This window comes from Amycolatopsis sp. NPDC088138 (assembly GCF_044741685.1).
Taxonomy (GTDB): domain Bacteria; phylum Actinomycetota; class Actinomycetes; order Mycobacteriales; family Pseudonocardiaceae; genus Amycolatopsis.
In genome coordinates, this window is the sequence record NZ_JBIUTB010000001.1 from 113387 (window position 1) to 169862 (window position 56476).

Annotated in this window: 53 protein-coding genes, 1 pseudogene and 2 riboswitches (1 of these 56 only partly in view); of the genes and pseudogenes, 35 read left to right on the top strand and 19 right to left on the bottom strand. The window is 73.0% G+C overall.

Annotated elements, in window-relative coordinates; translation table 11 throughout:
- Window positions 1-146 precede the first annotated feature (146 nt).
- Window positions 147-989 (top strand): SDR family NAD(P)-dependent oxidoreductase, encoded by an 843-nt coding sequence (locus tag ACIOD2_RS00550; protein WP_400532694.1) that lies wholly within the window; start codon window positions 147-149, stop codon window positions 987-989.
- A 14-nt stretch (window positions 990-1003) separates the two neighbouring features.
- Window positions 1004-1345: a nuclear transport factor 2 family protein gene (locus ACIOD2_RS00555; RefSeq protein ID WP_400532696.1), complete on the top strand. Its 342-nt coding sequence runs from the start codon at window positions 1004-1006 to the stop codon at window positions 1343-1345.
- Here ACIOD2_RS00555 and ACIOD2_RS00560 read toward each other — a convergent pair.
- Entirely contained in the window at window positions 1336-4563 is a 3228-nt protein-coding gene (locus ACIOD2_RS00560; protein WP_400532698.1) for a TIM-barrel domain-containing protein, read from the bottom strand. The genes ACIOD2_RS00555 and ACIOD2_RS00560 overlap by 10 nt on opposite strands.
- 136 nt (window positions 4564-4699) lie before the next feature.
- A complete protein-coding gene (locus tag ACIOD2_RS00565; protein WP_400532700.1) occupies window positions 4700-5509 on the bottom strand; it encodes a methyltransferase domain-containing protein in 810 nt (269 codons plus the stop codon).
- 133 nt (window positions 5510-5642) lie between these two features.
- Between ACIOD2_RS00565 and ACIOD2_RS00570 the strand changes: the two genes are divergently transcribed.
- From ACIOD2_RS00570 to ACIOD2_RS00580, 3 genes are all read left to right on the top strand, one after another.
- A complete protein-coding gene (locus ACIOD2_RS00570) occupies window positions 5643-6038 on the top strand; it encodes an STAS domain-containing protein (protein ID WP_323330852.1) in 396 nt (131 codons plus the stop codon).
- Window positions 6039-6182: 144 nt separating this feature from the next.
- Window positions 6183-8117, top strand: coding sequence for a potassium transporter Kup (locus tag ACIOD2_RS00575; protein ID WP_400532702.1), 1935 nt, complete (start codon window positions 6183-6185; stop codon window positions 8115-8117).
- 11 nt (window positions 8118-8128) lie between these two features.
- Window positions 8129-8374, top strand: a complete 246-nt coding sequence (locus ACIOD2_RS00580) for a hypothetical protein (RefSeq protein WP_400532704.1) — start codon at window positions 8129-8131, stop codon at window positions 8372-8374.
- A gap of 5 nt (window positions 8375-8379) precedes the next feature.
- On the opposite strand, the gene ACIOD2_RS00585 is transcribed toward ACIOD2_RS00580, so the two are convergent.
- From ACIOD2_RS00585 to ACIOD2_RS00595, 3 genes are read right to left on the bottom strand one after another with little or no spacing between them, the layout of a single operon-like run.
- On the bottom strand, window positions 8380-8946 hold the full coding sequence (locus ACIOD2_RS00585) for a methyltransferase family protein (RefSeq protein ID WP_400532706.1): 567 nt from the start codon (window positions 8944-8946) through the stop codon (window positions 8380-8382).
- A 7-nt stretch (window positions 8947-8953) separates the two neighbouring features.
- Entirely contained in the window at window positions 8954-10402 is a 1449-nt protein-coding gene (locus ACIOD2_RS00590) for a hypothetical protein (protein WP_400532708.1), read from the bottom strand.
- Window positions 10399-11040, bottom strand: coding sequence for a TetR/AcrR family transcriptional regulator (locus tag ACIOD2_RS00595; protein ID WP_400532710.1), 642 nt, complete (start codon window positions 11038-11040; stop codon window positions 10399-10401). Before ACIOD2_RS00595 ends, ACIOD2_RS00590 begins: the two co-directional genes overlap by 4 nt.
- Window positions 11041-11152: 112 nt before the next feature.
- Between ACIOD2_RS00595 and ACIOD2_RS00600 the strand changes: the two genes are divergently transcribed.
- From ACIOD2_RS00600 to ACIOD2_RS00635, 8 genes are all read left to right on the top strand, one after another.
- The gene (locus ACIOD2_RS00600) at window positions 11153-12091 is read left to right on the top strand and encodes an alpha/beta hydrolase (RefSeq protein WP_400532712.1); all 939 of its coding nucleotides are present in this window, start codon (window positions 11153-11155) and stop codon (window positions 12089-12091) included.
- 443 nt (window positions 12092-12534) lie between these two features.
- A riboswitch (adenosylcobalamin (AdoCbl) riboswitch) is annotated at window positions 12535-12681 on the top strand.
- A 62-nt stretch (window positions 12682-12743) separates the two neighbouring features.
- A complete protein-coding gene (locus ACIOD2_RS00605; RefSeq protein WP_400532714.1) occupies window positions 12744-15248 on the top strand; it encodes a hypothetical protein in 2505 nt (834 codons plus the stop codon).
- A gap of 4 nt (window positions 15249-15252) precedes the next feature.
- On the top strand, window positions 15253-16116 hold the full coding sequence (locus ACIOD2_RS00610) for a hypothetical protein (RefSeq protein ID WP_400532716.1): 864 nt from the start codon (window positions 15253-15255) through the stop codon (window positions 16114-16116).
- The gene (locus ACIOD2_RS00615) at window positions 16113-17057 is read left to right on the top strand and encodes an ABC transporter substrate-binding protein (protein ID WP_400532718.1); all 945 of its coding nucleotides are present in this window, start codon (window positions 16113-16115) and stop codon (window positions 17055-17057) included. The genes ACIOD2_RS00610 and ACIOD2_RS00615 overlap by 4 nt, the downstream gene beginning before the upstream one ends.
- The gene (locus ACIOD2_RS00620; protein WP_400532719.1) at window positions 17057-18184 is read left to right on the top strand and encodes an energy-coupling factor transporter transmembrane component T; all 1128 of its coding nucleotides are present in this window, start codon (window positions 17057-17059) and stop codon (window positions 18182-18184) included. Before ACIOD2_RS00615 ends, ACIOD2_RS00620 begins: the two co-directional genes overlap by 1 nt.
- Window positions 18181-19773: an ABC transporter ATP-binding protein gene (locus ACIOD2_RS00625; RefSeq protein WP_400532721.1), complete on the top strand. Its 1593-nt coding sequence runs from the start codon at window positions 18181-18183 to the stop codon at window positions 19771-19773. Before ACIOD2_RS00620 ends, ACIOD2_RS00625 begins: the two co-directional genes overlap by 4 nt.
- Window positions 19770-20633 carry an ECF transporter S component gene (locus ACIOD2_RS00630; RefSeq protein WP_400532723.1) on the top strand — a complete coding sequence of 288 codons (864 nt, stop codon included), beginning with the start codon at window positions 19770-19772 and terminating at the stop codon, window positions 20631-20633. The genes ACIOD2_RS00625 and ACIOD2_RS00630 overlap by 4 nt, the downstream gene beginning before the upstream one ends.
- Window positions 20630-21649: a peptidase gene (locus tag ACIOD2_RS00635; RefSeq protein ID WP_400532725.1), complete on the top strand. Its 1020-nt coding sequence runs from the start codon at window positions 20630-20632 to the stop codon at window positions 21647-21649. Before ACIOD2_RS00630 ends, ACIOD2_RS00635 begins: the two co-directional genes overlap by 4 nt.
- 15 nt (window positions 21650-21664) lie before the next feature.
- Here the strand turns inward: ACIOD2_RS00635 and ACIOD2_RS00640 are convergent.
- Window positions 21665-21780, bottom strand: a pseudogene (locus ACIOD2_RS00640) (short-chain fatty acyl-CoA regulator family protein); the annotation flags it as partial.
- A gap of 195 nt (window positions 21781-21975) precedes the next feature.
- Window positions 21976-22204, top strand: a riboswitch (cobalamin riboswitch).
- A gap of 116 nt (window positions 22205-22320) precedes the next feature.
- Here ACIOD2_RS00640 and metE point away from each other — a divergent pair.
- Both metE and ACIOD2_RS00650 read left to right on the top strand, forming a co-directional pair.
- Window positions 22321-24654 (top strand): 5-methyltetrahydropteroyltriglutamate--homocysteine S-methyltransferase, encoded by a 2334-nt coding sequence (metE, locus tag ACIOD2_RS00645; protein WP_400532727.1) that lies wholly within the window; start codon window positions 22321-22323, stop codon window positions 24652-24654.
- A gap of 71 nt (window positions 24655-24725) precedes the next feature.
- Window positions 24726-25580: a methylenetetrahydrofolate reductase gene (locus tag ACIOD2_RS00650; protein WP_400535357.1), complete on the top strand. Its 855-nt coding sequence runs from the start codon at window positions 24726-24728 to the stop codon at window positions 25578-25580.
- 10 nt (window positions 25581-25590) lie between these two features.
- Here ACIOD2_RS00650 and ACIOD2_RS00655 read toward each other — a convergent pair whose 3' ends face one another.
- From ACIOD2_RS00655 to ACIOD2_RS00665, 3 genes are all read right to left on the bottom strand, one after another.
- Window positions 25591-25827: a hypothetical protein gene (locus ACIOD2_RS00655; RefSeq protein WP_400532729.1), complete on the bottom strand. Its 237-nt coding sequence runs from the start codon at window positions 25825-25827 to the stop codon at window positions 25591-25593.
- 160 nt (window positions 25828-25987) lie between these two features.
- Complete coding sequence (locus ACIOD2_RS00660; protein ID WP_400532731.1) at window positions 25988-26284, bottom strand: hypothetical protein; 297 nt, start codon at window positions 26282-26284, stop codon at window positions 25988-25990.
- A gap of 115 nt (window positions 26285-26399) precedes the next feature.
- The gene (locus ACIOD2_RS00665; protein WP_400532732.1) at window positions 26400-27341 is read right to left on the bottom strand and encodes an acyl-CoA desaturase; all 942 of its coding nucleotides are present in this window, start codon (window positions 27339-27341) and stop codon (window positions 26400-26402) included.
- A 205-nt stretch (window positions 27342-27546) separates the two neighbouring features.
- Here ACIOD2_RS00665 and ACIOD2_RS00670 point away from each other — a divergent pair, with 205 nt between their 5' ends.
- Window positions 27547-28191 (top strand): hypothetical protein, encoded by a 645-nt coding sequence (locus tag ACIOD2_RS00670; protein ID WP_400532734.1) that lies wholly within the window; start codon window positions 27547-27549, stop codon window positions 28189-28191.
- Window positions 28192-28198: 7 nt separating this feature from the next.
- Here the strand turns inward: ACIOD2_RS00670 and ACIOD2_RS00675 are convergent, their stop codons facing one another.
- The 3 genes from ACIOD2_RS00675 to ACIOD2_RS00685 all read right to left on the bottom strand — a co-directional run bounded on the left by ACIOD2_RS00675 (window position 28199) and on the right by ACIOD2_RS00685 (window position 30044).
- A complete protein-coding gene (locus ACIOD2_RS00675) occupies window positions 28199-28642 on the bottom strand; it encodes a DUF5994 family protein (protein ID WP_400532736.1) in 444 nt (147 codons plus the stop codon).
- A gap of 144 nt (window positions 28643-28786) precedes the next feature.
- Entirely contained in the window at window positions 28787-29293 is a 507-nt protein-coding gene (locus ACIOD2_RS00680; RefSeq protein ID WP_400532738.1) for a GNAT family N-acetyltransferase, read from the bottom strand.
- 76 nt (window positions 29294-29369) lie between these two features.
- Window positions 29370-30044 (bottom strand): BON domain-containing protein, encoded by a 675-nt coding sequence (locus tag ACIOD2_RS00685; protein WP_400532740.1) that lies wholly within the window; start codon window positions 30042-30044, stop codon window positions 29370-29372.
- 121 nt (window positions 30045-30165) lie between these two features.
- Here ACIOD2_RS00685 and ACIOD2_RS00690 point away from each other — a divergent pair, with 121 nt between their 5' ends.
- A complete protein-coding gene (locus ACIOD2_RS00690; RefSeq protein ID WP_400535359.1) occupies window positions 30166-30816 on the top strand; it encodes a response regulator in 651 nt (216 codons plus the stop codon).
- Here the strand turns inward: ACIOD2_RS00690 and ACIOD2_RS00695 are convergent.
- Window positions 30776-31675: a hypothetical protein gene (locus ACIOD2_RS00695; RefSeq protein WP_400532741.1), complete on the bottom strand. Its 900-nt coding sequence runs from the start codon at window positions 31673-31675 to the stop codon at window positions 30776-30778. The genes ACIOD2_RS00690 and ACIOD2_RS00695 overlap by 41 nt on opposite strands.
- 168 nt (window positions 31676-31843) lie before the next feature.
- On the opposite strand from ACIOD2_RS00695, the gene ACIOD2_RS00700 reads away from it, so the two are divergent.
- The 6 genes from ACIOD2_RS00700 to ACIOD2_RS00725 all read left to right on the top strand — a co-directional run bounded on the left by ACIOD2_RS00700 (window position 31844) and on the right by ACIOD2_RS00725 (window position 38361).
- Window positions 31844-33436: a GAF domain-containing protein gene (locus ACIOD2_RS00700; protein WP_400532743.1), complete on the top strand. Its 1593-nt coding sequence runs from the start codon at window positions 31844-31846 to the stop codon at window positions 33434-33436.
- 37 nt (window positions 33437-33473) lie between these two features.
- Window positions 33474-34112: a hypothetical protein gene (locus ACIOD2_RS00705; protein ID WP_400532744.1), complete on the top strand. Its 639-nt coding sequence runs from the start codon at window positions 33474-33476 to the stop codon at window positions 34110-34112.
- Window positions 34109-35239 carry a PrsW family intramembrane metalloprotease gene (locus tag ACIOD2_RS00710; protein WP_400532746.1) on the top strand — a complete coding sequence of 377 codons (1131 nt, stop codon included), beginning with the start codon at window positions 34109-34111 and terminating at the stop codon, window positions 35237-35239. The genes ACIOD2_RS00705 and ACIOD2_RS00710 overlap by 4 nt, the downstream gene beginning before the upstream one ends.
- A gap of 176 nt (window positions 35240-35415) precedes the next feature.
- Window positions 35416-36750, top strand: a complete 1335-nt coding sequence (locus ACIOD2_RS00715; protein ID WP_400532748.1) for an NtaA/DmoA family FMN-dependent monooxygenase — start codon at window positions 35416-35418, stop codon at window positions 36748-36750.
- Window positions 36751-36754: 4 nt separating this feature from the next.
- Window positions 36755-37318 carry an NADPH-dependent FMN reductase gene (locus tag ACIOD2_RS00720; RefSeq protein WP_400532750.1) on the top strand — a complete coding sequence of 188 codons (564 nt, stop codon included), beginning with the start codon at window positions 36755-36757 and terminating at the stop codon, window positions 37316-37318.
- 65 nt (window positions 37319-37383) lie between these two features.
- A complete protein-coding gene (locus tag ACIOD2_RS00725) occupies window positions 37384-38361 on the top strand; it encodes a 3,4-dihydroxy-2-butanone-4-phosphate synthase (RefSeq protein ID WP_400532752.1) in 978 nt (325 codons plus the stop codon).
- Here the strand turns inward: ACIOD2_RS00725 and ACIOD2_RS00730 are convergent.
- A complete protein-coding gene (locus ACIOD2_RS00730) occupies window positions 38338-39801 on the bottom strand; it encodes a PucR family transcriptional regulator (RefSeq protein ID WP_400532754.1) in 1464 nt (487 codons plus the stop codon). The two genes, ACIOD2_RS00725 and ACIOD2_RS00730, sit on opposite strands and share 24 nt — an antisense overlap.
- A 114-nt stretch (window positions 39802-39915) precedes the next feature.
- Here ACIOD2_RS00730 and ACIOD2_RS00735 point away from each other — a divergent pair, with 114 nt between their 5' ends.
- From ACIOD2_RS00735 to ACIOD2_RS00755, 5 genes are all read left to right on the top strand, one after another.
- On the top strand, window positions 39916-40716 hold the full coding sequence (locus ACIOD2_RS00735; RefSeq protein ID WP_400532756.1) for an FAD binding domain-containing protein: 801 nt from the start codon (window positions 39916-39918) through the stop codon (window positions 40714-40716).
- Window positions 40713-43442, top strand: coding sequence for a molybdopterin-dependent oxidoreductase (locus ACIOD2_RS00740; protein WP_400532757.1), 2730 nt, complete (start codon window positions 40713-40715; stop codon window positions 43440-43442). Before ACIOD2_RS00735 ends, ACIOD2_RS00740 begins: the two co-directional genes overlap by 4 nt.
- A gap of 64 nt (window positions 43443-43506) precedes the next feature.
- Complete coding sequence (locus ACIOD2_RS00745) at window positions 43507-43983, top strand: hypothetical protein (RefSeq protein ID WP_400532759.1); 477 nt, start codon at window positions 43507-43509, stop codon at window positions 43981-43983.
- A 106-nt stretch (window positions 43984-44089) separates the two neighbouring features.
- Window positions 44090-45583, top strand: a complete 1494-nt coding sequence (locus ACIOD2_RS00750; RefSeq protein WP_400532761.1) for an aldehyde dehydrogenase family protein — start codon at window positions 44090-44092, stop codon at window positions 45581-45583.
- 120 nt (window positions 45584-45703) lie between these two features.
- Window positions 45704-46261, top strand: a complete 558-nt coding sequence (locus ACIOD2_RS00755; protein ID WP_400532763.1) for a TetR/AcrR family transcriptional regulator — start codon at window positions 45704-45706, stop codon at window positions 46259-46261.
- Window positions 46262-46267: 6 nt separating this feature from the next.
- On the opposite strand, the gene ACIOD2_RS00760 is transcribed toward ACIOD2_RS00755, so the two are convergent.
- The 3 genes from ACIOD2_RS00760 to ACIOD2_RS00770 all read right to left on the bottom strand — a co-directional run bounded on the left by ACIOD2_RS00760 (window position 46268) and on the right by ACIOD2_RS00770 (window position 48683).
- Entirely contained in the window at window positions 46268-46840 is a 573-nt protein-coding gene (locus ACIOD2_RS00760; protein ID WP_400532765.1) for a TetR family transcriptional regulator C-terminal domain-containing protein, read from the bottom strand.
- A 44-nt stretch (window positions 46841-46884) separates the two neighbouring features.
- Window positions 46885-47703 carry an alpha/beta fold hydrolase gene (locus ACIOD2_RS00765; RefSeq protein ID WP_400532767.1) on the bottom strand — a complete coding sequence of 273 codons (819 nt, stop codon included), beginning with the start codon at window positions 47701-47703 and terminating at the stop codon, window positions 46885-46887.
- 86 nt (window positions 47704-47789) lie between these two features.
- On the bottom strand, window positions 47790-48683 hold the full coding sequence (locus ACIOD2_RS00770) for an oxaloacetate decarboxylase (RefSeq protein WP_400532769.1): 894 nt from the start codon (window positions 48681-48683) through the stop codon (window positions 47790-47792).
- Window positions 48684-48805: 122 nt separating this feature from the next.
- On the opposite strand from ACIOD2_RS00770, the gene ACIOD2_RS00775 reads away from it, so the two are divergent.
- Window positions 48806-49228, top strand: a complete 423-nt coding sequence (locus tag ACIOD2_RS00775) for a 4-oxalocrotonate tautomerase family protein (RefSeq protein WP_400532771.1) — start codon at window positions 48806-48808, stop codon at window positions 49226-49228.
- Between the two features lie 24 nt (window positions 49229-49252).
- Complete coding sequence (locus ACIOD2_RS00780; RefSeq protein ID WP_400532773.1) at window positions 49253-50116, top strand: helix-turn-helix domain-containing protein; 864 nt, start codon at window positions 49253-49255, stop codon at window positions 50114-50116.
- 9 nt (window positions 50117-50125) lie between these two features.
- Here the strand turns inward: ACIOD2_RS00780 and ACIOD2_RS00785 are convergent, their stop codons facing one another.
- Window positions 50126-51700 carry an amidase gene (locus ACIOD2_RS00785; RefSeq protein WP_400532775.1) on the bottom strand — a complete coding sequence of 525 codons (1575 nt, stop codon included), beginning with the start codon at window positions 51698-51700 and terminating at the stop codon, window positions 50126-50128.
- 87 nt (window positions 51701-51787) lie between these two features.
- Here ACIOD2_RS00785 and ACIOD2_RS00790 point away from each other — a divergent pair, with 87 nt between their 5' ends.
- Both ACIOD2_RS00790 and ACIOD2_RS00795 read left to right on the top strand, forming a co-directional pair.
- A complete protein-coding gene (locus ACIOD2_RS00790) occupies window positions 51788-52288 on the top strand; it encodes a DUF6630 family protein (protein ID WP_400532777.1) in 501 nt (166 codons plus the stop codon).
- Between the two features lie 82 nt (window positions 52289-52370).
- Window positions 52371-53117, top strand: a complete 747-nt coding sequence (locus tag ACIOD2_RS00795; protein ID WP_400532779.1) for a DUF899 family protein — start codon at window positions 52371-52373, stop codon at window positions 53115-53117.
- 10 nt (window positions 53118-53127) lie between these two features.
- Here ACIOD2_RS00795 and ACIOD2_RS00800 read toward each other — a convergent pair whose 3' ends face one another.
- On the bottom strand, window positions 53128-53979 hold the full coding sequence (locus tag ACIOD2_RS00800) for a hypothetical protein (protein ID WP_400532781.1): 852 nt from the start codon (window positions 53977-53979) through the stop codon (window positions 53128-53130).
- Window positions 53980-54288: 309 nt separating this feature from the next.
- On the opposite strand from ACIOD2_RS00800, the gene ACIOD2_RS00805 reads away from it, so the two are divergent.
- From ACIOD2_RS00805 to car, 3 genes are all read left to right on the top strand, one after another.
- Window positions 54289-54969 (top strand): papain-like cysteine protease family protein, encoded by a 681-nt coding sequence (locus tag ACIOD2_RS00805; RefSeq protein ID WP_400532783.1) that lies wholly within the window; start codon window positions 54289-54291, stop codon window positions 54967-54969.
- 8 nt (window positions 54970-54977) lie between these two features.
- Window positions 54978-55772, top strand: coding sequence for a hypothetical protein (locus tag ACIOD2_RS00810; protein ID WP_400532784.1), 795 nt, complete (start codon window positions 54978-54980; stop codon window positions 55770-55772).
- A 93-nt stretch (window positions 55773-55865) separates the two neighbouring features.
- Window positions 55866-56476 carry the 5' portion of a carboxylic acid reductase gene (car, locus tag ACIOD2_RS00815; protein WP_400532786.1) on the top strand. Its footprint extends 2833 nt past the window's final position, so the window shows 611 of its 3444 coding nt (coding positions 1-611); it begins with the start codon at window positions 55866-55868; the stop codon falls past the right edge of the window.

The window sequence follows — 56476 nt, forward strand, 5'->3', positions numbered from 1 at the left end:
AGTGAGGCCCGTTCCGCCCGGATCGTGGAGGTGGACATCGCCCGGTCCGGCCGGACGTGGTGGTCGAGGAGATCGCCTAGCTGCTCCAAGCTTGCCGCTACAGGTGTTATAGTCAACGCTATAGCGTCTGTAGTGGAGGTGGGAACGTGCGGAACTGGTTCATCACCGGCGGCACGCCGGGCGGGTTCGGGATGGCGTACGCCGAGGCCGCGCTCGAGGCGGGCGACCGGGTCGTGCTGACGGCCCGGCGTCCCGAGGAGCTGAAGGAGTGGGTGGCCGAGCACGGCGAACGCGCCCACGCGGTGCGGCTGGACGTCACCGCGCCGGACGAGGTGCGCCGCGCCGTCGCCGAGGCGCGGGAGCACTTCGGCGAGATCGACGTGCTGGTCAACAACGCCGGGCGCGGCTGGTACGGCTCGGTCGAGGGCACCACCGACGACGTCGTGCGCGGCTCGTTCGAGCTGAACTTCTTCTCCGTGGTCACCGTGCTCCGCGAGGTGCTGCCGGCCATGCGCGCCCGCGGCCGCGGCTGGGTCGTCACGATGTCTTCGGCCGCCGGGATGGACGCCGTCCCGGGCTTCGGTTTCTACAGCGCGGCCAAGTTCGCGGTCGAAGGCCTGTGCGACGCGCTGCGCCAGGAGGTCGAGCCGTTCGGGATCAAGGTCCTGCTGGTCGAGCCCGGCGCGTTCCGGACGCACGCCTACGCCGGTTTCTCCGGGGAACCGGTCCGCGAGACCGTCGACGCCTACACACCGCTGCTCGACGCCGTCCGCGACGCCTTCGTCGAGCAGGACGGCCGTCAGCCGGGGGATCCCGAACGCGGCGTGCGGGCGGTGCTGGCCGCCATGGAACGGCCGGACCCGCCGCACCGGCTGGTGCTCGGCGGCCCGGCCTTCGACAAGGTCACGTCCCGGCTCCAGCGGACCCTCGACGCCGTCCGCGCGGACGAGGCCGTGTCCCGCGGTGTCGACTTCCCTGACGCAGCCTAGAAAAGGAGACTCCCGTGCTCGAAGCACTCCCGGACGCCGTCCGCGCCTACCTCGCGCTGACCATCGCCGGTGACCGGACCGCCGCGATCGTCGCGTTCGCCGACGGCGCGCACGTCACCGACGACGGTGCGAGCCACGACGGCGTCACCGCCGTCCGCGCCTGGCTCGACCGCCCGGCCGGCGACTACACCTTCACGACGACGCCGCTGTCAGCGAAGTCCACAGAGGACGGCGAGGCGCTCGTCACCTGTCGCGTCGAAGGGAACTTCCCCGGCGGGCTCGTCGACCTGGACTACCGGTTCACCCTCGACGAGACCCGCCGCATCGCCCGGCTGGTGATCGAACCTCACCGGTAGGCGACCGTCACCGGTGTGTGGACGTTCCGCGGAGGCAGCGTCACGGTCAGGGTGTGCGTCGCGGCGTCCCAGTGGTACGCGCTGGGCGCCAGCCGGTCACCGCCGACGGTGACCGCCTTCGGCGCGGTCGCCCCGAGGAACGTGACCGTCCACCGCCGGTCCCGCACTTGGCCGCGGAACGACCCGTCGGCCGGGTCGATCCGGACGGTGTGGTTGCCCGCGGTGTAGCGGACCTTGGTGGTCGCGCTCCGGCTGCTGCTGCCGTTGTCGTCGTAGAGGGTGAAGGTGCTCGACGCGCCCTCGGCGACGGTGAGCGTCAGCGCGTCGAGCGGGTTGCGGACGTCGTCGGTGACGTTCTTCGCCCGGCTCGGCACCATGCCGCCGGCCTTGACGAACACCGGCATCGTGCTCAGGTCGGTGGTGATCGCCTGGGTCGTGCCGCCGGCGTAGGTCTTGCCGGTGAAGTAGTCCGTCCACGTGCCGGGCGGGAACCAGACGTTCGTGGTGGCGGTGGTGCCCGGCGTGGTGACCGGGGCGACCAGCACGTCCGGGCCGTACAGGTATTCGCTGCCCGCGAGCCGGTACGCGTTCGCCTCTTCGGGGTAGTCGAGGTAGAGCGGCCGGGTCACCGGGACGCCGGTCGTGGCGGCCTGCTGCGCGAGCGTGTAGGTGTACGGGACGAGGTTCTCGCGCAGGTTGAGGAACTTCGTCGCCGACGCCTTCGCCTCGGGCCCGTACTGCCAGGGCAGCCGGTCGCTGTGGTTGCTGTGCAGGCGGTCGATCGGCTGGAACGTGCCGAGCTGCACCCAGCGCGCGTAGAGGTCGTCCGGCAGCTTGACGGTGTGCCGGCCCGACGGGTCCGTCTCCGACCCCGGCAGGCCGGTGGTGTCGTTGTGCCCGCCGATGTCGTGGCTGACCGCGGACATCCCGGTGGCCGCGGCCTCACCCGGGGTGTAGCCGACCTCCATGCGCAGCGTTCCCCAGGTGGAGGACGTGTCGCCGGTGAAGTGGATCGTCGAGCGCTTGTCGGCCCACGGCCCGGTCGGCACGCCGGCCGGGTTGCTGTAGCCGCCGGACTGCAGGGACCCGTAGGCACGGGAGATCACGAACCCGCGCCCGATGGCCGGGGCCGAGTCGTCGGCGTACTGCTGGTTGATCCACGCGTCCGGCGTCACACCATCCAAAGAGGACTGCGAGCCGTCGCAGCACCAGTCCAGCCACCAGAAGTCCACACCCTGCTGGTCCATCGTCCGGTGCAGGTCGAGGTAGGCCTTCAGCTGGTTCGGGTCACCCCAGTCGAAGGTGTAGCAGTCGCCGCCACCCCCGCCGGACCCGCAGTTGGTCGACTTCGTGAGCTTGCCCTTGGCGGTCGCCTGCGCCTGCGCGAACTGCGGGTCGGTGCTGCGGATGCTCGGGTGCGTGTTGAGCGTGTTGTGCAGGCCCTGCGCGGCCGACCAGTCGAAGAACGCCTTGGGGTCGGGGAACTTCGTGCGATCGATCTCCCAGCCGTTCCAGGTGTCGGGCGCCTTGAAGTCGGTGTCGGTGACCAGGACGTCCAGCGGGACGCCCTCCGCGCGGAATCGGGGCACGATGGTGTTCTCGTAGTCGGCCGCGGTGCGGTCGAAGTACTCCGAGTACCAGACGCCGTAGGCCCAGCGGGGGAGCAGCTGCGGCGGCCCGGTGAGGGTGGCCAGGTCGCCCAGCGCCCGCTGGTAGTCGTGGCCGTAGCCGAAGACGTAACCGTCGCGGTAGGCCTTGCCGCCGTGGTCACCGCGCGGGGTGACCTTCTTCGTGTCCGGGTTGTAGACGGCCGACCCCGAGTCGTCGAGCAGGTACCAGCCGTCCTGGTACAGCAGGCCGGGGACCGTTTTCGGGTCGCCGTTGTCGCCGTTCACGCCGTCGAGGCCGCGGCGGTAGCCGCCGAGCGCGAGGTGCGGGGCCGGGGCGGGTGCGCCGGCCGGCGTCACCGCGAGGGTGTCCAGGTTGACGTGACAGCTGGCGACGTCGGGACAGGCCAGGGTGACGTCGTTCGTCCCGGCCTTGAGCGCGATCGGGACCGACGCGGTGCCCCAGGTGTCCCAGTCGTTCGTCGCGGGCAGGGAAAGCACCTGCGCGGCGCCCCCGGCCGACACGGTCGCCGTGCGGGTCTGGTGCAGGCCGTCGCCGCCGGTGCCGTTGGCGTAGCGCACCTGCAGCGCGTAGGTGCCGTCGGCGGGCACGGCGACGACGCGCTGGGTCAGGCTCGAGCCCTGGTTCAGCTCCGCGACGAAGCCCGGGCCGGCGTACCCGGCGTGGTCGGACGCGAGCTTCGCCGATCCCGCGGCGCGGGCCGACTCGGCCTCGCAGTCGACGCCGAACCGGCAGTCCAGCATCGCCTTCGCCGACGCCGGCGGATAACTCGAGCCCGGGGTGAGCAGGGCGACGCTGTCGACGTTGACGTTGCCCGAATCCGCGGCCGTGCGCGTCAAGGTGACCGTGTGCCGTCCCGCGGCCAGCTGCAGCGGGACGGACGCCACACCCCACGTGTCCCAGTTCGCGGTCACCGGCAGGGGCACCGTCGTGCTCGCGCCGCCGTCGACCGCCACCGACAGGGTGCGCGTGACCTGCTGGCCGTCCCCGGCGAGCGCGTTGGCGTACCGCGCGTCGAAGAGGTACTGGCCCGCCGTGGTGACGTCCACGTCGGCGGACAGGGAGTTGCCCGTGCCCTCGAAGCCGGCCACGAACCCGCCGCCGGTGTAGCCGGTGTGGTCGGAGGCGACGGCCAAGCCGTTGTACGACAGGTCTTCCGCCTCGCACAGCGCCCCGGCCGCGCACGTCAGGTGCTGCCACGGCGTCGATGTCACCGGCGTCGTCCCGGCGCTCTCCTGCACCACGAGGTTCTGGGCGGTGAACGGGCCGGAGCCCACCTGGTACCGCAGGGTGACCGCGCTCGTCTTGATCGTCAGCCAGCCGCCCGAGGTGGTGGAGGTGAACGACGTCGGCGCGAAGCCGTCCCGCCCGATCGCGGTGTAGGTGGGGCTGTCGAGGAACTTGCCGTCGGCGGCGTACTCGGTCCGGATCAGCGTGGGGGAGAGCACCTGGAAGCGCGCGTCACCCGCGGTCACCGTCCGCGGCCGGGACGTGCCGGCCGCCGGATCCGATGCCGCCACGGTCAACGCCGCCACCGTGCTCACGACCGCGACGACCGCGCACGACCTCCGCCACAGTTTCGATGCCAACGGGCTGCTCCGTTCCCGGGACCGCTTACAACGTTGTAAATCTGGCGGTAGTGATCAGAGCACAGGCGTTCGACGGCTGTCCAGGGTCAACCCGGGATGTGTCCGGCGATCTGGCGCACCGCGGCGGCCGAACGGCTCAGGGGCGCCAGACGTCGACGGCGATCTCCCGCAGCTGCTCGCGGAACGTCCCGTCCGGGCTCGCCTCGTGCAGGAGTTCCCGCAGCTCGGTTTCGAACCCGGCGAGCCGGTCGCCGAACAGGTGGGGCGCCGAGCTGGACAGCGAGAAGACCGCGGCGACGACGTCGTCGGCGTCACGCGTGACGACCGGCCCCGGGACCTCGAGCCGCCGCGGGCCGCGGAAGCCGGCCGCGCGGTAGATCTCCGCTTCGCCCGAGGCCGTGCCGTCGGGGAGCACACCCTGGCCCGCGCGGCGGACCGGGCCGAGGTAGCGCCGCACCAGGTCCGTGATCGCGTCGTGCGGCGGTGCCGTTTCTCCGGCGCCCTGGTGCGTCGCGGCGTGGACGTGGACGCAGGCGCCGCCGGCGGCCAGCATCCCGTGCACGGCCGCGGCGACGCGCGGGCGGTCCAGCCAGTGGAACGACTGGGCGAAGGTGACCAGCCGGAACCCGCCGAGGTCGCCCGGGAGGTCCTCGGCCCGGCGCTGCAGCCACCGGCAGTTGCGGATCCCCGCCTCGGACGCGAGCCGGGCCGCTTCGGCGAGCATGTCCGGGTCGGCGTCCAGGCCGACGGCTTCTTCGAAACAGCCGGCCAGCAGCAGGGTCAGCGACCCCGGCCCGCAGCCGACGTCGAGCAGGCGGCCCGACCCGTCCAGCTCCAGCTCGGCGGACAGGGCCTCGGCGATGACCTGCGGATATCCGGCGCGGCCGCGCGCGTAGTAGGCGGCACTGCCGGAGTACAGCGAAGGATCCCAGCTCCAGGTGGTCACGGTGCCGACCCTAGAACGGCCGGATCACACCCGGAAAGCGCGTTTCCCCGCCGGAAGTTTGGGTATCAAGACCCCGTCCTTGATCACCTCCCTGCGAACGCCGGCCCGCCGGCGCGGAAGGCCCGCCGACACCGTGTCCCCTCAGTCACCGATCCCCGTCCCGGCCGGACGGCCCCTCGCGGCCCGCCGGACGGAGTACCGCCCCGGCCTGCTCGTCCTGACCTTCGCCGGGGAGATCGACACCCTGACGGTCCCGATCCTGGAGCGCGAACTGCGGGAGACCCCGCCGGGCACGACGCTGGTGGACCTCACCCAGATCGCGTTCGTCGGCCTCGCCGGCGCCCGCGCCCTGGCGGCGGCCGCGGAACGGGCCGGCGCCGAAGGGCGTCGCTTCGGGCTGGTCGCGAGCAGCAGGACGCTCGCCCGGCTGTTCCGCATCACCGGGCTGGCCGCGGGCGTCCCGATGTTCGCGTCGCTGTCCGACGCCCTGCGGGAACTGCTCGCCGCCGGCCTCCAGGACGCCGGCTAGCACGCGGAAACGCCGGGCCGGCGGCGCTAAGATTTCGTAAATCCCGGCGCGCCGCCTCCGTGCCCGCCCCGGACATCCGGCTTCCGGCCACAGTGGACCGGTAGGGTCCGCGGGGTTGGGCCTGCCAGGCCGGAGGAGGGGTGCGTGAGCGAGGAGACGACCACCGCGGAGAAGCCGTCGCACGTGCGGGATTCGGTGCGGCTGGGCATCGTCGTCGGGGCGCTCGGCGTGGTGTTCGGGGACATCGGCACCAGCCCGATCTACACGCTGCAGACGGTCTTCAACCCGGCCGACCCGCATCCGGTGCCGGTGAGCACGGGCAACGTGTTCGGCGTGGTGTCGCTGATCTTCTGGTCGGTGATGATCATCGTCACGGTCACCTACGTGCTGCTCGCGATGCGCGCGGACAACGACGGTGAGGGCGGCATCATGGCCCTCATCACGCTGTTGCGCCGCCTCGGCTCCCAGCGCGGCAAGCGCGCGGCCGTCCTGCTGGCCGGGCTGGGCATCTTCGGCGCCGCGCTGTTCTTCGGGGACAGCATGATCACCCCGGCCATCTCGGTGCTGTCGGCGGTGGAGGGCCTGAAGGTCGTCTCGGATTCGCTCGACGCCTGGATCGTGCCGATCACCGTGGTGATCATCATCGGGCTGTTCCTGGTGCAGCGGCGGGGGACCGCCGCGGTCGGGCGGGTGTTCGGGCCCGTCATGATCGCCTGGTTCGTGGTCGTCGGCGCGTGCGGCATCGGCGGGATCGCCGAGCACCCGGACATCCTCAAGGCCCTCTCGCCCACCTACGCCATCGGGTTCATGGCCGGGCACTTCGACATCGCGTTCTTCGCGCTGGCGGCCGTCGTCCTCGCCGTCACCGGCGCCGAAGCCCTGTACGCCGACATGGGGCACTTCGGCCGCCGGGCGATCACCCGCGGGTGGCTGTTCCTGGTGTTCCCCGCCTGCGTGCTCAGCTACCTCGGGCAGGGCGCGCTGATCCTCGAGGACCAGGCGAACATCAGCAGCCCGTTCTTCCTGCTGGTGCCGTCGTGGGGCCGGCTGCCGATGGTGGTGCTGGCCACCGCGGCCACGGTGATCGCCTCCCAGGCGGTGATCACCGGGGCCTACTCGGTCACCGCCCAGGCCGCCCAGCTCGGCTACCTGCCACGGCTGCGGATCGCGCACACCTCGGAGACCGAGCGCGGGCAGATCTACGTCCCGTGGATCAACTGGCTGCTGCTGGTTTCGGTGCTCACGCTGGTCTTCGCCTTCCGCAGCTCGACGGCGCTCGCGTTCGCGTTCGGCATGGCGGTCACGGGGACGATCACCATCACGACGTTGCTGTTCTTCTACGTCGCCCGGTCCAAGTGGGGGACACCGCGGTGGCTGATCGGCGTCGGCGCGGCCGTGCTGCTGCTCGTCGACCTGCTGTTCGTGGCGGCCAACCTGACCAAGCTGGTGCACGGGGCGTGGCTGCCGCTGCTGATCGGGCTGACGGTGTTCACGATCATGACGACGTGGCAGCGGGGCCGCCACATCGTCACCGCCGAGCGGGAACGCCACGAAGGCTCGCTGCGGGAGTTCGTCGAGCAGCTGCGCAACCGGGACACCCCGACCCAGCGGGTGCCCGGCACGGCGGTGTTCCTCAACCGGGGCGGGGCGACGGCGCCGCTGGCGCTGCGGGCCAACGCCGAGCACAACCACGTGCGGCACGAGCACGTCGTCATCATGTCGCTGGAGACCGAGCCGGTCCCGCGGGTCGCGGCGGAGCAGCGGGTGAGCGTCGAAGACCTGGGGCACAAGGACGACGGGATCGTCTTCGTCACCGCCCGGTACGGCTACATGGAGACCCCGGACGTGCCCGCGGCCCTAGCGATGCTGGACCCGGCGGCCACGGAAGGCCGGCTGCAGCTGGACGAGGCGTCCTACTTCCTGTCGAAGATCGAGCTGCAGCGCGGGAAGGAACCGACGATGGCGGGCTGGCGCAAGCGGCTGTTCATCGCCACGTCCTACATCACGGCGGACGCCGCGGAGTACTTCGGCCTGCCCCGGGACCGCACGGTCATCATGGGTTCCCGCATCGACGTCTAGCAAGGAGCGACATGACGGACCTGCGTGCCCAGGCGGCGGCCGGCGACCCGGACGCCGTCGACCAGCTGGTCGAGCTGGCCGCGGAGCGTGGCGACGCCGAAGAGCTGCGCACGTGGGCCGCGGCGGGGAATGCGGACGCCGTGGATCTGCTGATCGAGCTGGCGACCGAGCGCGAAGACCTGGACGAGCTGCGCCGCCTTGCCGCGGAGGGCAGCCAGACGGCCGCCGAGCAGCTGGCCGAGCTGGAAGGTGAGTGACCCGCTCACCACACGTACGGGACGAGCCGCGCACGGCTCGCCGCGAACTGCCGGTAGCGGTCACCCAGCGCTTCGCCGAGCGCGCGCTCCTCGATGCGGAGGCGGTGGATCAGGGCGATCAGCAGCACCGCTATCGCGCCCACCGTGCTGACCCAGTTGCCGGCGACCAGGCCACCGCCGGCGAAGACGAGCAACAGGCCGGTGTAACTCGGGTGGCGCAGGACCCGGTAGGGGCCGTGGTCGACGACGGGCTGGTCTTCGCTCGTCCGCACCGTCACGGTGAAGTACTTGCCCAGGCTGGCGAAGGACCACCAGCGCAGGAGCAGGCCGAGCCACCCGAGCACGATCCCGACCGTGAACGGCCACACGCCGCCGATGCCGGCGGCCGGGACGACCGCCCGGCCGATCGGCCACAGCAGGATCGCCCCGAAGAACATCGCCCTGAAGAAGAGTTCCGCGCGTACATCGACGAGTTGCGCGCCGCGGCGGGTGCGGAACGCCTGGACGAGTTCGCCCGCGAAGAAGGCGCCGACGCTGACGGCCACGGGCAGGTCTCCGAAAGGCGCGAGCACCCCGCCATTATGCGCGGAGACGGTGGTCCAGCCGGGCGACGAGCAGAACGGTGACCACGAGGACGACGGCCAGCCCGAGGTAGGTGCCGAGGTCGCCGCGCCCGAAGATCAGCATTCCGGCCAGGGTGTGGCCGGCCAGTGCACCGCCGCACACGGCGAGGACGTGGCGGCCGGTCCACTCTGCCGAACGACCGAACCGGACCAGCATCCGTGTCACGGTGGCGAGCAGGAGCAGTTCCACGACCATCGGCACCAGCACCCAGAGGCCGTGGGCGAACGCCGGTTGCGCCGCGCCGAGCATCCGGAAGACCAGGGCGAAGGCCACGACCGTGAGCACGCCCGTGCCGGCGTACAGGGTTCCGATCGACGGCACGCGGGCCGAGGTGGCGGGACGGTTTTCGCCGCGACGGGGCACCAGCCGCAGCGCGACGACGCCGAGCACGACAACCGCGACCGCGTAGCCGATCAGGTAACCCGTGGGCGTCTGGTAGCCGGGATCCTGGGAGGGGACCACGAGGAACCGCACCAGGGCGACACCGGCCGCGAAGGCCAGCGCGATCAGGTACAGCCGCCGCCGGTGGACGACGTACGGCCGGTTCCGGTGGGCGGGGAAGACCAGGTTGGCGAGCGTGATGGGGATCAGCACGGAAAAGACGACGTGGTAGAGCGCGTTGGCTTGCCAGTAAGTGAGGTTGAGCCCGAGGAAGCGGACGCCCCAGTGCGCGGCGTCGTACAGCTTGGGGCTGGTCAGCGCCTGGAGGCCGACGCCGTCCTCCAGGATCTCGTAGGCGATGCCCAGAACGACCAGGCTCGGCCAGCCGCGGCCGGTGCGCACCACCAGTTCGCGGATCAGCAGCACCCCGGCGCCGTAGACGGGCACCCACAGCACGACCAGCCACGCCATCGCGGGCGGTGTCGAGCCGAGCGCCACCTCGGCGATGAGCGGGGCGGCGAAGACCAGGAACCACGCCGCCTTGGCGTTGCCACCACTGTCCTTTGTGGTCCGCGGGAACAGCTCGCGCACGGCCCGGCGGCTCGCGGCGAAGAGCACGGCGGCGACGGCCACCAGCTGCACGACCTGCGCCGCGTGGAGCCACCACGGGAAACTGCCGCCGAGGACGAACCACAGCAACGACGCGATCTGCAGTACCGAAACGATGAGCACCCGCCGGTACGCGCTGCGCCGGTGTTCGCGCAGCCGCCGGATGAACAGCGGGTACAGCAGGGCCACCGCCACGGCGGGGCCGGGACGCGACCACAGCTGCGTGGACAGCCCGTCGGCGGCGGCGCCCCGGTCGGCCGGGCCGAGCGCGGCCAGCTGGAAGTCGAGGATCTGCCGGTGCCAGACGAGGGTGATCGCGGCGACGACCAGCCCCACCGCGAGGTTCACGAGCATGACGCGCACGAGGGTGTCGAGCTGGGGTTCGCGAGCCGTGCCGGGGCGGACGTCGGTCATGACTTCGCTCCCTTCCTGCGGGCGCGGGGTGCGCGCGTCGCGCGGTCGAACGTGTCGACGAGCTGGTCGGCGTAGTGCGTCAGGTCCAGGTCGGGGCGGGCCTCCAGCAGGAAGCCGATCCCGTCCAGGGAGCGCTGCACGGTCACGGCCATCACCCAGGCGTCGAACGGCCGGAACACGCCGGCCTGCTGGCCGCGTTCGAGGATGTCCTGCACGCGCGTGACGGCGGTGTTCTCCTGTTTCGTGTCGTAGGGCCGTTCTTCGGTCTCGGGCCGGTGGTCGAGCACGATGCTGGTCAGCGCGCGCATCGGAATCCGGTGTGTCTGGTTGAGCGCGACCGCGGACCGGATGTAGGCCGCGAGGGCGTCACGCGGGTCGTCGGGCGCGGTCGCCTGCCCGGCCACGAAGGCGCCGATGATCCGGAAGATCTCGGCGCTCACCGCCGCGATCAGGTCGTCCTTGCCCGCGAAGTGGTAGGAGATCGTCCGCGTCGACCGGATGCCCGCTCGCTTCGCGACCGCCTGCAACGTGGCCGCGCGGCAGCCCTGCTCGGCGATCAGCTCCATCGTGGCCTGCACGATCTGCTCCCGCCGCGCCCGGTTGGTGACCGACCGCTGCTCGTCGTCGTGTACCTGCACAAGTACAAATGTACTCGCGCAAGTACCTCGCCGCGCGGTGAGGGCGTCCTGGACAGTTTGCGAACCACGTGGTTCACTTCGCGCAGGGTCACCGGACCCACTGGGAGGTCACATGTCTGCGGTACGCGAGAAGGTCCGGTTCGTCAGCGGGGACGCCGAGTGCGTCGCCTGGCACTACCCGGGGACCAACGGCGGCTGCGTGGTGATGGCCGGCGGCTTCGGCGTGACGAAGGAACCGGCGACGGACCTGTTCGCGGCCCGGTTCGCCGAAGCCGGCTTCACCGTCCTCGCCTTCGATTACCGGCACCTCGGGGAAAGCGGCGGGTCGCCCCGTCAGATCGTCCGCGTGCGCGAGCAGCTGGCCGACTCGCGCGCGGCGATCCGGTTCGCCGCGACGCTGCCGGGCGTCGACCCGGAACGGCTGGCGCTCTGGGGCTTCTCCTCCTCCGGCGGGCACGTCTTCCGCGTCGCGGCCGGGGCCACGCGGCTCGCGGCGGCGATCGCGCAGACGCCGAACGCGGACGGCCTGGCCGTCACGCGCAACGTGGCCCGGTACCAGAAGCCGCTGGCCATGCTTCGCCTCACCGGCCGCGGGATCCTCGACGCGCTCGGCGGTCTCGTCGGCCGTCCGCCGCTGCTGGTGCCGCTCGCCGGGGCGCCGGGCACCGTCGCGGCCCTCACCACGCCGGACGCCGCCGACGGCGACCGGGCGCTCAACCCGGGTGGCCGCTACCCGGAGTGGCAGCAGGCCGCCGCCGCCCGGTCGGCGCTGGCCCTCGGGTTCTACCGGCCCGGCGGGCACGCGCCCCGGATTTCCGTCCCGCTGCTGGTGCTCGTCTGCGACCAGGACCGGTCCGCGCTGCCGGAACCCGCCGCCCGGGCGGCCAGGCGGGCACCCCGCGGCGAGCTGGTCCGCTTGCGCGGCGGGCACTACGCGCCGTTCCTCGACGAGCACGACGCGGCGGCCGAGGCGGAGCTGGACTTCCTGCGCCGGCACCTGCTCCACCCGGCGCCGGCCACCACCTCGGCCCCGGAGCCCGGGCAGCACTGACCGACGCGTCCCCGGGCCCGCACCCGCGGCCGCGGCGCTCGGGGCGATCGTGCTCGCGGCGGCGACCGGGTGGTCCGGCGCGCCGGTGCTGGAGGACGTGGTGGCCGGGCCGCCGGTGCTCGGCGACGACCTCGCCGGCCACCACGTCTGGCACCGTGCACGACGACGTGCAGCTCGTTGCGTGCCTTCGGCTCGTCAAGCAGTCCGATGCGGCGCCCCCTGCGGGAATGCCGGTATCAGCGGAACAACCAGGACTACCTGTACCAGGGGCACTACCGGCTGGATGTGCTCGAGGCGCACAGCGGGCGCCTTCACCGCGCCGGACGGCGCGACCTACCGGCAGGTGCTCGGCCCGCTGTACCAGGGGCCGAGCCGGCCGACGTGAGTTCTGCCGTTCCCGTTCGGCTGACCAGGTGTTAGTGTCGCCCTGTTTGGCCAGGACAACTTCATGATTTTTCTGCCCGTGGCAGGGGAAGCCGGTCGAATTCCGGCGCTGTCGCGCAACCGTGGGTCACCTTGGGTGACGAGTCGGGCTACCTCCTCGGGCAGGTGATGTCGAACCGCTGTCGCGTCAACAGTGAGTGGACCCCCGGCCCCGCAGGGCCGGTCTCCCTCGTGTGCCGTGCCGGCGGCTGGGGAGAGGAAAGATCAGGTGGCCGGCAAGCGGTTCGGACCCTTCGCGGCTTTGGTGTCCGCGGTCGTCGTGTTCACCGTCTGCGCGGTGACCCCGGCCTTCGCCGGTGATCTCACGGCCTCGAAAGCGACTTCGCGCTGGCTCGCCGCGCAGCTCTCACCCGACGGGACCCTGCAGAACCCGCTCGGTGGCGCGCTGCCCGACCACGGCCTGATGATCGACACGCTCTTCGCGATGTACGCCTCCGGCGACGGTGCGCTGGCCGCGCCGATCGTCGAGTACCTCGACCACCACGCCACCGACTACTACACCTGGGACGGCCTCGTCCCCGGCCAGGGTTACGACGCGATCATCACCGGCGGCGCCGCGGCGAAGGTGCTGGTCGCCGCGGAAATCGCCGGGCGGGACCCGCGGTCCTTCGGCGGGCACGACATGGTCGCCGAAACCCTCGGCACGATCGCGCGTTCGGGCGTGGACAAGGGCCGGGTCAGCGACTACTCGAAGAACCCCGACTTCCAGGACTTCGTCAGCAACAACGCCAACATGTTCGGCCAGGCCCTGGCCGTGATCGGGCTGGCGGGCGCCGGTCTGACCGACCGGCTCGCGATCGACACGATGCTGAAGCAGCAGTGCTCGGAGGGCTACTTCCGGATCTTCTTCGGGCTGATCGCCACCACCGGGACCGGCGACCAGGTGACACCGGACGGCCACCGGATCTCGACGTGTGACGAGGGCAAGGCGCTCGACCAGTCGGCACCGGACGGCGACACCACCGGGATCGCGCTCTCGGCCATGCTCGCCGCGCGCGACGCCGGCGCGGCGGACCTCGACGCGCCCATCACCAGGACCGTGCGGTGGCTGAAGGCCCACCAGACCGCGAGCGGCGGCTGGGGTGGCGGCGTCGGCACCGAAGCGCCCAACACCAACAGCACCGGCCTGATCCTGCAGGCCCTCGCCGACGCCGGGTGCGCGGACGCCGCGACGGCCTCGGGAACCGCTTTCCTCGAGTCCGCCGAAGCGACGGCGGCCGACGCGGGCACCCGGCTCGGCGACCAGCTCGGCGCGATCGCCTACACCCCGGCCGAGTACGCAGCGGCGCGCACCAACGGGATCAGCGGCCTCGACACCTGGATCCGCGCGAGCGCGCAGGCCGCACTCGGCCTGTCCGGGACCGGGTTCCACGACCTCACCCTGGGGCACACCGGAGCGCCGACGCAGCCGGATCCAGGCTGCAGCCTGGCTGCTCCACCGCCGCCGACCGGCGAAAAGCCCCCGGCTGCGGGCAATCCCGCGGCAACGCCGCCGGTCAGCAAGAAGGCCGGCACCCCGGCGGTGCGGCCCGGCTCGCCGCGCGGCACCGTCGTCGTCCCCGCCGACGCGCCGGCGCAGGTGACCGGCCCGACCCCGGCCGACCGGCTGGGCAGCTACCTCGCGAGCCGGCTCGCCGACGGTGACCACGTCGAAGTCACCCAGGACGGCAAGACCTTCGTCGACTACGACCTCACCGCGGATCTCGTCCTGGCCCTGCACACGCTCGGGCAGCAGCCGGACGCCACGGACCGGGCGTCCCGCTTCCTGCTGAGCCCGGACTCGATCAAGGCGTACGCCCACGGTGCGCCTTATGAACAGGGCCAGGCGGCTTACGCCGAACCCCTGGCCAAGCTGGACGTCATTGCCCACTTCGCGGCGGATCCGGCCGCCGGCCGGCTGGACGCGGACCTCGCCGCCCTGCGCACCGCATCGGGTGGGTTCACCGACACCGGCGCATTCGCCGACACCACCGGATCCCTGCGACGGCACGCGTGGGCCACGGTGGCGACGACGATCGCCGGGCCGGCCGAAACCGCGATCGGCACGCTCGCCGCGCACCAGTGCGCCGACGGGCTCTTCCCGCCGGTCTTGACGGAAAAGCCGTGCGCCACCGGCGATGTCGCCGCGACGGCCGCCGCGATCGAGGCACTGAACGCGAAACGCCGGGACCCGGCCGCGGTGGAGACCGGCAACGTCCCGCCGCCGGGCTGGAGCGCCGGACACCGGCGGGCCCTCGAGTCCGCCGCCGCCGCGCTGGCCGCCCGGACCGGACCCGACGGCACGGTCGCCGGGCCGGACGGGCAGCCCGATCCCGTGCTCACCGCGGCCGCCGCCCGCGGTTTCGGCTCGGCCGGGCTCGACGCGAGCAGGGCCGCGCAGGCTCTCGGCGCGCTCGTCCTGGCCGACGGCGGGTTCCCGAAGACCCCGGGCGGGCCGAGTGATCCCGGCGCGAGCATCACCACGGCGAGCGGGCTCGCCGGCCGGAGCTGGCTCGACGCGGACGGCTCCCCGCTCACGACGGCGGTCCGGCTGCCGCTGGCGCCGCCGCTCGCCGCCGCGGCCGGCTCCGGCGTCGTCCCGGTGCCGTCCGCCGTGCACAACTCCGCGCTCTGGCTGGCCTTCCGCCTGTCCGGCGCCGCGCTCGTCCTCGCCTTCGCGCTGGCCGCCGGCCTGCGCCACCTGATCACCCGCACACCACGCACCAGGGGGTAACACCATGAGACGTCTTCCTTCGCTGCTGGCCGGGCTCGCCGTCCTGGCCGGACTCGTCGTCGCTTCGGCGACGCCGGCTTCGGCCGTCGATCCGGCCAAGGGCTACAACGGCATCTGCACCGGCAACGACGCGCTGACCGGCGTCACCGTCGTCGTCGACTTCCAGGAGCTCGACGGCAACGGCGGCACCGCCGCGCCGACGATCACCCGCTGCTCGCCGAACGCCGCTCCCGGCACGGACCGCACCGGCATCAAGGCCCTGCAGGACGCCGGGATCGCGGTCGCCGGCGTCGCGCAGTGGGGGCTCGGGTTCGTGTGCCGGCTGGAGGGCCGGCCCGCGGCGGCCGAGTCGATCCCCGTCTCGGGCAACCCCACGTACAAGGAAGCCTGCGTGCGGACGCCGCCCGCCGCCGCGTACTGGTCGTACTGGAACGCCACCGGTGCGACGTCGGCTTGGACCTACAGCAGCTACGGCGCGCTGAACCGCAACGTCGTCCCCGGCGGTTTCGAGGGCTGGTCGTTCTCCCTCAACCGGTCGGCCAGCACGAACCCGGTGCCGCGAGTGACTCCGCTCAACCCGGCCGTGAACGCGGGCAACCCGACCGTGAGCCTGTCGGCCGACGACCTGGACCACAAGATCACCCTGGGCCAGAGCACCACGCTGACCTGGACGTCCACCAACACCACGACGCTCGCCGCGCAGTCGGTCACCCCGGCGGCCGGCGGCGGCTCCTGGTCGGGGTCGCTGGCGGTGCCGGGCGGGACGCGGACGATCACCCCCACGGCGGCGGGCACCTACACGTACACGATCAAGGCGACCGGGACCGGCGGCACGGTCTACTCGACCGCGTCGCTGACGGTGCAATGAGGCGGATCCTCACGGGCGCGGCCGTCACGCTGCTGACGGCCGCGCTCACCACCGGCCCGGCGCACGCCGTCGACCAGAGCAAGGGCCGGCCCGGCTTCTGCGCCGACGGCACCGGCGTCACCGTCGTGCTCGACTTCCAGCAGCTCGGCGGCACGACCATCGTCCGCTGTGACCCGCAGACCGGCCGCGGCACCGGGTTGGACGCGCTCAAGAACGCCGGGTTCCAGATCGCCGGGGTGCAGCGCTGGGGCGAGGCGTTCATCTGCCGGATCGAGAACCGCCCGTCCGCGGTCGAGGAGATCCCGGTCAAGGGCAACGAGCACTACAAAGAGACCTGTGTGGACACTCCGCCCGCCGCGGGGTACTGGTCCTACTGGCACACGGGGAACAACTGCGCGTGGGAGTACAGCCAGTGGGGGGTGAAGAACCGCGACTTCACGGCGGGTGGCTTCGAGGGCTGGTCGTTCTCGCTCAACGCGACCGCCGACTCGAACCCGGTCCCGCGGATCGCCCCGGTGCGCCCGGGCACCGAGGGCCAGTCCTGCTCGACGGCCCCGGAACCGGCACCGAGCTCCGGTGACGTCAACGAAAAGCAGCCCGGCAGCGTGGCCGGCGGCAAGCAAGGCGGCGCCGGCACGACGGCGACCGCCGCACCGGGCACCCAGGCGGCCACCCCGGGACAGCCGGGGCAGGATCCGGCGTCCTCACGGGCGTTGCCGCCGCCGAAGCCGCGGCCGGGCGGGGGCGCGCAGGGGGCGCCCGATCCCGCGAAGAACGTGACGTTCACCGGCGGGGAAGGCGCGCCCGACGTGAACCAGGCGATCAAGGAGCAGGCCGGGGCGAGCGACTACGCGCCCTGGGTGGCCGGGGGAGCGGTCGTGCTGCTCGCCGCCGCGGCGTGGTTCACCGCGCGGCAGCGCAAGCGCGCCCGGGAAAGGTGATGCCCGCTTCCTGGTTCCTGCCCCGCGACCTGCATCCCGCCGCGTGGTGGGTGTGGGCGCTCGGGCTGGCGGTCGCCGCGGGCCGGACGACGAACCCGTGGCTGCTGCTGACGATCTGCGCGGTGCTCTGTTACGTCGTCATCGCGCGGCGGGCGGACGCGCCGTGGGCGATGGCGTTCCGGATGTACGCCTACCTGGCCGCGGTGATCATCGGGGTGCGGGTGTTCTTCCGGATCGTCTTCGGCGGCGCCGAGGGGGCGACGATCATCCTGCGCCTGCCCGAAATCCCGCTGCCCGCCTGGGCGGCGGGGATCCGGCTGCTCGGCGACGTCTCCGCGGAGTCCGTCCTCGGTGGACTCTACGACGGCCTGCGGCTGGCCACGATGGTGCTCTGCCTCGGCGCGGCCAACGCCCTGGCCAACCCGAAACGGCTGCTCAAGGCCATGCCACCGGCGCTCTACGAGGTCGGCACGGCCGTGATCGTCGCGCTGTCGGTGTTCCCGCAGCTCGCCGAGAGCGTCCAGCGGGTGCACCGCGCGCGGAAGCTGCGTGGTGGTGCGAAAGGACGGCGGTTCCGGGCGCTGCACGCGGTCGTCATCCCGGTTCTGGAGGATGCGCTCGACCGGTCGCTGCAGCTCGCGTCCTCGATGGACTCCCGCGGTTACGGCCGCGCCGGGGTGGTGCGGGCCCGCGCCCGGCTGCTCACCGGCGTGCTGATGATCACCGGGCTGATCGGGATCTGCGTCGGCGTCTACGCGACGCTCGACGGCTCGACCCCGCGGTTCCTCGCCACGCCGTTCCTCGCCGGGGGACTCGTGCTCGGCCTGGTCGGGTTCCGGACCGCCGGGACACGCGTGCGGCGCACCCGCTACCGGCCGGACCGCTGGCACCCGCCCGAGTTCGTCACGGCGCTGAGCGGCATCGGGGTGGCGGCGGTGCTGTTCGCGACGTCCAGTGTGGACCCGACGAACCTCAACCCGTCGCTGGGCACGCTGTCGTGGCCGCTGCTGTCCTGGCTGCCGCTCGCCGGCGTGCTCCTCGGTGTCCTGCCCGCGTTCCTGACCCCGCCGCCCGCGCTGCCGTTCGACGCGGAACTGTTGCCCGACAACGAGAAAGTGCCCGCATGATCGAGCTGGACCGGGTTTCCTTCTGGTACCACGGGCAACCGGAACCCGTCCTCGCCGACGTCACGCTGACGATCGGGGAGGGTGAGCTGGTGCTCGTCGCCGGGCGCACCGGCTCGGGCAAGTCGACGCTGCTCGGCACGTTCAACGGCCTGGTCCCGCACTTCACCGGCGGCCACCTCGAAGGCACGGTGTCGGTCGAAGGCGTCACGACCCGGGACCGGCCGCCGCGGGAGTTCGCGCACCTCGTCGGCGTCGTCGGGCAGGACCCGCTTGCCGGGTTCGTCACCGACGTCGTCGAAGACGAACTCGCCTACGGCATGGAACAGCTCGGCCTGGCCCCGCAGGTCATGCGCCGCCGCGTCGAGGAAACCCTGGACCTGCTCGGCATCGCGGAGCTGCGCCGGCGTCCACTGAGGACACTGTCGGGCGGGCAGCAGCAGCGCGTCGCCGTCGGCTCGGTGCTGACCATGCACCCGAAGGTCCTCGTGCTCGACGAGCCGACCTCGGCGCTCGACCCGATCGCGGCCGAGGAGGTGCTCGCGACACTCGCGCGTCTCGTGCAGGACCTCGGCACCACCGTCGTGCTGGCCGAGCACCGGATGGAACGGGTGATCCCGTTCGCCGACCGGATGCTCTACGTCCCCGGCGACGGCAGCGTCACCGACGGCACCCCACCGGAGATCCTGCGCACCACCCCGATCGCGCCGCCGATCGTCCGCCTCGGCCGCCTCGCCGGGTGGGAGCCGCTGCCGATGTCCGTGCGTGACGCCCGCCGCGTCGCCCGGCCGTTGCGCGACAGTCTCGGCTCGCGCTCGGAGCCGGCCGAGGACGAGCCGGGAGCACCGGTGCTGACCGCCTCCGGTGTGGTCGTCCGGTACGGGCCGGTGGTCGCGGTCCGCGGGCTCGATCTCGACCTGCGCCCCGGGCGGGTGGTCGCGATGATGGGCCGCAACGGCTCGGGGAAGTCGTCGCTGCTGTGGGCCCTGCAGGGTTCCGGACCGCGGCAGGGCGGGAAGGTCCGTGCCGCCGGGGTCGACCCCGGGGAGCTGCCGAGCGCGAAGGCGCGCAAGGTCGTCGGGCTCGTGCCGCAGACCGCGAGCGACCTGCTCTACCTCGAGTCCGTCGCCGCCGAATGCGCCGCGGCCGACGCCGAGACCGCTTCCGAACCCGGCTCCTGCCGGGGACTGCTCGACCGGCTCGCTCCCGGGATCGACCGGGAGCGGCACCCGCGGGACCTGTCCGAAGGGCAACGGCTCGCGCTGGTGCTGGCGGTGCAGCTGTCGGCGTCGCCGTCGATCATGCTGCTCGACGAGCCGACCCGCGGCCTGGACTACCCGGCCAAGGCGGCGCTGGCGGGGATGATCGCCGCGATGGCCGCCGAGGGGTGCGCGGTGGTCGTGGCGACGCACGACGTCGAGTTCGTCGCGACGGTCGCCGACCGGGTCGTGGTCATGGCCGAGGGCGAGATCGTCACCGACGGCGTCACCGCGGAGGTGCTCGGCGGGTCCCCGGCGTTCGCGACGCAGGTGGCCAAGATCCTCGGTGGCGGGTGGCTGACCGTCGCCGAGGTCGAGGCGGCGGTCTCGTGACGCGGATCCGCCAGTGGGGGCGGGCCGACCAGGCCGTGCGTGTCGGCCCGCGCTCGGCCGTGGTGCTCGTCCTGGCGTCGCTGGCCGGGCTGATGATGTTCGTCTGGCCGCTGCTGGTGCGGGTGGCGCCGCAGAGCATGCAGCACGGGCCGGACGCGCCGTTCGTCTTCTTCGGCATCCTGCCCGTCCTGATCGTCATCGTGCTCGCCGAACTGTCCGAAGGCGGCATGGACGCGAAGGCACTGGCGATGCTCGGGGTGCTGTCCGCGGTCAACGCCGCGCTGCGGCCGCTCGGCGCGGGCACGGCCGGGATCGAGACGGTGTTCTTCGTGCTCGTGCTGGCCGGGCGGGTCTTCGGCGCGGGCTTCGGGTTCGTGCTCGGCTGCACGTCGCTGTTCGCCTCGGCGCTGCTGACCGCCGGGGTCGGGCCGTGGCTGCCGTTCCAGATGCTGTGCTCGGCGTGGATCGGGACGGGCGCGGGCCTGCTGCCGCGTCGCGTGACGGGAAAGGCCGAGATCGCGATGCTGATCGGCTACGGCATCGTGGTGTCCTACCTGTTCGGGTTGCTGATGAACCTGTGGTTCTGGCCGTTCATCACCGGCGCCGAAGTCCCGTACCACACCGGCCACATTTCGTACGTGGCCGGGGATCCGGTGTGGGAGAACCTGCACCGCTTCGCCGTCTTCACGCTGCTGACGTCGACGGCCGGGTGGGACACCGGCCGCGCGATCACCAACACGGTGGCGATCGCCGTGCTCGGTCCCGCGGTGCTCGCCACGCTGCGGCGGGCGTCGCGCAAGGCCTCCTACGGCGTCGCCCCGTCGTTCGCCGAAGTTCCCCTCGAAAGGAAGAACCGATGAAACTCCGTGCTCTCACCGTCGTTCTCGCCGCCGCGGCCTCGCTCGCGGTCCCGGCCACGGCGTCGGCCACGACGCCGCCGTCGCAGCCCGCCGCCGGCTGGCTCGCCAGGCAGCTGGCCGGTGGCGACCACCTCGAAACCGTCTTCGGCGGAACGTCCTTTCCGGACACCGGCCTGACCATCGACGGCATCCTCGCGTTCGCTTCCGCCGGTGTCGCGGACACCGCGGCCGGGCGAGCCACGACGTACGTGGCGTCGAACCTCGCCGGCTACCTCGGTGACGGCGTCGAGGAGTCCTACGCCGGAGCCACCGCCAAGGCCGCGCTTGCCGCCGAGGTCCGCGGCCTCGACCCGACCGGCTTCGGCGGCGTCGACCTGCCGGCCCGGCTGCGGGCCCTGCTCACGCCGTCCGGCCGGTTCTCCGACCACTCCGCCTTCGGCGACTTCAGCAACGCGTTCAGCCAGTCCCTCGCGCTCATCGCCCTGGACCGGACACCGGGCGGCGCACCGGCGTCCGCGGTGACCTTCCTCGCCGGGACCCAGTGCGCGGACGGCGGTTTCCCGCTGGCCTTCGGCGCGACGCCGTGCGTGAGCGACACCGACTCGACGGCGATGGTCGCCCAGGCACTGCAGGCGACGGGCCGGCTCGGCCAGTCCCAGCAGGGCCTGACCTGGCTGGCGGGCAAGCAGCAGGCCGACGGTGGCCTCTCGGTCGGCACCGGTGACCCGGCGGTCGCGCCGAACGCCAACACGACCGGCCTGGCCGGGCAGGCGTTCCGCGCGGGCCTCCGGCTCGCCGCGGCGCAGAAGGCCAAGACGTTCCTCGCCGGTCTACAGGTCGGCTGCGCGGGCGTCCCGGCGAACCGCGGTGCGCTCGCCTACGACGCCACCGGCTACGACGCGAACACCGTCGTGCGCGCCACCACCCAGGGCGTCCTCGGCCTCGGCGGCCGCGGCCTGGCCCGGCTGACGTCGGCCGGTTCGTCGGCCGCGGAGCCCGCTCTCACCTGCCCGTGACCACCGGCGCCCGGGGACCTGGGTGACGATCCGGCCCGGTGCGCTGAACGCCTCGCAGACGATCCACAGTGGACAAGAACCGCCGACGCGGGAGAAGCGGAACCGGTCGCGGACCGGCGTTTCGAGATCGACTACCCGGCCGGGCTCGCGTACCACTTGATGGGATTCGACACGCCGGTCTTCGTGGCCGCGCGGATCACCGGCTGGACCGCCTACATCGGGAAACAGCTCGCCGCCAACAGCCTCCGCCCGACGAGCACCTACCGCGGCAAACCGCAGTGCGCGGTCGCCGCCCGCGCGTCGAGGAAAACCCCAGCGGGAGGCGGTACAGTGGCGAGGCAGCAGGTTCGGGATCCGCACGCACGACCGCGGTGACCGAGGCAAGAGGGAACCCGGTGTGAATCCGGGACTGCCCCGCAGCGGTGAGTGGGAACGAACGCCGTCAGTCCCCTTGAGGGACAAGCACTGAGCCACCCGGCTTGGGAAGCGACGGCCAGTAGGAAAGAGCCCGGACGCCCACGAGTCCGAAGACCTGCCCGCTGCGCACCCCGTGACCGCGGGGTGCTGGCCGCGACCTCGTGGGTGGGTCCTCGCCGAGTCGCGACCGGACGACGGTCGTGCCTTGCCGTGCCCTCCCCGCAGGTCCACGTGGACTCGCGAAGGAGAGCCCCGTGACATCCCCGACGACACCCCCGACGACATCCCCAACCAGCCGCGCCACCGTGTACGGCTACCCGCGCCAAGGTGCCGGCCGGCAGCTGAAGAAGGCCGTCGAGTCGTACTGGAAGGGCCGCGTCGACGCCGATGCCCTGCTGGGCACCGCCCGTGACCTGCGGCTGCGGACCCTGGCCGAACTGCGCGACGCCGGGATCGACGAGATCCCGGGCAACCACTTCTCGTTCTACGACCACGTGCTGGACACGTCGGTCCTGCTGGGCGCCGTGCCCGAGCGGCACGTCGCCGCCGTCCCGGACGCCACGACCCCGGCCGGTGAGCTGGACCGCTACTTCGCCATGGCCCGCGGCACCGCGGACGCGCCGCCGCTGGAGATGACGAAGTGGTTCGACACGAACTACCACTACCTGGTGCCCGAGCTGGGGCCGGACACCACGTTCACCCTGAACGCGGCCAAGCCGCTCACCGAGTTCGCGGAGGCCGCTGAGCAGGGGGTGAAGACCCGGCCGGTGCTCGTCGGCCCGGTCACGTTCCTGCTGCTGGCCAAGGACCCCACCGCCACCGGTGGGTTCCGGCCGCTCGACCTGCTCGACCGGATCGTCCCGCTCTACGCCGACCTGCTGCGGCAGCTGCACGACGCGGGCGCGGAATGGGTCCAGCTCGACGAGCCGGCGCTCGTCACCGACCAGCCGGCGGACGTGCTGGCCAAGGTCGCCGACACCTACGCCACCCTGGCCGCCGCGACCGCGCGCCCGAAGATCCTGGTCGCGTCCTACTTCGACCGGCTCGGCGACGCCCTGCCGGTGCTGGCGTCGTCGCCGGTCGAGGGCCTGGCGCTGGACTTCACCGGGACCGCCGCGGCCAACCTCGACGGCCTGGCCGCCGTCGGCGGGATCCAGGACAAGCGGCTGGTCGCCGGGGTCGTCGACGGGCGCAACATCTGGGCCGCCGACCTGACCGCCGCGCTGGGCACCCTGGGCACACTGCTCGGCCTGGCCGGTTCGGTCGACGTCGCCGCGTCCTGCTCGCTGCTGCACGTGCCGCTGGACGTCACCCTCGAAACCGACCTGGACCCCGAGATCGCCGGGTGGCTGTCGTTCGCGCGGCAGAAGCTCGAGGAGATCGTCACGCTGCGCCGCGGCCTGACCGGAGACCGGTCCGCGATCGAGGACGCCTTGCGCGTCAACGCCGAGCGCCTAGCCTCCCGGGCGGCCTCGCCGATCGTGAAGGTGCCCGCCGTCCGGGACCGGGCCGCCGCGGTCACCGACGCCGACCTGAGCCGCGTCAGCCCGTACGGCAAGCGCCACCTGGCCCAGCAGGACCGCCTGCGGCTGCCGGAGCTGCCGACCACGACGATCGGCTCGTTCCCGCAGACCTCGGAGCTGCGCCGGGCGCGGGCGGCGCTGCGGTCGGGCCAGCTCGACCGGGACGCCTATCGCGAGGCGATGCGCGCCGAGGTCCGCGCGGTCATCACCGAGCAGGAGCAGCTCGGCCTGGACGTGCTGGTGCACGGTGAGCCCGAGCGCAACGACATGGTCCAGTACTTCGGCGAGCAGCTCACCGGGTTCCTGGCCACCCAGCAGGGCTGGGTCCAGTCCTACGGCACCCGGTACGTCCGGCCGCCGCTGATCGTCGGGGACGTCTCGCGCCCGGAGCCGATGACCGTCGAGTGGGCCACCTACGCCCAGGGCCTGACCGAGCGGCCGGTCAAGGGCATGCTGACCGGCCCGGTCACCATGCTCGCCTGGTCGTTCGTGCGGGACGACCAGCCCGAGGGCGACACCGCCCGGCAGGTCGCGCTCGCCCTGCGCGACGAGGTCGACGACCTCGAGCACGCCGGGATCGCGGTCATCCAGGTCGACGAGCCGGCATTGCGCGAAACGCTGCCGCTGCGCACCGCCGACCGGGCGGCGTACCTGGAATGGGCCGTCGACTCGTTCCGCCTGGCGACCGCGGGCGTGCGGGACGACACCCAGATCCACACGCACATGTGCTACGCCGAGTTCGGCGACGTCCTGCAGGCGATCGTCGACATGGACGCCGACGTGATCAGCCTGGAGGCGGCCCGCTCGAACATGGCCATCGTCGCCGACCTCGCCCGCGCGGGCTATCCCAACGAGGCCGGCCCCGGCGTCTGGGACATCCACTCGCCGCGCGTGCCGTCGGTCGAGGAGATCGCCGGGCACCTGCGCACGGCCGTCGCGGCGTTCCCCGCCGACCGGCTGTGGGTCAACCCCGACTGCGGCCTCAAGACCCGCGGTTACGCCGAAGTGCGGGCGACGCTGGCCAACCTGGTGGAGGCCACCGGGCAGCTGAGGGCACGCGCGTGACGAGCGGGCAGCTTTCCCCGCGGCGGGCGGTCACCCCGCCCGCCGCGGGCCCCGCGCGGGTCCGCGACCGCCTGGCCGCCGGCGCCCCGGTGCTCTCGCTGGAGTTCATGCCGCCCCGCGAAACCGACAACGCGGAGCGGATCTGGCAGAACGTCCGCAAGCTGGAGTCGCTGCACCCGGGTTTCGTGTCGGTCACCTACGGGGCCGGCGGGTCGACCCGGGACAACAGCGTCGCGGTGGCCGCGCGGATCGCCCGGGAAACCACGATGCTGCCGGTCGCCCACCTCACCGCCGTCGGCCATTCGGTCCGGCAGCTGCGCTCGTTCGTCGGCGCGCTGGCCGACGCCGGGGTCGTCAACGTCCTGGCGGTGCGGGGCGACCCGCCCGGCGACGTCACGGGAGAGTGGGTCCGCCACCCGGAAGGACTCGGCTACGCGAGCGAACTCGTGACGCTGCTGCGCGAGCACGGCGACTTCTGCGTGGGCGTGGCGGCTTTCCCGCACGGGCACCCGCGTTCGGCGAGCACCGAGGAGGACACCCGGCAGTTCGTGGCGAAGTGCCGGGCGGGCGCGGACTACGCGATCACCCAGATGTTCTTCGACGCCGACGACTACCTGAGGCTGCGCGACCGGGTGACGGCGGCCGGCTGCGACACGCCGATCATCCCGGCGCTGATGCCGGTCACCACGATGAGGACCATCGCCCGGTCGGAGCAGCTGTCCGGCGCGCCGTTCCCGCCGCACCTGGCGGAGCGGTTCGCCGCCGTCGCCGACGACCCGGCGGCGGTCCGCGCCCTCGGCATCGAGCAGGCGATCCTGCTCGCGCGGCGGCTGCTCGGCGAAGGGGTTCCGGGGCTGCACTTCATCACGTTCAACTTCGCCAAGGCCACCACGGAAGTCGTCGCGGAACTCCCGGCGTTCGGGTGATGCTCCCGAGTCACCGTCTCCTCGGCTGTGCGGTGCTTCGCCGCCGGCCGAGGAGTTTCGGGGTGTGGACGGGTGGTGCGTCGGCCGGGGTGAGGCCGTCGGCGGGGGCGAGCCCGAGGACGTCGAGCAGGAACCCGCAGTCGTCGGCGTCGTGCGCGGTCGAGGCGACGACGCGGGCGGCCTGTCGCCGCTGTTCGCGGTTCAGCGCGAACGGGTCCGCGTTCGGCAGCTCCCGTGGGCCGGTCATCGGCGCGGGCTGTGGTGTCGGAACGTCATGGCAGCCCCTTCACTCGGACTGGATGGGCGCCGCCGGGGGCTGGGGCGGCCGTGCCGGGTGCGCGCGGCACCCGGGTCCGCGAATGTAGTCCTCCCGATCGGTGCGCGGGGCTGGCAAACGGGTTGTGTGCTCAGGTCCGGGCCCGGTCGCGGGGAGCGGGCGGGCGCGCGTCGAGGATGTCGGTGGCCCGCACCAGGCTGACCGGGGTGTCGCTCGGGCTGTCGCAGGGGCGCACGGGCACCCAGGTGGTGCTGGTGTGCTCGTCGCGCAGGCTGCGCCCGGCGACGGTCCCGACGCGCTCGTGCCACTCCGGGTTCGCGCACGACGCCGGCCGCGCGCGGTGGCGGTAGTGGACGTACCAGCCGGGTGGGTAGCCGCCGCCGTGGCGGGCCGGCCAAGCGCGGTGCGGGGTCTCCTCGTGGTCCACCGGTGGCCCTTCGCTCCCGGTGCGCGCGGCGCACCTCGTCGGTCGCCGGGGTCCGGGGCGCGGTCCTCCAGCTTAGGCCGCGCCCCGCCACCGGGGATTCAGCCAGGCAGGTGGTTCAGCGCGCCGACAACCGGGCCAGCCGTTGCGGTGTGGGCCACCGGACCTTGCTCGCCCAGCCGAGCTGTTCGAAGATCCGGATGACGCGGGCGGAGACGTCGACCTGCCCGCGCAGCACGCCGTGCCGGGCGCAGGTGGGGTCGGCGTGGTGGGAGTTGTGCCACGACTCGCCCATCGACAGGATCGCCAGCGGCCAGAAGTTGGCGGAGCGGTCGCGGTTGGCGAACGGGCGGGTGCCGACCAGGTGGCAGATCGAGTTGACCGACCAGGTGACGTGGTGCTGCAGGGAAACCCGCGCCAGCCCGGCCCAGAGGAACGCGGTCAGCGCGGCCCACCACGAGCCGCCGATCAGCCCGCCGAGGGCGGCCGGAACCAGCACGGTGGCGGCCACCCAGACGGGGAACAGCCGGTCCACGGCACGGATGCCGGGGTCGGCGGCCAGGTCCGGGGCGAACCGGGCGATGTTGGTCTTGTCGCGGCCGAAGAGCCAGCCCAGGTGCGCGTGCCAGAACCCGTGAACCAGCGCCAGCGGTGAAGTGCCGTAGAGCCAGGGAGAGTGCGGGTCGCCTTCGCGGTCGGAGAACGCGTGGTGGCGCCGGTGGTCGGCGACCCAGCCGAGCACCGGGCCCTGGGCGGCCAGGCCGCCGGCGACCGCGAGCGCGATCCGCAGCGCACGGGTGGCGGTGAACGCGCCGTGGGTGAAGTAGCGGTGGTAGCCGACCGTGACGCCCAGCGTCGTCACGACGTAGAACCCCGTGGCGATGCCGATGTCGAGCCAGCTCAGTCCCCAGCCCCACACCAGGACCACGGCCGCGACGAGGGCGAGGAACGGTGCGAGGAGGAAGACCCTGATGGTGATCAGCTCACCGCGCGAATGCCTGCCGGACAGCAGGGGCTTGCGCCCTGCCGGATAGCGAGTGGGGGTTTCCGTTGCGGCCATGGAGATCCTGCCTTGGGCGACTGGTGCCGGTCGTCGCGGATGCAGGGTCTGGGCGCTGGTCCTTCGATGATACCGCCGTTGCCGTTCAGCCGCGGTTTCGCTTGTGTCGCGGGGCTATAGTGAGGCGGAAGCCCCGGACCCCGGCAGCGTGGTTCCGCGGCGCGGACCGTCCGGCCCGCGCCCGACCCGGACGGCGAGGCACGACATGGTGGCACGGCTGGCGGGAATGCTCCTGGTCGTCTCCGCCGGGTTCTTGGCCGCGGTCGGTGCGCTGCACACGCCGGCGGACGCGCTGATCGGCTGGAGTCTCGTGGGGTTGACGGCCGGGGTCCTCGTCGCGTTCGGTGCTCCCCGGTTCCGGCGCGGCCGTCAGGTCGGCGGCGGTGGTCCCGATCTGACGGCAGGGCTGGCCACCGCGGTGGCGTTCGTCGTCGGCTGCCTCGCGATCGCCGGCCTGCTCGCCGCGTTCGGCGGCGGGCTCACCACGGCCGTGCTGCTCCTGCTCGCCGTGTCCGGGCTCTGGGCCGGGAACCGCCGCCGGCGGAAGTACCGGGAAGGCTTCGCCGCCGGGCCGGACCCGCACGACGTCCTCGCCGCGGTCACGCTCCCGGCGTCCTCCGCGCCGGTCGCCGACATGGGCACCGAAGAGCTGTGCGCAGCCTGGCGGCGCAGCTACTACCAGCTGCGCCTGGCCACCGACGCGGGCGCGTTCCGCCAGGTCGTGCAACGCCGGCAGAGCTACCTCGACGAACTCGAACGACGGGACCGCCGCGGGTTCCGCCGCTGGCTCGACAGCGGTGCCCGGGCCGGCGGCGATCCGGGGCCGTACCTGACCGGACCGTCCTGTTAGGACGGAATCAGGCGGCCAGGCCGGGGGTTCCGTGGTCGGTGAGCAAGGTCGCGGCGTCGTCGACGTTGTCCGGGTGCGCCGCGGTGGCCAGCAGGCCGAGCGCGCGGTCCGGGCCGGTCTCGGGCGGGACGACCAGCAGGGTGACCCGGTGCCGGTTCCCGCTCCCGGTGATCGTGAGGGTGTCGGCGTGCTCCCACCGGTTGCCCACGAGGTGGACCACCGCGTCGCCGAGGGTGAGCCGGCGCCGGGCCGGGGGCCAGGCGGCGGTGTTGTAGGTGACACCGTCGATGCCGCCCAGCCGGGCGGACAGCGTCGCGAGCAGCGCGGGCAGCTCGACGGGAAGGTCGCGGGACCGGGGCCACCACGCGCCGTCGACGTGCCCGGTCGCGGGGCCCGGCTTCAGCCGCAGCCGCGGCGGGGTGAGGGGGATGAAGTGGGGGGCCGAGGTCATGCCGGTGCTCCGGTCCCCGGCCGCGGGCCGGTGTGGTGCCCGAGGGCGGCACCGGCTCGATCGCCTGCGCGCGAAGTGCTCTCGGACACCGCCGATGCTACCCGGCGCCGCTTCCCCGGTGCGTCCACAATGGACACGGATCGGTCACGCGTCGGCGGCGTCCACCCGGTCGGTGACCGGCGAGCCGGGCCGGAACGGGACGCCCAGTGCCTCGAAGACGCCGAGCATCTTCGGATCCTCGCCGCGCACGTCGGCCACGAAGGTCCGGACGCCCTCGTGCTCCGCGATGATGGCGAGCTGGTCCAGCAGCAGGGTCGCGACGCCGAGTGCCTCGGTGCGGCCGTCGACCACCAGCGCGACCTCGGCCTCGGCGGAGTCGGCCAGGATGTCGTAGCAGGCCACGCCGGCCAGCCGGGAGTGCACGAAGCACCCCACCGCCGTGTGCCCGACGCCGGCGCCGTGGGACAGGCGGGTCGCGAGCGCGGCCAGCCCGCCGACGCCGAGCCCGAAGAAGCTGAGGTGCCGGTCGCGGTCGGCGAGCCGGGTCCGCAGGGCCAGGACGGCCGCGGTGTCGGCGGCTTCCAGCCCGCGCACCCAGGCGACCTCGCCGTCGGGGAGCAGGATCCGGACCGGTGGGGTGGCGGTGATCATGGTGTTGTCCTCTGCGCGGGGTCCGCGGTGCTCTGTCCTTTTCGGACAGAACACCGCGAAGTCGATGGGCTGTGGCTCAGCCGGTGAGCGTCACCTGGTTGTCGACCGCGGTCACGCCGGGAGCGAACCATGCGGTCTGCTCGGCCGAACGGCGTTCGGCCGGGGTGCGGACTTCGCCGGTCAGCGTGACCTGACCCCCGTCGACGTCGACCTCGACGTGCTGCGCGAATCCCGGGGTGTGGCGGGCGAGCGCCGCGGTGAGCTTCAGCTTGAGGTCGGCCGGGATCGCGTCCCCCGGCGGCTTGATCGTGATCAGGTTCCGCACCCCGCTGATGCCGGGGAGCCCGGCCACCGCGCGGCGCGCGGCTTCGCGCTGGTAATGCCAGGCCACCGAGCCGCGCAGGGTGATCACCTGGTCGCGCACCTCGACCTGTACCGAATCCTTCGGCACGACGACCGTGCGGCGGTCGAAGACGATCATGGCTTCCCGGGCGAGGTCGGTGTCCTGCGGGACGTCGCTGCCGTGCCGGACCACCAGCTTGTCCGCCGTCGTGACGACCCCGTGGACGCGGCTCGCGGCGCGCAGCGCCTCTTCCTTCTCGGGGTAGGTGGCGACGTGCCCGGAGAGCGTCGCGACACCGTCGGTGACGGTCACGCCGATCTCTTCGGAGTTGACGCTGGGAGTCCAGGCGAGCTCGTCGGTGACCGCGGTTCTCAGGTGGTGGTCGGGCCTGCGCCGGCTCTGTGTCATGCCTCCAGCGTTTCGCGCCCGCGTCACCCGGCCTAGGGTCGCCGGACCTCTGTTCCGGGGACGTTCGGCGCGGGCGGCGTAGCCTGGACCGGTGGCCGACACCGCGCAGCCCGACCCGCCCGTGATCACCGTCTTCCTGGTGGACGACCACGAACTCGTGCGACGCGGGGTCGCCGAGCTCGTCGACGACGAAGCCGATCTGACGGTCGTCGGCCAAGCCTCTTCGGTGGCCGAGGCCCTGGCCCGGATCCCCGCGCTGCGCCCGGACGTCGCGGTGCTCGACGTCCGGCTGCCCGACGGCAACGGCGTGGAGCTGTGCCGGGACCTGCGCGCGGCGCTGCCGGGCCTGCGGTGCCTGATGCTGACCTCCTTCACCGACGAGAACTCGATGGTCGAAGCGGTGCTGGCCGGTGCCGAGGGGTACGTGATCAAGGACGTCAAGGGGCTGCAGCTGGTCGACGCCATCCGCCGGGTCGGGGCGGGCGAGACCCTGCTGGACGGCCGGGCGGTCGCCGCGCTCGTCGCCGAACTGCGGGCCACGACCGGGAAACCGGGTCCGCTGGCGGGGCTGAGCGAGCAGGAGCTCGTCTTGCTGGACCTGCTCGGGGAAAGCCTGACGAACCGCCAGATCGCCGAGCGGATGTTCCTGGCGGAGAAGACCGTCAAGAACTACGTGTCGCGGCTGCTGGCGAAGCTGGGGCTGGAGCGGCGGTCCCAGGCCGCGGTGCTGGTCACCGGGATCCACGGCGCGCAGCGCCGTCCGGGCGGCTAGCGGCGAACGGGTGCTCGTCGCTGATCACGACGTCTTCGAGCAGTTGCTGTGTGAAGGCGGGCACCGCCGTGCCGTGGCCGAGGCGCAGCATGATCTGGGGCCAGAGCCCGCCGCCGATCAGCCGCCGCAGCTCGCGCCGGGTCGCCGGCGCCGCCATCGGCTGGGAGGAGAGCGCCGCCGAGATCCCGGCGGCCGCCGCGGTCAGCAGGACCCGCTGCATGGCCTGGCCGGCCTGGAGCCGGGCCAGGGCGGTGTCGTGCAGCGAGCCGACGACCACGACCAGCCGCTGGGGCTCGACGTCGAGGTCGGTCCCGCCGCCGGGGCCGGGCAGGATCGGCGGCACCTCCGAGCGGCGCATGATCTCCCGCAGCTGCGGCACCTGCTCGGCGGTGACGGTGGCCAGCCACGCGCGTTCCATTTCCGCGCCCCGCCGCAGCTGCCGCTGCACGTCGGCGGTGACGACGGCGTCGGTGAACGGGCGGCGGTTGCTGTGCCGGCCGGCGATGGCCTCGACCAGCTGCTCGTCGTGGGGCGTGATCGTCTCGTACCCGTGCGGCCGCACGATCGCGAGCAGCTCGGGGCGGCCGGCGGCGGGGAACAGCCGGACGTCGGCGTGGCTGCCCTGCGCCTTGACTGCGAGCCGCAGGTTCAGCAGGGCCGCGCCGCAGTCCAGGAGCCGTTCCCGCTGGTCGCTGTCGGTGCCGGCGAGCGGGTTCGCGTACAGCTCGATGGAGTCCGGCGTGCACTGGAACCGCCAGGGCCGGGAGTTGCGCAGCGGTGGGGGAGCCGTCGCCGAGAGCAGGACGGTTCGCACCTGGCTGGCGCTGAGGTGCCCGACGGGCATGACACCGGTTTTCATGGACGGCTCCGAACTGTGGTTCCCGGGGATGACACTTCCCGATCACGGTGGTCCGCGGGCGGTGGCCGGGCCAAGGGCCGAACGGCCTCGCGCGCCGGGCGAAGGTCGTCGGTTGCGGTTCGCACCGGATCCCGCCGCGGGGCGGTCCGGGCGTGCGAGGGTGGGGACATGCCCGACGAGAACGTGCCGGGCCGGGACCGGATGGACGCGCTGCCCGCGGCCGTCCTCGCGTTCTCCGCCGGTCTGGAGCTCGAGACCACGTTGCGCCGGATCGTGACGGCCGCCGCCGACCTGGTCGGCGCGCCCTACGGCGCGCTGGCCCTGCTCGACGAGGACGGCCGGACGACCGCGTTCGCCGTCACCGGCGTCGACGACGCCACCCGGGACCGGCTCGGCCCGCCGCCGTCCGGCCACGGGATCCTCGGCACGCTCGTGGCCGGCGGCCCGGACCCGCTGCGCGAGGCCGCCCTGTCCGCCCGCGGGCTGCCGCCCGGCCACCCGCCCGTGGGCAGCTTCCTCGGTGTTCCCCTCCTGGTTCGGGGCGCCGTGCTCGGCCGGCTCTACCTCAGCGGCGAACGGCCCTTCACCGCCGACGACGAACGCGCGCTCGTGGCGCTGGCCGCGGCGGCCGGGATCGCCGTCGACAACGCCCGGCTCTACGGGGAAACCCGCAGCAGGCAGCGATGGCTGGAGGCCACCGGCGAAATCTCCGCCGAGCTGCTGGGCGGCGCCCACGTCCACGACGTGCTCCACCTGATCGCGAGCCGCGCCGTCGAGCTCAGCGGCGCCCGGGACGCCCTCATCGCGCTGCCCGTGACGCCGGACGGCCCGCTGGCCGTCACGGTCTGCGCCGGCCCCGACTCGGAGGTGCTGACCGGCCGCCGGATCCCGCTCGCCGGGTCGACCTCGGGCGCGGTGCTGCGGGACCACGTGCCGCGCAGTGTGCCGAGCCTGGCGTTCGACCTGGCCGAGGGCCTGGACGTGCGCCTCGGGCCGGCGCTGGCGGTGCGGCTGCGCTCGGGAGAGTCCACCGCCGGGGTGCTGCTGGCGATCCGCACCCCCGGCGCGGCGGGGTTCGACGAGCACGAGCTCCAGATCGTCTCGGCCTTCGCCGACCAGGCCGCGCTGGCCCTGCGCGACGCCGAGAGCCAGGCCGCCCGCCGCGAGCTGGACGTCGTGGTGGACCGCGACCGGATCGCCCGCGACCTGCACGACCAGGTCATCCAGCGGCTGTTCGCGGTCGGGCTGGGGATCGAGGGCACCCGCCGCCGCAGCGACTCGCCCGAGGTCGGCGCGCGGCTCACCCAGCACATCGACCAGCTGCAGGACGTGATCGAGGAGATCCGCGGCGCGATCTTCGACCTGCACGCCGAACCGGGCGCCGCGCGCGGCCTGCGGGCCCGCCTGCAGAACGCGATCACGGACACGACGTCCGACTCCGCGATCCGCACCACGGTGCGGTTGTCGGGCGCGTTCGACCGGGTGCCCGCGGGCCTGGCCGAGCACGCCGAGGCGGTGGTCCGGGAAGCGGTCAGCAACGTCCTGCGCCACGCGCGCGCCGCGGACCTGGCCGTGACGGTGTCCCTGGACGGCGACCTGGCCGTCGAGGTCTCGGACACCGGGATCGGGATGCCGGACGCCGTGGTGCGCAGCGGTCTGCGCAACCTCGAGCAGCGCGCCGCGGAAGCGGGCGGGTCCTTCAGGGTGGAACGGCGGGCCGGCGGTGGCACCCGTCTCATGTGGACGGTCCCGCTGTCCTGAAGGTGCGGATCGGACGGGGTTTGCTTACAGTCCCGGGGTGACCGCTGACGTACAGGAACCGCCGCGGGGCTGGATACCGGTGGAGCACCGGTTCCTCGGGCTCGACCGCCGGACGTTCACCCCGGCGCTGATCACCCTCGTCGTGGCGCTGGTGCTGATCTACGGATTGCCGGCGCTCAACGCGGCGATCCCGTGGCGCAACCAGATCCGGGCCGGCGACGTGCTCGACCTCGGCAGCGGGGCGACCGCGGTGCCGCCCGTGGGCTGGCAACTGGAAAGCGGCACGCTCACCGGCGCCGCGGCGGCGAGTCCGACGTCCCTGCAGATCCTGCTGTCCACCGGCGGCGCGACCATCTCCTTGCGCGGCACGGCGTACACCGGGACGGCCAGCGCCTTCCTCGACCAGGTCGAGCGATCCGAAGGCGGCGAACCGGGCGTCGACGCGGCGCGGGGCACCGTGCGGAGCGACGCCGGGCTGACCGGGGTCGTGCAGGCCGGGACCGGCCCGGGTGGTGACGCGCTCGACGTGGCGTTCAAGGTGCCCGCGGCCGGCGAGTCCGCCGAGGCCGCGCCGGCGTTGCTGGTCCGGGTGCGCACCGCGCCGGACCAGTTCGAGCGCTACCGCGACGACGTCACGGCGTTGCTGCGCAGCATCACCCCGGGAGCCGGCCGATGAGCGGCAAGGCGGCACAGCTGGCCGCGATCGAGGATTCGGGCTGGGGCCTGCCGTTCCGGTTCTTCCAGCCGCACAACCTGGCGTTGTGGGTCTACCTGCTCGGCATCGGCGGGGGCGCGCTGGCGATCGTGCGGTACTTCGGCTCCAGCGGCTTCTACGCCCCGGCCCTGGCCGGCGGCGTGCTGCTGTTCGGGCTGTACCTGGTGCCGTGGTTGCTGTTGCTGCGCCACCAGAACCGCTACACCGCGCAGCCCGCCGGGTTGCTCGCCGCGGCCTTCGCCTGGGGTGGCGTCGCCGCCCCGTTCTGGATCGCCCTGCCGGCGAACACCGCGCTGCTCGAGTTCTGGACGAAGGTCGGCGGCACCGCCTTCGCCGCCGACTGGGCCGCCGGCCTGACCGCCCCGATCACCGAGGAGTGGGGCAAGGCGCTCGGCCTGGTGCTGCTGATCGGGCTGGCACCGCGGCTGGTCCGCAGCGCCTACGACGGGTTCATCATCGGCGCGTTCATCGGCCTGGGCTTCCAGGTCTTCGAGGACGTGCTCTACGTCTACAACGGCGCGGCCCAGACCTTCGGCGCCAACCAGATCGGCACGTCGCTGCAGGTGTTCGTGTCCCGGGGCGCGGCCGGGATCGTCTCGCACGCCCTGTTCAGCGCGATCTTCTGCACCGGCCTGATGTGGGTGCTGGGCCGGGCCCCTGGCGAACGCAACGTCGTCCGGGGCGTGCTGACCATGCTGATGGCGATGGCGTTCCACTTCGCCTGGGACGACATGGCCGGTATCGGCGGCCGCAGTGCCCTGGTCGCGGTGCTGCCGTTCGTGATCGCGGCCGTCGAGCTGGTCGCCCTGTCCGCCGTGCTGCGCCGCGCCGCCCGCCGGGAGCGGGCCTGGATGCGGGACCTGCTCGGGCCGGAGGTCGACGCGGGCGTGCTCGACCCGGCCCTGCTCGACGCCGTCAGCGGCCTGCGCAAGGAGCGCAAGGCCTACCGCAAGCACGTGCACAGCCGGCGCCGGGCCCGGCACCGCATCGAGGCGGCGGGTGACCTGGCCCGCGAGATCGCCCGCGCCGGCGGCCGGGAAACGGGCCGGGTCACGCACGCCCGCGCCGAGGTGGCACGCCTGCCCTGAAGCCGCATCTGCGGAGCGATGTGGTGGTCCGCTCCGCAAATGCGGTGATCATCGGCTGTAAGTCGTGCTTACAGCAGCCGCCAGCAATGATCGCTGGTCGTGGTCGCCGGGTGAACTTAGCGTCGTCGGTGTCACCGGATCCGGTGGCGTTCCCCCGACACCGCGGAGGTCCGGCGATGGCCGACGAACCCTCGATGATCCTCACCGCAGCGCTCATGCACGGCCTCGGCATGCACACCGGCGCGTGGCTGGCCCGCGACGGTGACGCCGGCGACTACCTCACGCCGGAGATGTACACCGACATCGCCCGCACCGCCGAGGCCGGCAAGCTGCACGCGGTGTTCCTCGCCGAGCAGATGACGAACCAGGAGGTCGGCACCGAACGCCCGTGCGGCGCGCTGGACACCGTGACCGTGCTCGCGCTGATGGCGGCGGTGACCGAGCGGATCGGCCTGGTCGGCACGGCGTCGACGACCTACAACCAGCCCTACGACCTGGCCCGCCGGTTCGCGACGCTTGACCACCTCTCGCGCGGCCGGACGGGCTGGAACTCCATCGCCACCCAGAACCCGACCGTCGCGGAGATGTTCGGCGGCGGCGAGCACCCCGACCACGAACAGCGCTACAGCCGGGCCGACGAGTTCATCGACGTGGTGCTGAAACTGTGGGACAGCTGGGAAGCGGGCGCGCTGGTCGGCGACAAGAGCACCGGCGTCTTCGCCCGCGAGGACCTGGTGCACGAGATCAACCACGTCGGCGAGCACTTCGCCGTGCGGGGCCCGATGCCCTTCGCCCGGTCGCCGCAGGGCCGTCCGGTCATCTTCCAGGCCGGCTCGTCGGAGCGCGGCCGGGAGCAGGCGGCCAAGTACGCCGACGTCGTTTTCACCGCGCAGCACCTGCTGGAGAGCGCCGTCGCGTTCCGCGAGGACATGCGCCGGCGCGCGGCCGAGCACGGCCGTCACCCGGACAGCATCAAGATCATCCCGGGCATGTCGGTGGTCCTCGGCGCGACCGAAACCGAGGCGCAGCAACGGAAGCAGCACCTGGACGAGGTCTTCGGCACCGGCCCGAACCTGGTCAAGCTCGGGCGGCGCGTCGGCCTGCCGGTCGAGGTCCTCGAGCTGGACAAGCCGTTCCCCGCGCACCTGCTCGGCCCGGACGAGGAGTTCAAGGGCTCGATCGGCTTCCGCCGCACGATCGTGGAGCTGGCGGTGAAGGAGAACCTGACCGTGCGCGAGCTGATCGCCAGCTACGGCGGCGGGCACCACCAGGTCGTCGGCACCGCCGAGCAGGTCGCCGACGTGATGCAGGAGCGCCTGGCCGCGGGCGGCGCCGACGGTTTCACGCTGATGATCGACATGCTGCCATCGGGCGTCCACGACGTCGTCGACATGCTCGTGCCCGAACTCCGGGACCGTGGCCTGTTCCACGGCGACTACGAGCACCGGACCCTGCGCGAAAGCCTCGGCCTGGCCGCGCCGGCGCCCGTCCTCGTCCCCGTCGCGGGCTGAAGTCATGAACCGAACCAGAATCCTCGGCATCGGCGGGACCCTGCGCGCGGGTTCGACGTCGGAGCGGGCCCTGCGCTACGCACTCGACGCGGCCGCGGCGCACGGAGCCGACACCGAGCTGATCGTCGCCGCGGACCTGACCTTCCCGATGTACGACCCCGACCACCCGCAGCCCGCGGGCGCGGCGAAGCTGCTGGAAGCGGTCCGGCGCGCGGACGGCCTGGTCGTGTCCACGCCCGGCTACCACGGCGGCACGTCCGGCCTGCTGAAGAACGCGCTGGACTACCTGCAGGAACTGGCCACGGACCCGGCACCGTACCTGCACGGCAAGGCGGTCGGCTGCATCGTGGCGACGTCGGGCTGGCAAGCCGGCGTGACGACGCTGACGTCCCTGCGCTCGACAGTGCACGCGCTACGCGGCTGGCCGACACCGCTGGGCGTGGTGCTGAACTCGTCGGCGAAACCCTTCGGGCCGGATGGCCCGGACGCGAAGGTGGCTCAGCAGCTGGAGACGGTCGGGCGGCAGGTAGCCGACTTCGCCAGGGCGCAGGCGTGGAGCGCCGCGTGACTTTGCCGGCGGTTGGTGTTGCTGGCGCGGGTCGGCTTGGCGAGGGTGCAGAGGTCGCCCGGTCGGTGGCGGTGACTGGTGTCCCCGACGCGATCGCAGCCCTCGCCGTCGGTGGTCTCGCTCTCGTGCACGACGAGTACGGCGGTGTGGTCGTCGCCGCGGCGGGACTGGTGACCGGGGAGACCGTCGCCAGGCTTGGCGAGCTGGGCCGCGGCCTGCTCTGCTGCGCGGCCGACGGGCCCCGGCTCGACGACCTCGGCATCCCGCCGATGGCGCCGGGCGGCGAGGATCCGTCGCTGCGGGTCGGGGTGGATCTCCGGGACGGCGGGATGTCCGCCGCCGGGCGGGCGGCGACCCTGCGCGCTCTGGCCGACCCGGGCAGCACAGCGCGGTCGTTCCGGCTGCCCGGGCACGTGTTTCCGGTGGCCTGCCGCCCTTACGGCGTGCTCGAACGGCCCGCCCACGCGGAAGCCGCACGCGACCTGGCGAGGTTGGCCGGGCTCGCGCCCGCGGCGGCTTTCCGGTTGGTCACCGACGCCGACGGTGGTGCAGCCGGTGTGCCGCGGCTGCGGGAACTCGCCGAGGTCCACGGCCTTCCGCTGGTCTCGATCGCGGACCTGGCCGCCCACCGCAGCCGGGTCGAGGACCTGGTGGAGCGCGTCACCGAGGCCCGGCTTCCCTTGCTGGGCAAGCAGTTCCGGGTGCTCGGCTACCGGTACCGCGTCGACGGCGGCGAGCACCTGGCGCTCGTCCTCGGCGACTTCGCGACGGCCGTCGGAGTCCACGCCGAGTGCCTGCTGGGCGACGCTTTCGGGGCGCTCGGCTGCGATTGCGGCCGTCGGCTCGAGGACACGCTGGCGCGCATCGCCGCGGCCGGTGCCGGGGTGCTCGTCTACCTCCGGCGGCCACGATCGCTGGGGGAGGCGTTGCGTGGTGCCGATGTTCACGGAGTCAGCGCGGCTGAAGGGCAGATCGCCGCGCAGATTCTGCGGGATCTGCAGAGGTCGGCGGGGAAGGACTCAGCAGAGCAGCGCCGCCCGTAGGTCGAGCCGGTCGTCGAGCCGCGAGAGGTCTCGGCCGAGCAGTTCCTCGGCCCGCTCGATCCGGTAGTGCACCGTGTTCACGTGGACGTGCAGCGCCCGGGCCGCGCGGGCCCAGGAGCCGTCGCAGTCCAGGAAGGCCGCGACCGTGTCCAACAAGACCGGGCCGCTTCCGCGGTCCAGGCCGAGCAGCGGGCCGAGCACCCGCTCGCGGAACGCCGTGCGCAACGCCGGGTCGAGCCCCGACACCAGCGCGCCGAAGCCGGTCAGCTCGGCCGCGGACGTCACCAGGCTCCCGGCCGGCCGGGACACCGCGGCGGCGTGCCGGGCCTGGGCGAGGCCGGACGGGAGGTCGTCCGGGCCGGCGAGGGTCGTGCTCGTTCCCGCGGCCAGCGGTGTCCGGGGATCGCACGCCTGCAACGCTTTCCAGCGGTCCGGGCCCAGGACGCCGGTGCCGGCCTGGATCGCGATCGCTTCGCCGCGCGGCAGGACGCCCACCGCGCACGGCACCTCGGCGAGCGCTTCGGTGAGCGCGCGGGCCGCGGCGGCCGCGTCGTCCAGGGTCAGCGTGTGGACCACGTACGGCCCGTCGCCCGGCAGGCCGGACCGGCGCAATGCCGACCGCAGCGTGGCTTCCTCGGCTCCGGACGCGACGGCGGCGGCCAGCCGGTTCGCCGTCTTGCGGCCGGGTTCGAGCTGCTCGTCCCAGACCAGCCGGAACCGGCCGACGACGGCGGTGATCTCCCGCAGCGCGCCGGGCGGGGTGCCGGTGCCGGCCGGGGCGTGCACCAGCCACGTGTCGTAGGGCGACGCGCCGGCGTCGACGCGCAGGGTCGTGCCGACCCGGCGGCGGACGTCCTCGCCGGGAGCGATCGGCGCGGTCGCGGCCGCCGTCCGGGCCAGCACCCGCCCCGTCGCGGTCACCACGTAACACGCGAGGTCGCCCAGGGGCGCGCAGGCGGCCGCGAGGACGTCGTCCAGCGGCGCGCCTTCGGCGAGCAGCCGGTCCACCTCGCGCCGGGCGGGTTCCGGGAGCGCGGGCCGGGCCGAGGCGTCGAAGCCACCCCATTGGCGCAGGTAGACGGCGTCGGTGATGGCACGGAAGTCGGTATCGGCGGGCACCGACAGCAGCGGCAGGCCCAGGCGGGCGCAGGCGTCGGCGAGCGCGTCGGGCACGCGGCCGTGGGTCTCCTCCCCGGCGAGCAGCGCGGCGGCGTGGGCCCGCGCGACGGCGTCGGCGAACCGCTCGGCCTTGGCGTCGCCACCGGCGGCGGACCACCAGACCAAGCCGGTCAGCACGACGTCGCCCGGCCGGACGAACCGGGCCGGGTCGGCCAGGTCCGTGACCGTGACGCCGGTGATGTCCCGGCCGGTCAGGGCCTCGCCGCCCCAGATCAGCCGCAGCCGCAGGGCGGGGAGGTCGAGCAGGTCGCGCACGCGCATGGCTTGGATGATCCTCCAAAACGGTGTGCGTTTACCAGGTGTTTTCGGTGCTGTTCGCCTCTCGTCCCGGGAGCGCGGTGTTGTTTGGCTGGGGGACGACCGCGAGGAGGTGCCATGGACCTGAACACCGTGACGGCGATCCGTGATCCGCGCCGGCCCGGCGCGTGGCTGCCGGGTGACGCCTGGCTGGCCGGCGGCACGTACCTGTTCTCCGAGCCGCAGCCGCACCTGCGCCGGCTGGTCGACCTGAGCCGGTTCGGCTGGCCGCCCGTCACCCGCCACGTGGACGGCTCGGTTGAGTTGGCCGCGACCTGCACGATCGCCGAGCTGTCCCGCTTCGCCGCGAGCAGCGGCCTGGCGGTCGCGCCGCTGGTCGAGCAGTGCTGCCGGGCGTTCCTCGCGTCGTTCAAGATCTGGAACCTGGCCACGGTCGGCGGCAACCTCTGCAACGCCCTGCCCGCGGGCCCGATGATCTCCCTGACCGCCGCCCTCGACGGCGGCTGCCTGCTCCGGGCCCAGGACGGCACCGAGCGCCGGGTCCCGGCCGCCGCGTTCGTCACCGGCGCGGGCCGGAACGTCCTCGCCGAAGGTGAGCTCCTGCGGTCGGTGACGCTGCCCGCGGCCGCGCTCGGCCGGCGGACGGCGTTCCGGCAGGCGTCGCTCTACGGTCTCGGCCGGTCCGGCGTGCTCCTGATCGGCACCCTCGGCACGGCGTTCACCCTCACGATCACCGCGGCCACCACCCGCCCCTTCGTGCTCACCTTCCCGCGGGTGCCGGACGCGGCCGACCTGCGCACCGGGATCGAGGCCGCGGTGGGGGACGAGCACTGGTTCGACGACATCCACGGCCTGCCCGCCTGGCGCCGCCACATGACCTTCCGGCTGGCCGAGGAGATCCGGGGGGAGCTGGCGTGAGCTTCGAGCTGGACGTCAACGGGCAGCACACCGAGGCCGAGCCGCGGCCCGGTCAGTGCCTGCGCACCTACCTGCGCGAGCGTGGCTGGTTCGGCGTCAAGAAGGGCTGCGACGCGGGGGACTGCGGCGCGTGCACCGTGCACGTGGACGGCGTCCCGGTGCACAGCTGCCTGTACCCCGCGGTCCGCGCGAGCGGCCGGGAAGTGACCACTGTGGAGGGTCTCGCCCGCGACGGCGAGCTGCACCCCGTGCAGCAGAAGTTCCTGGACGCACAGGGTTTCCAGTGCGGGTTCTGCACCGCGGGGTTCCTGATGACGACCGCGGCCCTCGAGGACACCACCGACCTGCCCCGCGCGTTCAAGGGAAACCTGTGCCGTTGCACGGGATACCGCGCGATCGAGGACGCCGTCCGCGGCGTCAAGCACGTCGAAGAACCCGCCGCGGGGGAGACGGTCGGGCGGAACCTGGCCGCTCCGGCCGGGCCGGAGGTCGTCACGGGCACCGCGCGCTACACGTTCGACCTCGACGTGCCCGGCCTGCTGCACCTCAAGCTGCTGCGTTCGCCGCACGCGCACGCCCGGATCACCGCGATCGACACCTCGGCCGCCTACGACGTCCCCGGGGTGCGCCTGGTGCTGACCCACCACGACGCCCCGCCGAAGCACTTCTCGAGCGCCCAGCACGAGCACGTCGAGGACGACCCGGCCGACACCCGCGTGTTCGACGACGTCGTGCGCCACGTGGGCCAGCGCGTCGCCGCGGTGGTCGCCGACTCCGAAGCCGCCGCCGAGGAGGGCTGCCGCCGGATCGCGGTGACGTACGAGGTGCGGCCCGCGGTCACCGACCCGGTCGCGGCGATGCGGCCGGGCGCCCCGGTCGTGCACGAGAAGGACCCGGAAGCCAGCGGCATCGCCCGGCCCGCGGACAACGTCGTGGCCGAGCTGCACGGTGAGGTCGGGGACGTCGCGACCGGGTTCGCCGACGCGGATGTCGTCTACGAGAACACCTTCCGGACGCAGCGGGTGCAGCACGCCAGCCTGGAGACCCACGGCGCCCTCGCCTGGTTCGAGGACGACGGGCGCCTGGTCGTGCGGTCCAGCACCCAGGTGCCGTTCCTGACGCGGCGGGCGTTGTGCGCGCTGTTCGGGTTGCCCGACGACGCGGTCCGCGTGGTCGCCGGGCGGGTCGGCGGCGGCTTCGGCGGCAAGCAGGAGATGCTCGCCGAGGACGTCGTCGTGCTGGCCGCGCTGCGGTTGCGGCGGCCGGTGAAGCTGGAGTTCACCCGGGCCGAGCAGTTCTTCGGCGCGACCGTCCGCCACCCGTTCACCGTGCGCGTCAAGGCCGGCGCCCGCGACGACGGCACGCTCACCGCGTTGCAGCTGCACGTCGTGTCCGACACCGGCGCCTACGGCAACCACGGTCCCGGCGTGATGTTCCACGCCTGCGGCGAGTCCCTCGCCGTCTACCGCTGCCCGCACAAGAAAGCCGACGCTTACGCCGTCTACACGCACAACGTGCCCTCGGGCGCTTTCCGCGGGTACGGCCTAGGCCAGGTGATCTTCGCGCTGGAGTCGGTCCTGGACGAGCTCGCGCACCTGCTCGGCCTCGACCCGCTCGTGCTGCGGGAACGCAACGTGATCAAGGCGGGCGAGCCGATGATCGACGCGCACGGCGAGGAGGAGGACCTGCACCTCGCCAGCTACGGCCTCGGCGAGTGCCTGGACATCGTCCGCGCCGCGCGCGCCGAACCCGGCGAGCCCGCGCCGGAGGGCTGGCTCGTCGGGGAGGGCAGCGCGCTCGCGATGATCGCCACCGCGCCGCCACGCGGGCACTTCGCCGACGCGACGGTCGCTCTGCTGCCCGACGGCACCTACGACGTCGCGGTCGGCACCGCCGAGTTCGGCAACGGCACCACGACGGTGCACCGGCAGATCGCCGCGGGCCGGCTCGGCACGACCGGGGACCGGATCGCGATCCGCCAGTCCGACACCGACGTCGTCCGCCACGACACCGGCGCGTTCGGCTCGACCGGCACCGTCGTCGCGGGCAAGGCCGTGCTGCGCGCCGCGGACGCCCTCGCCGATCAGCTGCTCGGCTTCGCCGCCGGCCACCTGGGTGTCGACCGGGCGGCGCTGCGGCTCGCCGAGGACGCCGTGGTGCACGGCGAGAACCGGTTGCTGCTCAAGGAACTCCACCAGGCGGCGGCCGCCGCCGGCCGCATACTGAGCGCCGACGGGCACTTCGGCGGGACGCCGCGGTCGGTGGCGTTCAACGCGCAGTGGTTCCGGGTCGCGGTCGACCCGGGCACCGGCGAGCTGCGGATCCTGCGCAGCGTCCACGCCGCCGACGCCGGGAAGGTGATGAACCCGATGCAGTGCCGCGGCCAGGTCGAGGGCGGCGTCGCGCAGGCACTCGGCGCGACCCTGTTCGAGCACGTCCGCACCGCGGCCGACGGCACGGTGACCACGGCCGCGTTCCGCCAGTACCGGCTGCCCGCCTTCGCCGACGTCCCCCGGACCGAGGTGCACTTCATGACCACGGATGACGCGCTGGGCCCGCTCGGGGCGAAGTCGATGAGCGAGAGCCCGTTCAACCCGGTCGCCCCGGCACTGGCCAACGCGGTGCGCGCGGCGACCGGCGTCCGCTTCACCGAGCTACCCCTGACCCGCGACCGCGTCTGGCTGGCCCTCGACCAGCGGCGCCCGGGAGGTGGTTGTTCCGCGTAAGCGGTTTGAAAGAAGTTTTTCCGCCGCGGATGCGGCACAATCGGGGCGTCGGACGGAGACGCTCATGATCGACAAGACGCGGGTCGCGGTGCTGCTGGAGCGCTACCAGCCGGGCCGGTCCGTGCGGTCGATCGCCGCGTCGGCCGGGGTGCCGGTTTCGGGCCTGCACGGCTGGCTCGACGCCGGTTCGGCCGACCAGCCGGGCGCGCTGGTCTCGGTCGACACAATGATCCGGCTCGCCGGCGCCACCGGCGCGGACCTTTCGGTGGTGTCCCGGGCCTTCACCGGGACCTGGTTCGACCTCAACGGCTGGGAATGGAACCACTTCCACCGCGGCGACCGGGTGATCGTCTTCAGCGAACCCGACCCGGAGAGCGGGACCCGGCGGGTGCGCTACGGCACCGTCGCCGACGTCGACCCGCTGGACGTCATCGAGGTCGATCTCGAGGACGGGACCCGGTACCGGCGGGTGCCCGAGAGCGAGGGCCGGATCTGCCACGTCACCGGCAGCTGCCCGTGCGTGGCGACCCGGGCCGGGTGAATTCGAGGCCGCGGCCGTGAACCCGTAGACAGGCCGCACCTGCGGTGTTGTGATGGCTATCACACCGCATATGCGGCTTTGACTCCGGGTGACGAGGAGGTCACTGATGACTCTGGCCGTGGACGAGAACCGTGTCGACGAGGTCGTGAAATCGCTCAGCAGGCAGATGCTGATCAACGGCGAATGGGTGGACGCCGCGTCCGGGAAGACGTTCGAGACCCTCAACCCCGCGACCGAGGACGTGCTGGCCTCGGTCGCGCACGGCGAAGCCGAAGACGTCGACCGCGCCGTGCGGGCCGCGCGCGCCGCCTTCGACGACAACTCGCCGTGGCGGCGGATGCCCCACGGCCAGCGCGGCCGGATCATCCACAAGCTCGGCGACCTGATCCTCGAGCACCTCGAGGACTTCGCGCTGCTGGAATCGCTGGACAACGGCAAGCCCTACGCGGTCGCCAAGGCCGCCGACGTGCCGCTGGCCGCCGACCTGTTCCACTACATGTCGGGCTGGGCGACCAAGATCGAGGGCGCCACGATCCCGACGTCCGGCCTGGACCCCGCGCGCTACCTCGGTTTCACGCTGCGCGAGCCGGTCGGGGTCTGCGGGCAGATCATCCCGTGGAACTTCCCGCTGCTGATGGCGGCGTGGAAGATCGGCCCGGTCCTCGCGGCCGGCTGCACCACGGTGCTGAAGCCGGCCGAGCAGACGCCGCTGTCGGCGTTGCTGCTGGGCGAGCTCGCCATGCAGGCGGGGCTGCCGCCGGGTGTGCTGAACATCGTCACCGGCTTCGGTGAGGCGGGCGCCGCGCTCGCCGCGCACCGGGACGTCGACAAGGTCGCGTTCACCGGCTCGACCGAGGTCGGCCGGGAGATCGTCAAGGCCGCGGCCGGGAACCTGAAGAAGGTGACGCTCGAACTGGGCGGCAAGTCCCCGAACGTGGTGTACGCCGACGCCGACCTCGACGCGGCCATCGCCGGCTCGGCGAACGCGATCTTCTTCAACCAGGGCGAGTGCTGCGTCGCCGGCTCCCGGCTCTACGTCGAGGCGCCCGTCTACGACGAGGTCGTCGCCGGCATCCGGGAGCAGGCCGAGCTGATCAAGGTCGGCAACGGACTGGACCCGGAGACCACGATGGGCCCGCTCGTGTCGCAGGAGCAGTTCGACCGGGTGACCGGCTACATCAAGTCGGGTCGCGACGACGGCGCGACGATCAGCGGCGGTGACCGGGTCGGCGACCGCGGCTACTTCGTGGCCCCGACGGTGCTGACCGAGACGCGGGAGGAGATGACCGCGGTGCGCGAGGAGATCTTCGGGCCCGTCGTCGCCGCGGCCCCGTTCGACTCGGAGTCCGACATCATGCCGACCGCGAACAACACCAACTACGGCCTCGGCGCCGGCGTGTTCACCAAGGACGTCGGCAAGGCCTACCGGACCGCGCGGCGGATGCGGGCGGGCACGGTGTGGGTGAACACGTGGAACGTCTTCGACGCGTCCCTGCCGTTCGGCGGTTACAAGGAATCCGGCTGGGGCCGCGAGATGGGCAGCGCCGTGTTCAACAACTACATGGAGACCAAGACCGTCATCACCGACCTCGGCGGCTGACGGCCGCGACCGCATCTGCGGGGCGATCTGCCGGTTTCGTCCCGCAGATGCGGTCGCAAGTGGTCCCTTCGGAACGTAGGCTCGGCTCGTCGGAAGAACCGTCCGAAAGCGAGCTGAACGTTGTCCCTGGCCCGGCCCCGGCCGTCGCGTGTCGACGCGATGCGCAACCGCCGGCACATCGTCGAGGTCGCGCGCGGCATGCTCGCCGAGTCCGGCGCGGTCTCGATGAACACCGTCGCCAAGCTCGCCGGGGTCGGGCCGGCCACCGTGTACCGGCACTTCCCGACGCGGGAGGCCCTGACCCTCGCGGTCTACCGGCACGACGTGCAGCGCCTGCTGGACTTGGTCGGCGACGAGATCGCCGAACACGAGCCGCTGGACGCCTTCCGCGTCTGGTTCCGCCGCCTGGCCGCCTACATCCGCCTCAAGCGCGGCCTCGGCGAGGCGCTGCACACGGCCGCGATGCAGGACGCGATCAACGAGACGTACGCGCCGATCACCGCCGCGGTCGGCCGCCTGCTCGACGCCTGCGTCGCCGCGGGCAGCATGCGGCCGGGCCTCGACCCGGCGGACGTCCTGGTGCTGATGAGCGGCCTCTGGCAGATGGGCACCGGCGAGCCCGGCGCGGACCAGGGTGACCGCCTCCTGGAGCTGGCCATCCGGGGCCTCCACGCGTAACCGCGCTCAGTGGAGCACCACGTCGAACGCGAGGGTGAAGAACGCGGCGAAGGACGAGCCGTCCTTCGCCGCGCGCTCGCCGACGATCGCGCCTTCCCAGGCGTTGACGAGGAACCGGGCCAGCACCTCCGGGTCCTGCTGCGAGGTCACCGAGCCGTCCGCCTGGGCTTCGCGGATCGCCCCGGCGACGGCCGCCGACCAGCTGCCGAAGCTCGTCACCAGGCCGTCGCGGATGGCGGGGCTGTGGTCGGCCGCCTCGTTGCTGAAGTTGCCGAACACGCACCCGCGCTCGTAGCCGTACTTCTCGATGTCGCTCGCCAGGAACTCGAAGTGGTCGCGCAGCCTGGTCAGCGGGGCGACGGCGGAGTCGGCCAGCGCCGGCACCCGCCGGGTGGCGCCGTAGCGCTCCATCACGACCAGGGCGAGCGCTTCCTTGCTCTCGAAGTGGTTGTAGAACGACCCCTTGGGCACGCCGGCACTGTCGGTGATGAGCTTGACGCCGCAGGCGTTGTAGCCGAGCCGGTGGAACTGCTCGTACGCGGCGTCGACGATCTGCTCCCGCACGCTGGCCCTGGCCATGGGGTCTCCTCCCGGGTTCAATATGGGCGGTCGTCTACACTAGGTCAAATGTTCGCGCGCCACCAGTCCGTGATCACCCGGGCGTAGTCGGCGGCGGCTTCCTCCCAGGTGAAGTGCCCCGCGTCGAGAACGTCGAGCTTGCTGTGGGGGAGTCGTTCGTGCAGGTACTCGGCGTTGGCCACCGGCACCACCGGGTCCTTTTCGCCGGCGATGATCTGGACCGGCGTCTCGATGCCCGGCAGCAGGTCGCCGAGGATCGGCAGCTCGGCCGGATACGCGCGGACGTACGGCATCTGCTCGACGAACCGCTGCCCCCAGTACGCGGCCAGGTAGTCCTCGCGCACGACGTCGGGCAGCTCGTAGCCCTCGATGGTGGCGAGCGCGAACTTCACGACGTCCTTGGGGCCCATGGCCCGGTACGGCGCCAGGTCCTCGGCCCGCACCCACTCGTCGAGCACGCCGCCCAGGTTCAGCGGAACGGACGTCCCGCCGCTGCCCACGGTCACGGTGGCGAACCGGCCGGGGTGGCGGGCCGCGGCGAACAGCGCCGCGCTGGTGCCGACGTCCGGGCCCACGACGTGCGGCTTCGCCAGCCCCAGCTCGTCGGCGATCCGGACGACGAACTCGCCCATCGCCTGCGGTGACAGCAGGTCCTCGCGCAGTTCGGAGTGCCCGAACCCCGGCAGGTCGACCGCGACCAGGTGGGCGTGCTCGGCCAGGCGCGACCAGCTCGCGTCGAAGGCGTACAGGCTTTCGGGCCACGGGCTCAGCAGCAGGGCCTCGGCCTCGTGCGGCCCGTCGCTCTCGGCGTAGCGGACGGACAACCCGTCGATGCTGCGGAACCGGGGCTTGATCTCGCTCATGTCCTCGTCCTCTCTTCGGTCGTTTCAATATGACCGGTCGTCTTAGAATCGTCAAGAGGAGTGACGCAGGGCACAATCAGGGGGACTCAGCCGTTGCCGTACTTCTCGCCGATCTCCTCGACCTCGGGCAGGCCGACGAGCTCGGCGAAGTCGGTGAGGCCGGGCAGTTCCTGTACGGCGTCGACCGGCGTGCCGTCCTGAGCGATGCGCGCGAGCACGGACTGCATCGCCCGGGTGGCCGCCAGCAGCGTCGAGATCGGGCAGATCACCAGCCGGAAACCCAGCTCCCGCAGGCGATCCCGGCCCAGCGGCGGCGTCTTGCCACCCTCGGCCCAGTTGAACAGCAGCGGGACGTCGCGGAAGGTGTCCGCGACGCGTTCGATCTCGGCTTCGGACTGCAGCGCCTCGACGAAGAGCATGTCGGCGCCGGCGTCCCGGTAGCGGCGGGCGCGGTCGATCGCCGCGTCGAGGCCTTCGACGGCACGGGCGTCCGTGCGGGCGATCAGCACGAAGTCGGGGTTGTTCCGGGCGTCGACCGCCGCGCGGACGCGGTCGACCATCGTCTCGGCGGGCACGACGCGCTTGCCCTCCAGGTGCCCGCAGCGCTTCGGTGCGACCTGGTCCTCGAGGTGGATCGCGGCGACGCCGGCGGCCTCGTACTCGCGGACGGTGCGGATGACGTTGAGGGCGTTCCCGTAGCCGGTGTCGGCGTCGGCGATCACCGGCACCTCGACCACCGACCGGATCCGGGCCGCCGCCTGGACCATCTCGGTCATCGTCAGCAGGCCGACGTCCGGGCGGCCGAGCAGCGACGCCGTCGTGCCGAACCCGGTCATGTAGACGGCGGGGAACCCGGCCGCCTCGACCAGCCGGGCGCTCAGCGCGTCGTACGCCCCGGGCGCGACGACGATGTCGTCACCGGCCAGCAGGTCCCGCAACCGCGCCGGACCGGGGATCCGCGGTCCCAGCAGATCGGCCACGCCGATCACCTCCTCTGTCCCGACGCTCTTGTGTAGCAGACGGCGCTCTGGTGGAAGTGCGCCGCGCCGCGACCGTCCCAGGATGACTGCACCGCGTGAACCGGTCGAAACGGAGAACCGCCATGCCCATGATCGACGTGTACGCCCCGGCGGGCGTCATCGGCGACAAGAAGAAGCTCGCCCAGGAACTCGCGCAGACGGTGATGCGGTGGGAAAAGGTCCCGGTGATCCCGTTCTTCACCGAGAACACCGCGGCCTTCGTGCACGAACTGCCGTCCGACGCGCTTTCGGACGCCGGTGGCGGCGGTGACCACGTCCGCGTCCAGGTGACGACCAACGCCGGCGCGCTGGACCGCGAGCAGCAGCTCGGCGTGGTCAAGGACATCACCGCTCAGGTCGCCGCGGCCGCCGGTGACCCGACCCTGGCCGAGCGGACGTGGGTCGCGCTGACCGAGGCCGTCCCGGGCGGCTGGGGGATCGGCGGGCACGCCTACACGAACGAGGAGATCGTCCAGCACGTGCGTTCATTGCTCGGGAAGTCCTGACCGGACGCTGGTACGAATGTCTTCATGACGGTTTCGGGTGCGGAGCGGCCCGCCTGGCGGGAGGTCGGCGGCCGGGTGGTCGAGCGCGCGGCGGGCGGCACCGCGCTCGCCCGGCTGGAAACCCTGGCCCGTACCTCGGCGGACCCGATCGGCTGGCGCTTCCGCCAGCCGGCCGCGGCGCTGTTCTGGTGGGGCTCCGGGGTGCGCGAGCTGCGGATCGCGGTGGACGGCCGGCCCTTCCACGACGTCGTCACCGCGACCAACAGCCTCTGCTACATCCCGCCGGACACCGAGGTCACCGGCACGTTCGCGATCGACGGGCTGTGCCGCTACACGGTGCTGTTCCTCGACCCGGACCTCGCCGCCGACCACGACCTCCCGGCGCCGCGGCGCGCGCTCGTCGGGTTCGACCGGCCCCCGCTCGTCCGGGCCCTGCGCGAGGTCACGGAAGAAGCCGCGGCCCCGGACGACACGTTCGACCTGTTCGTCGACGGCGTCGCCCGCCAGAGCCTCGCGCACCTCGTCCGGCTGACGCGCGGAGCCGAACCGGAGCCGTCCGCCGCCGGGCTGCCGGCCGGGACACTGTCGCGTTTGGACGCCCACGTCCGGCGGAACCTGCGTGACCCGGTCACCGTCGGCCGGCTGGCCGCGGTGGCCGGGTTCAGCCCCCGCCACTTCCTGCGTTCGTTCCGCCGCAGCACCGGCGTGACGCCGATGCGCTGGGTCCTGGACCTCCGCCTGCGTGAGGCCGAGCACCGGCTCGCCGGGACGTCCGACCCGATCAGCGTCATCGCCGCGGACTGCGGGTTCAGCCACCCGCAGCACCTCAGCACCGCGTTCCGCCGGGCGCGCGGCATCAGCCCGTCGGAGTACCGGGCGGCGCGGTAACCGTGTGCGTCAGCCGATCGTCGGGATGAAGGCCGGGGCCTTCCGGGCCGGGGCCGCCTTCTCGAACGCTGCCGCGAGCGAGAGGATCCGCGCGTCGGCCCAGCGTCCCGCGAAGAACGAGACGCCGATCGGGAGCGGGCCCGCGAACCCGGCCGGGACCGACACGTTGGGGTAGCCCGCGACGGCGGCCGGGGTCGAGGAACCGAGGACGAACGCGTCGCCGGTGCCGTAGGTCGTCTTCCACGCAGGGCTGTTGGTCGGCGCGACGATGGCGTCCAAGTGCTGCGCGGCCAGGGTTTCGTCGATCGACCGGCGGGCCAGCGACGTCGCCGTCGCGCGCTGGGCGCGGTAGGTCGGATCGGTCGCGTCCGGCGCGGCGGCCGCCTGCTCGAACAGCTCCTGGCCGAACTTCGACAGCTCGACCGGGTCCTTCTTGTTGAAGGCGATCAGCTCGTTCAGGTTCGCGGGGTGGCCCGGCCGGTGGGTGAGGTAGGCGTTGACGTCGCGCTTGAACTCGGTGAGCAGCGCGGGGGACTCGGCGGCGCCGATCTGGTCCTGGTAGGGCAGGTCGACCTCGACGACGGTCGCGCCGCGGGAGGTCAGCGTGCGGACGGCGTCCTGGACGACCCGGTCGACGTCGGCGTCCTGGCCGGCCATCCGCCAGACGCCGATCCGGGCGCCGCGCAGGGCACCGGGACGCAGCAGAGCCGCGTAGTCGCGAGGCTGGCCCGCGGGGATCGCCGCCGTCGCCGGGTCCGCGGCGTCGTGTCCCTGCAGGACGGACAGCGTGATGGCGGTGTCGACGACGTGGCGCGCCATCGGGCCTGCGGTGTCCTGCTCCGCGGAGATCGGCACGACACCGGTCCGGCTGACCAGCCCTAGCGTCGGCTTCTCACCGACGACGTCGTTGGCGCCCGCCGGGCAGACGACCGAGCCGTCGGTCTCGGTGCCGATCGCGACCTGCGCCAGGGTGGCCGCCACGGCGGCGCCGGAGCCCGAGGACGAGCCGCACGGGTTGCGGTCGAGGACGTACGGGTTGTTCGTCTGGCCGCCGATCCCGGACCAGCCGGACGTCGCGTGGGTGGAGCGGTAGTTGGCCCACTCGGAGAGGTTGGTCTTGCCGAGGATCACCGCGCCGCCGCGCTGGAGCCGGTCCACGAGGGCGGCGTCGGCGGCCGGACGGCTGCGTGGCAGCGCCCGCGAACCGGCGGTGGCGGGGAGCGTCCGGGTGTCGATGTTGTCCTTGAGCAGCACCGGGATCCCGTCCAGCTGCCCGAGCGTGTGGCCGGTGCGGCGGCGGGCGTCGCTGGCCGCGGCCGCGCGCAGGGCACCCGGGTCGACGGCGACGACGGCGTGGATCTTGCCGTCCAGGGTGTCGATCCGGTGCAGGTACGCCTGGGTCAGCGTCACGGCGCTCAGCCGGCCGTGGTCCATCCGCTGCTGGAGCTCGGGGATGGTGGCCGCGTCCAGGTCGAAGCCGAGTGACGGGCCGGCGTGGGCGGGCGCGGCGGCCAGCGCGGGCACCGGGGCCGCGACGAGGCCGGCGAAGGCGAGGAGCACGGCGGTCGAGCGCAGTCGGATCACGGCGTACATGGGACTCCGGATCCCGGCGGGGGTCAAGCCGCCATTCGTCGTGCCCGGTGCCATCATGGGCGTCCTGGGAGGACGCTCATGACACCTCGCGACGCGCTGATCGCCGTGGCCGGCCTGCTCGCGCCGGACGTGCCGCAGGTGCGTGACCTGGCCGTGGCCGCGCACGACGATCCCGCCGCCTACCTGCGCGAACACGCCGACCGGCTCGACGACCGCGGCATCGACGAGCCGTTCGACCTGCTGGCGTGGATCGCCCTCGTGGACGCGCTCACCGACCACGGGCTGCTGGCCGAAGTGGACTGGAAGGAAGCGCCCGGCGAGATCACCGGGCAGCTGCGGGTGTTGCGGTCCGCGCCGCCGGCCGACGAGATCTGGACGTCGCTCGCCCAGGCCGACCTGCCGACTTACGAGTTCCTCGAGCTGGCGGGGGAGCGGCTGGCCGGGACCGGCACCGCGCTGGCCGTCCTCGACATCGAGTCCGACTGCTATCCGTTGGTGCTCCTGCCCGCCGACGGCGCCGGAGAGCTGTCGGGCCTCGCCGCGGCGGCCGGGTTCAAGGCCGCGGTGCTCCCGGCTTAGAAAGTTTTCCGGGCCGTGTCGAAACGGCCGGGGTGAGTTCGTTGGGTCCGTGTAGGAGCACCGGCACCGAACGGAGAGACCCGTGACGAACCCGCTCGTCGTCGACCTGGCCACCTGGCAGCGAGCCCGTGACGAGCTGCTGGTCCGCGAGAAGGCCCACACCCGCGAGGGCGACGCCATCGCCGCGGCCCGGCGCCGGCTGCCGGTGGTGGAGTTCGACGCCACGGTCGCGGTCACCGGCCCCGGCGGCCCGGTCCCGTTCACGGACCTGTTCCAGGGCCGCGACGAGCTCGTGGTCTACAAGCACATGTGGCACGACGGCGCGCCGCACCAAGGGCAGTGCGAGGGCTGCACCACCACGGCCTGGCACCTCCGGGACACCGTCTACCTCAACGCCCGCGGTGTCTCGTACGCCGTGCTGACCTCGGGACCGTGGGACGAGGTGGCCGCCTTCGTCGAGTTCATGGGCTACACCGAGCCCTGGTACTCGGTGCGCGACGTGCCCGCGCCGGTCGGCGGCGACATGGGCACCCTCACCTGCTTCCTGCGCGACGGCGACCGCGTGTTCCTCACCTACACCACGACGGGCCGGGGCAACGAGCGGGTCAACGCGTCGATGGGCCTGCTCGACATGACGCCCTACGGCCGCGGGGAGGCCTGGGAGGACAAGCCCGAGTGGCACGAGTCCGAGGGACGGCACGCCTGCTGGTCCTGGCGCTCGGACGCGGACGGGGTCCCGACCTGGGGGCCGACCAGCCGGCCGGTGCCGCAGTGGACCCGCCCTGGTGCGACTCCCGTCGAGACGCTCGGCCGGCAGGGCGATCACTGACACCCGTCGCTCAGACGGGTTCCGCCGTCTCCGCGGTGGGCGCCTTGTGGGCGGCGGCGTAGTGCGCGGTGCCGATCGCGCCCGCGACGGCGAGCACGAAGCCCGCGATGGCCGCGACCGTGAAGCCGTCGCGGACGCGGTCGTCCAGGATGGTCACGCCGATCAGGGACGACACGGCGGTGTTGGTGGTGAACATCGTGGCCGTGACGGCGGTCGCGCGGCCGCGTTGCAGGGCCATCGCGAACACCACCGCGGCGACCAGGCCGTTGGCGATCATCGCCCAGATCGCCGGGTCCAGCGCCATCCGCCAGGCCGGTCCCGACGTGTCCAGCGTCCGGGCCGAGATGCCGACGACGCTGAAGCCGAGGCCGCCGCAGAACCCGAGGATCGGCGCCGACCAGCGGCGGTCGTGGCGCTGGATGTAGAAGCCGGTCGCCGCGATCGGCACCGCCGCGGCCAGCAGCAGGTACTTGCCGAAGGTGGGCAGCAGGTGCGCGGGGCCCGGGTCCGCGGACAGGCCCAGCAGGACGAGGCCGGTCGCGCCGACACCCAGCGCGGCCCAGCCGGCGGAGGCCAGCCGGATGCCGAGGAACGCGGAGATCGTCGCCGTGACGCCGACGCTGAACGCCAGCACCGACTGGACGAGGAACAGCGGCAGCCGGTGCAGCGCCGCCGCGGCGAAGATGAAGCCCAGCAGGTCCACGCCCACTCCGAGGAAGTAGAGCGGCTGGCTGCGCAGGGCGACGAGATCCTGGGGCGCGCCGCCGTAGGCACCGGCCCGCCGCACGCCGGCGGACTCCAGGATCGAGCCGCTGCCGGACGCGACGGCGGCCAGCAGGGCGAGGACGTAACCGAGGATCACCGGTCGAGTCTGTCAGCCCGCCCCTTGCCGGGCTCCGAAAGGCCGGGAAACGGCACCCGGGCACCCATAACACCTGGCATAACACCGAGGCGGCGACGTCCGCCGCGCGCCGCGAACCCGGCGTCCTGACCAGCGGAAATGTGACGCGGGCCACCGCGCGGCGGGCTGGTCGTTTACTCATCGTTTACCGACTTGCGTCGGTTGTTGGAGATTTTCTCCTGTCGCACAGTGATGGGGCGAAGTTACCGCGGAATGGGTCCGGAACCGTTCCCCGTCGTCCCCCTTTCCCTTTGGTGCAAGGAGAAGCTCGTGGTCATCGCGCTGGACAAACGAATGATGGGCCTGGTTCTCGCGTGTGGTGCGGTCGTGGTCACGGCCACGCTCGCGCTCACCCCGGCGGCCGGGGCCCAGCCGGTCGCGCCCTCGGCGCCGAACGGCGTGACGCTCACCCACCCGCTCGGCGACAACAGCGCCCTGCGGCTCCCGGCGAACGCGGCCCGCGACGCCAAGGCCGCGCGCAGCCTCGACTACAGCCAGCAGGTGCAGCAGAACGACGAATGGTGCTGGGCCGCCGACGGCGCGAGCATCGAGCAGTTCCACGGCGCTTCGACGTCGCAGAACCAGTTCTGCGCCGCCGGCAAGGGCACCACCGCGGGCAACTGCCCGAACCAGGCCGCGCAGATCGGCGAGATCGTCAACGGCTTCCGCGGCACCGGGTTCTCGGCCAGCAGCGCCGGGGGAGCGGTGTCGTTCTCGACGATCACCCAGCAGATCGACGCCGGGAACCCGGCGCTCACCGGGATCTACTGGACCTCCGGCGGCGGCCACGCCGAGGTGATCTACGGCTACGACGCGGGCAACCAGTCGATGAACGTCGGCGACCCGTGGCCGACGTATCAGCGCTACCGCACGCAGTCCTACAACGACTACCTGCGCAACAGCGAGTTCACCTGGGGCGACACGGTCGTCGGCATCACGGGCGGGCGGTGAGCTAGGCCATGACCAGGTCTGCGACGAAGGTCCTGACGGCGGTGGTGCTGGCGCTGGCGGCCCCGGCCGGGTTCGGCGCGGCGGCCTCGGCCGCGCCACCGGCGTGGGTGCCGCTGCCGGCCGCGCAGGTCGCCGCGGCGGTGACCGCGGCCCACTCGGCGCAAGCGATCAGCTTCGCCAGGACCAACTTCCGCAGACCTGGTCAGCCCGACCCGGGCGTCATCACCGTGGCGGACACGGGCGTCCCGGCCTACACCCTCGACCCGGCGTTCGTGCGGGGCGACGGCGACGGCCGGGTGGCGGTTCTGGAGTACGTCGCGGTCGTCGCGCGTGCCCAGGACGGCCGCACCGCCACCATCCAGGCGGCCCCGGACGCGCAGGCGGGGTGGCGGGTCGGCAGCGTCCTCTCCGGGGACGACGAGACCCGGCTCGCCACCCGCTTGCCGGCCGGTGCCGTCCTGCTCGACGAACCGCAGATCAACGGCTGGTACGCGCTGGGCGCCGACGGCGTCCGGCTGCTGCAGGCCAGCCTGCCGCAGACGCCGGTCGGCGCGTTCGTCCCGCTGCCGGACTACCAGCGCCAGGTCCACGACCGGTACGCGGACAAGCAGCCCGGTTCCCGGTACCAGCGCGACGGCGGGCTCGGCTTCGCCCAGCACCCCGAAACGGCCGCGGCCGGAACGCCGGGGTGGTGGTGGCTCGGCCTCGCCGGGCTGCTGGTGATCGTCCTCATTGTCTGGTTCGCTCGCAGAAAGTCACCAACTAGGCACGAAGAGTTCAAGATCACAGCCGGAAACCCGTGACGGATGCGCAACGCTGAGTAAATTTAGTTGGCGTACGCATTTAATTCTTCGGGGTCAGCGCCGCCTCCGAGGTGCCGACCCCGGAGGTGGAAAATGGCGACAGCCGACCAGCGTGACCAGGCCGTTCTCGACCGGCGGGCCGAACTCTTCGCCCAGGACGCGCAGTTCGCGGCCGCGGCCCCGCGCGAGGACGTCACGGAAGCCGTCCTTCGACCCAGTGCGCCGCTGCTGGAGATCGTCGAAGCGGTGATGACCGCCTACGCCGACCGGCCCGCGGTCGGCGAACGCGCCACCGAGGCCGTCACCGAGCCGGGCACCGGCCGGACGACCCGCCGGCTGCTGCCGCGGTTCGCCACGACGACCTACGGCGAGCTGTGGCGGCGCGCGGGCGCGGTGGCCGCCGCCTGGCACCACGACGAGCGCGACCCGGTGCGCGCCGGAGACTTCGTGGCCACGCTCGGGTTCACCAGCGGCGACTACGCGACGCTCGACCTGGCGTGCGTCCGGCTCGGCGCGGTCGCCGTCCCGCTGCAGGCCGGGGCGGCCCTCGGGCAGCTGCGGCCGATCATCGAGGAGACCGGGCCGCGTGTGCTCGCCACGAGCGTCGAACACCTCGAGGCCGCGACCGAGCTGGTTCTCGGCGCCGCCTCGGTGCGGCGCGTGGTGGTGTTCGACCACCACCCCGACGTCGACGAGGAACGCGA

Bases quoted from the DNA above. Each gene is read 5' to 3' on its own strand.
- ACIOD2_RS00580 (WP_400532704.1), top strand. From the start codon at position 8,129: ATGACGGACCTGCGTGCCCAGGCGGCGGCCGGCGACCCGGACGCCGTC.
- ACIOD2_RS00590 (WP_400532708.1), bottom strand. From the start codon at position 10,402: ATGACCGACGTCCGCCCCGGCACGGCTCGCGAACCCCAGCTCGACACC.
- ACIOD2_RS00600 (WP_400532712.1), top strand. From the start codon at position 11,153: ATGTCTGCGGTACGCGAGAAGGTCCGGTTCGTCAGCGGGGACGCCGAG.
- ACIOD2_RS00610 (WP_400532716.1), top strand. From the start codon at position 15,253: ATGAGACGTCTTCCTTCGCTGCTGGCCGGGCTCGCCGTCCTGGCCGGA.
- ACIOD2_RS00615 (WP_400532718.1), top strand. From the start codon at position 16,113: ATGAGGCGGATCCTCACGGGCGCGGCCGTCACGCTGCTGACGGCCGCG.
- ACIOD2_RS00620 (WP_400532719.1), top strand. From the start codon at position 17,057: ATGCCCGCTTCCTGGTTCCTGCCCCGCGACCTGCATCCCGCCGCGTGG.
- ACIOD2_RS00625 (WP_400532721.1), top strand. From the start codon at position 18,181: ATGATCGAGCTGGACCGGGTTTCCTTCTGGTACCACGGGCAACCGGAA.
- ACIOD2_RS00635 (WP_400532725.1), top strand. From the start codon at position 20,630: ATGAAACTCCGTGCTCTCACCGTCGTTCTCGCCGCCGCGGCCTCGCTC.
- ACIOD2_RS00655 (WP_400532729.1), bottom strand. From the start codon at position 25,827: ATGACCGGCCCACGGGAGCTGCCGAACGCGGACCCGTTCGCGCTGAAC.
- ACIOD2_RS00665 (WP_400532732.1), bottom strand. From the start codon at position 27,341: ATGGCCGCAACGGAAACCCCCACTCGCTATCCGGCAGGGCGCAAGCCC.
- ACIOD2_RS00670 (WP_400532734.1), top strand. From the start codon at position 27,547: ATGGTGGCACGGCTGGCGGGAATGCTCCTGGTCGTCTCCGCCGGGTTC.
- ACIOD2_RS00675 (WP_400532736.1), bottom strand. From the start codon at position 28,642: ATGACCTCGGCCCCCCACTTCATCCCCCTCACCCCGCCGCGGCTGCGG.
- ACIOD2_RS00680 (WP_400532738.1), bottom strand. From the start codon at position 29,293: ATGATCACCGCCACCCCACCGGTCCGGATCCTGCTCCCCGACGGCGAG.
- ACIOD2_RS00685 (WP_400532740.1), bottom strand. From the start codon at position 30,044: ATGACACAGAGCCGGCGCAGGCCCGACCACCACCTGAGAACCGCGGTC.
- ACIOD2_RS00695 (WP_400532741.1), bottom strand. From the start codon at position 31,675: ATGAAAACCGGTGTCATGCCCGTCGGGCACCTCAGCGCCAGCCAGGTG.
- ACIOD2_RS00700 (WP_400532743.1), top strand. From the start codon at position 31,844: ATGCCCGACGAGAACGTGCCGGGCCGGGACCGGATGGACGCGCTGCCC.
- ACIOD2_RS00710 (WP_400532746.1), top strand. From the start codon at position 34,109: ATGAGCGGCAAGGCGGCACAGCTGGCCGCGATCGAGGATTCGGGCTGG.
- ACIOD2_RS00715 (WP_400532748.1), top strand. From the start codon at position 35,416: ATGGCCGACGAACCCTCGATGATCCTCACCGCAGCGCTCATGCACGGC.
- ACIOD2_RS00720 (WP_400532750.1), top strand. From the start codon at position 36,755: ATGAACCGAACCAGAATCCTCGGCATCGGCGGGACCCTGCGCGCGGGT.
- ACIOD2_RS00730 (WP_400532754.1), bottom strand. From the start codon at position 39,801: ATGCGCGTGCGCGACCTGCTCGACCTCCCCGCCCTGCGGCTGCGGCTG.
- ACIOD2_RS00735 (WP_400532756.1), top strand. From the start codon at position 39,916: ATGGACCTGAACACCGTGACGGCGATCCGTGATCCGCGCCGGCCCGGC.
- ACIOD2_RS00745 (WP_400532759.1), top strand. From the start codon at position 43,507: ATGATCGACAAGACGCGGGTCGCGGTGCTGCTGGAGCGCTACCAGCCG.
- ACIOD2_RS00750 (WP_400532761.1), top strand. From the start codon at position 44,090: ATGACTCTGGCCGTGGACGAGAACCGTGTCGACGAGGTCGTGAAATCG.
- ACIOD2_RS00760 (WP_400532765.1), bottom strand. From the start codon at position 46,840: ATGGCCAGGGCCAGCGTGCGGGAGCAGATCGTCGACGCCGCGTACGAG.
- ACIOD2_RS00765 (WP_400532767.1), bottom strand. From the start codon at position 47,703: ATGAGCGAGATCAAGCCCCGGTTCCGCAGCATCGACGGGTTGTCCGTC.
- ACIOD2_RS00775 (WP_400532771.1), top strand. From the start codon at position 48,806: ATGCCCATGATCGACGTGTACGCCCCGGCGGGCGTCATCGGCGACAAG.
- ACIOD2_RS00780 (WP_400532773.1), top strand. From the start codon at position 49,253: ATGACGGTTTCGGGTGCGGAGCGGCCCGCCTGGCGGGAGGTCGGCGGC.
- ACIOD2_RS00790 (WP_400532777.1), top strand. From the start codon at position 51,788: ATGACACCTCGCGACGCGCTGATCGCCGTGGCCGGCCTGCTCGCGCCG.
- ACIOD2_RS00810 (WP_400532784.1), top strand. From the start codon at position 54,978: ATGACCAGGTCTGCGACGAAGGTCCTGACGGCGGTGGTGCTGGCGCTG.